This window comes from Epibacterium sp. MM17-32, from assembly GCF_022348205.1.
GTDB lineage: Bacteria > Pseudomonadota > Alphaproteobacteria > Rhodobacterales > Rhodobacteraceae > Epibacterium.
This window is the reverse complement of record NZ_JAKRFC010000010.1, coordinates 56906-114576: the sequence shown is the minus strand read 5'-3', so window position 1 is coordinate 114576 and position 57671 is coordinate 56906. Positions and strand designations below refer to the sequence as shown.

Below are 57671 nucleotides of genomic sequence, written 5' to 3'. Positions count from 1 at the left end.
AAACCGATGATATTTGTTTTTGCGTTTTTTGCAAATCCGGCGTAAATGGAAGTCGAGGTAGAAAAAGCGTCCAAATCGGGGCGCTCGCCATTCGAGGAGCAGTGAATGTACACCCATGAAGACCTTGCGGCGCTTCAGGCGCAATCTTTGAAGATGCAGAGCTGGATCCGGCAGCAGACCTTTTCACCAGAGATGGAAAAGACCCTTCGACGGTTCTCCAGTTGGGAAGTTGCCGAGCTGATATTCAAGGTGAACCAGTCCACCCTACGTGGACGACTGGCCGCTGATCCGAGCCTGCCTCAAGGGCATGTGGAGGAAGACGGGCGCCAGCGATGGTACTCGTTGGACGAAATCAACGAGCTGCGCCGCCGCATCAAGATCAACCGGAAATCGCTGATGCCGGGCCGGCCTGCGGGTAAGCGCGCAATCCGGGTCGCCATTTCGAACTTCAAGGGCGGAGCCGGAAAATCGACGGTTGCTTTGCACTTTGCCCATGCCGCCGCGCTGGATGGCTATCGTGTGCTCTGTGTGGACTTTGATCCGCAGGCGACACTGTCGCACTCCATGGGGTTGTCGGACGTGGCAGAGGATTACACGGTCTGGGGGATCATGGCACGGGACCTGGTGCGCGAGACGGAGCGCATGAATGCCTCGGTGCGCGGGGCTGAAAGTGGATCTGCCCTGCCCGAGCGGCGACTGCCCTCCTCCATCACGGGCATGGGGCTGCAGGATCTGAGGATTTCCGACTTTGTCAAACCGACCAGCTGGCCAACGATCGATGTGATCCCGTCCTGCGCGAACGCCGCCTTTGTCGAATTTGCATCCGCGCAATACCGCCATCTCAATCCGGAGTGGTCTTTCTTTGCAGCCGTGTCGCGGTATCTCGATCAGCTTCCGAGTGATGACTACGACATGATGATTTTCGACTGTCCGCCGGCTATCGGTTACCAGTCGATGAACGCGGTTTTTGCTGCCGATATGCTCTATGTCCCCTCCGGCCCCGGGTACTGGGAATATGATTCCACGACGTCTTTCATCGGTCAGCTTTCCGAAGCGCTGGAAGACCTGTCTGCCTTCAATGGCGTTGTCCCCACGGGGACGTTCAATCTGCCGAAGGTGTTCCAGGATGTGCGCTTCCTGTTGACGCGTTATGAATCCGGGAATGATCTTCATCGTGCCATGCGGTCCGCATTTATGAAAGTGTTCGGAGATCGCATGACCGAACACCCGATCGAGATGACCCGTGCGGTAGAGCAATCCGGACGGTTCCTCAGTTCGATCTATGAGATCGACTATCGGGATATGACGCGGGAAACGTGGCGCCGCGCGCGTGTCTCCTTTGACAAAGCCTATGAAGAATTTCGTGGCAATGTCCTCGAGGCCTGGGAGAAATTGGAGGATGAGGCATGAGCAAGCGCAGAGTCTTTGATATCGATTTCCCGGATGAACCGGCTGTCCCCGCGGGGACGGAGAAGGCTGATGCCGAGGATGCGGGCCCTTCCCTGGATCACCGCCGCGGTCCGATGGCCAAGGCGATTTCCGAAAATGCCGAAGCCTTGCGCGCGCGTGCCGAGGTCGAACAGACCATTCGCGCCGAGAACGACAGGCTCGCACATGAGTTCGTGCGCCTGAAGAAGCTCGGGCTTGTGGTTGATCGGATCCCGCTCGACCAAATCAAGGTCACCAAGCTGACGCGGGACAGGTCGGCCAAAATCGATCCTGAACTGGCAGAGCTGAAAGAGTCCATTCGTACCATCGGGCTTTCGAACCCAATTCGGGTGGAGGAAGACGGCGATGGGTATCAGCTGGTTCAGGGGTTTCGCCGTATGTCGGCCTATCGTGAACTGCTTCAGGAAACCGGCGATGAAGAGTTTGCAGCGATCCCGGCTGGCCTGGTCGCGCGCGGTGAAACGCTGCAAGGGCTCTACCGGCGCATGGTCGACGAGAACCTCGTGCGTCGGGACATTTCCTTTGCCGAAATGGCGCAGTTGGCCGTGTCCTACTGTGAAGACCCAGAGACCGAGGTCCCGGATCTGGATGCTGCGGTTGCGACGCTTTATGCATCGGCCGGGCGCCAGAAACGGGTTTATATTCGCAACTTTGCAGAGTTGCTTGATCTGTTGGGGGCGGAGCTGCGCTTCCCGGAGGCGATCTCTCGAAACCTGGGGCTGGATCTGCGGCGCGCTCTGTTGGCGGATGAGGTCGCCTGCGCAGAGCTACGGAGCCGCCTTCGCGTCGCTGCCGCTGAATCCCACGACGATGAACTGGAGGTTCTGAAGACATGGTTGGCGGGCCGCGGCCAAGGAGCTGGGCGTACTGCAAGTTCAGGGCAAACCACTGATGGGGCGGCGAAGGCGGCGCCGGGCGGGCAGGCCAAGACCACATTGCGATGCACTGTCCCCGCGGGGACAGTGCGGTGTCAGGCCCGCAATGGTCGAATTGAAATGGCGATGGAGCGTGACTTCTCGGGCGTAGATCAACGCAAGCTGGAGGCGGCGATCCACGCGTTCTTTGCGGAACTGGAAGAGTAGGTCCCGGCTCTGCACGCTATGATTGGCGCTGTCCCCGCGGGGACAGCGCCTTTTTTTAGTTTAGTACCTTGAACTCGATGCGGCGGTTCTTGGCGCGATTTTCAAGGGTATTGTTGTCGACAAGCGGGCTGGTTTCACCATATCCAACGGGGACCAACCGGGATTGTGCCGCGCCTTTGGAGATCAGGTATTTGGCGACAGCCACAGCCCTCTGTCGGCTCAGCTCGAGGTTCCAGGCCGCTTTGCCCCAAGAATCTGTGTGTCCTCCGACCTCGACTTTCATGTCCGGGCATCGGTTCACGACATCTGCCAGCACATCAAGAAACGCACTGGCATCGTCGGTGATGGCCGCCGTATTCGGCGGGAAGTTCAGGCTGCGGCTTTGCGACAGAATCTCGAAGCGGCCGACGCATTCCTCTCGATTGAAGGTGCCAGGGGTTTCCAGCGCAGCGCTCTTGCCAGCCGAGGGGGCGTCTATCGTGGCAACCTCGGTGTCCGTTCCCGTGCGGGTAAAAGTCAGGTCGAGGCTGACGATCCCAACCGGTGTGATGGTGACATTGGCAGCTTCTTCAAGTTTCGCCAGCCCGCCCAGTAGATCAAAATCGGCGAGGGACAGAATGATCGGCTGAACCGTTGCGACGTTCACGGTATTGTCGTCCAGCAATGTCACCGCAACAGGAGCCGTGACATTGGCTTCTACCCCGTGCAGCGTGAGAGCTACCGACAAGTCGATGGTCTTTCTCCGCATCTCTGCAAGATTGGCCACCTGCTCTGCCGCAAGCGATGTTTCGATCACGGCCTCGCTATGCTTGAATGTTTCAAAGAACAGAAACCGCATGCGGACGTTGCGGAGGTCGATTTTGGTGTCCACCGAATCCAGGGCAACAGAGATTTTGGCTGTCCCCGTGGGGTCAATTGCTCCGGAGAACGACGCAAAACCACTGTATTCCGCAATTGTCCCTTTTTTGATGGACAGGAAGCCGATGTTCGACTGATCGGTCTGCAGTCGCCACCCGCCGGCAAAGGGATTGGCTGTCGCGAGGATGGGAGAGAATAGAAAAGTAAATAAAAACAATAGGTAAAGGCGTTTTTTCATGCCTGGGGTTCCTTTGGTCTGGCGCTGCGGAGCATCCTGATGGCCAGTGTAGCATTTCCAGCGCAGTGAGCTAACAGCACAATGCGCGCCGTGTGGTCTCGAATTGCAAACACATGTAAATTACACGTTGAGAAAAGCGTGCCATACTGGTCTTGCCCACCGTCCCGAGCATTCAGGGGTGGGCGACTGATCCCGTGGCCAAACCGAAAGATACCCGTGATTCCTCGACGTCTGAACCTGCCGATGTGGCTCCTTGCAGCGACAACCCTGTGGCTCATCCTTTGGGCTGGCCTTTTGCACGCCGCGGACCGTATGGCGCTGGTTGTCGGGAATTCGGCCTATGGTTCGGTGACGGCATTGGAAAACCCCGTCCACGATGCAGAGCTGATAGCGGACTCGCTTGAGGAACTGGGCTTTGAGGTGACGCTGATCACCGATGCAACTCAGGTGGAGTTGAAGCGGGGCATTGCGCAATTCGGGCGTGCGCTTCGTGCCAAGGATGAAAGCGCCGTCGGCCTGTTTTACTACGCAGGCCATGGGGTGCAGAGCTTTGGCAACAATTACCTGCTGCCGGTGGATGTGGCGCTGAGTGATGCGGCGGATCTAGATCTCGTGGCCGTCGAGGCGCAATCCGTCCTGCGTCAGATGGCATCGGCCCGAAACGCCACCAACATCGTGATCCTCGATGCGTGCCGCAACAACCCTTTTGTGAGCGTCGCTGACCTGAATGACAATGGTCTGGCAGAGATGCAGGCCCCAACGGGGACCTTTCTTGCCTATGCGACGGCACCCGGTGCGGTGGCGCTTGATGGTGTCGAGGGCAATAGCCCGTTCACAGAAGCGCTGGCGCGGGAGATGACCGTCGCCAATCAGCCAATCGAACAGGTGCTGAAGCAGGTGCGCCGGTCCGTTCTGGAGGCGACCGACGGTCGCCAGACGCCTTGGGACAGCAGCTCGCTTGTCAGTGATTTTGTGTTCAACAGAGTTTCGTTCGGGGCCGAGCCACGCTCCAACGCGGCGATTGCCGAGCGTGAGCTTTGGAACCTCGCGCGGGAAAGCCGCGATGCGGTTCAGTTGATGCTCTTCCTGCGGTCCTATGGGAAGAGCCCCTATGCAGCCGATGCGCGCGCCTTGCTGGCGGAGATCTCGCATCGGTCAAACACGAATGAGGCAGCTCAGGGCAGCCATCCGATAACGGATGAAACGGCGATGTTCGAAGCGGCGCATAACGAGGCTGGTACAGCGGCCCTCGAAGCTTATCTCCAGGCCTTTCCGGATGGGCGGTATCAGGAACTTGCAGAGGTCGAGCTTGCGGCGCGCCAAACCGGCGCAGGTGCCGATCTTGATCTTGGCGGTGTTCCAGCTGTGACCACAAGCCTGATGGATGAGCCGTTGTCCGAGCAGATCGAGACAGGTCCTATTTCCTTTACCAGTGCGCTCAAGAGCGACCTGGAGCAGGTCAATGGGCTGACGCTTGAGCATCTGGTGCAACAATCTCCGCTCTTTCCGCCGGTGGCCGGTTTGCCCGAGGAATACTGGAAGGAGCAAAGCTGTAGCAATTGCCACAACTGGACGCGCGATGCGCTGTGCACACAGGCGCGGACCTATCTGACGGCCGACCTTCAGCGCTCCCTTTCAAAGCAGCATCCTTTCGGCGGCGTGATGAAGCGGGCACTGCGGAGCTGGGCGACGGGCGACTGCGACTGACGCGCGTGGTCAGGGCGCTTGCGTGACCACAAGGAAATATACCCATTCGCCTTTGAAATCAGCATGTTGTGCGCGGGCGGCGGCAATGGCGCTCTTCAGGTCGGATAGATACGGCGATGCGGGTTCTGAGAGCGGTCGCAGAGCGGTATCCGGGTGGAGCGGGTGTGAGCTGGCAAAGGCAACGACGATTTCCTGACCATAGGGTGGCCCAACCGTGATCTGCAAACCGGTGTCCGCTGCGGCGCGCGCGCCCACATGGAGCTGTTCGGCAGGGGGGATCAACGTCAGCGGGGCGTATGCATTTGGCCTTAGATGAATGACGTTTCCGGTGGCGTCGAAATAGTCGACGTACACGTAGGCCGGATAGTCGGGTGCGGTGAGGTTGAAATAGAGCTGTTGCCCACCAGAGAAGGTCAGGGCACGTGCATAGGTGTCCTGTCCAATCAGACGTGGATCCGTTGTCTGATCCGTGCTTTGCGGCAGGCCAAGATCCGAGATGGCAGAAAGCGCGCCGCATTGTGGTGGTGGCAGGATACGAAGACTGTCCGATACCGCGATGTCGCTCCCCATTTGTGCCTGCAAAGCGTTGAGGATCTTGGGACGCAATGCGCCATCGGGGATGTGCCCGGTGGCATTCAAGGTGGCAGTCTCCGGATCGAATGCGAGTTGCACCCGCGCGCAGGGCAGGGCGGCGAGTTGCGCGGCCAGACCGTCCCGGACCACCTGATCCGCAGGGCCGGGGGCCTGAAAGGCGCGAAATGCGGCCAAGGATTGCGGATCGACATCACCAGAGGAGGTGCCCACAAACGCCAGTTCGGCGGTGATCTTCTCGGAGTTGGCTTGTGCGGCAGGCCGAGAGGATGCCACCTCGGATGCGGGAAGTGTCGCGATGGATTGCCCGGATTGAGCAAGAGCTTCCAGATCGGGGGCAGGGATCAATGTGGCATCCAGCCTGGCAGCCGGTTGGTCTGATGCGTGCAGGGACACTGCGGCAGGTGTCTCCGCCGGTGTTTTTTCCGTCCGCACCTCTTGAACGTCGGCGAGCGGCTGCGCGTTGGGGTGGGGCGCCGCAGACAGTTCAGGTGTGGCGATATCCTCGGTGGCGCGCACTGCTTCCGCTGAGGGGATTGCAGACGCGGCTTCGGTGCGGTGCGGAACGACCGTATCAAGCGGCGTGGCCTGCAATGAGCCCGAGGTCACTCCCTCTTGGGGGGCATCTTGCGATGAGAGCCGCGTCGGAGCACCGGTGCTGGATGCAAGCAAGGAGCTGGGAGGCGCACTCGCCGACAATTGCGCGCCCTGCGGCGTGGGTGTGGCCACGGAAGGCGCCTCGATCTCGACAGCCTCGGCCCGGCGTCTGGGGAGCGGGCCTGCGCCCACCGGGCTTGAACTCTGTTCGGCCGGGTCAAGGGGAGCACCGATTGCGTCAGAGGGGGAGGCGCTGCTGCGTGGCACGCTGTGCGCAGTGATCTGAAGCTCGGTCGGTGTTTCGGAATGATGCCGGGGGGGGGCGGGGTGCAGGCTGAGCAATATAAGCGCAATCAACGCCGTGTTCGCAGCCACCGAGCCCAAAAGCCCAACGCTCCACACAAGGGGCGTATACCCAGGTGGGTTATGCTGTTCGGCGAGTGTCACCTGACTGTCGCGCCGCTTGGCGTGACGATCAGAACGATGTCATCAAAACCCTGGGCCTCGGCCACTGACAAGAGGGGCAAGACATGTCGCAAGCTGGCCTCGCGATGGGCATTGATCCGCAGTCGTAGGTCGTCAGAGCTGTCCTGCAGTGTGGCGAGCGCCTTTGCCACCGCGGCCTGATCGACCGGCTCACCATTCAGGGCCAAGGCGCCGTGTTCCGAAACCGAGAGTGTTGCGCCGCCGGAGGGCAGGCTGGCGGCGCTGGAGATCACCGGTGGCGCAACGTCAAAGGGCGCGGTCGCATCCATACGCCCGATCAGCATGAAGAACACCAACAGAAAGAACACCACATCGATCAGGGCTGTAATGGGCTCGCCACGGGCGCCGCTTGCGGGGCGATCAAGCTTCATTTTGCACCTCCAGGCGCAGGATCTGAACCTGCCGAACATCTGCTTGGGCGACCGTCTCGAGAACCGAAACCAAGGATTGCGTGCTTGCAGCGGCGGAGGGCAGGATCAGCACCCGAAGCGTATCCGGTCGCGCGGTGAAGTCCTGCAGGTTTTCCTGCAACTGACCCAGCGCCACATACCGGTTCCCGATCCTGACGCGGCCATCGGCGGACAGCCGGATCAAGACCACCTCGGGATCAGCGCCGGCCGAAACGCCGGATGGAGGGGTCGGATTTCGCACCGGCAACATGTTCAGGTTCAGATACGTCGATGTCACCATAAAGAAAACCAGCAGGATCAACAGAACGTCGATCATGGGCACCAGAGAGATCAGACTGGTTGCGCGTGCGGGCCGGTTCAGTTTCATGGGGCTTCGCGTGTGGCGTCTCCTGCGGGCTGGGTGGCCTCTTCGGCAAGTAGAAACTGACCGATGCTGCGCTCGATGCTCTGGGCGACCCGTTCAATGCGTGCGGAGTACAAACCCGCTGCGATGGCGGCGGGGATCGCCACCAGAAGACCGGCGGCGGTGGTCAGCAATGCCTGCCATATACCCCCAGCAAGAAGCGCTGCATTGGCTGCGCCCTCTGCGAGTTCAAGTTCCTGGAAACTCTGGATCATTCCCAGCACGGTGCCGAGTAGCCCAAGCAGGGGGGAGATCATGGCGGTAATCTCCAGTATCCTGAGACGGTGTGCGAGGGTCAGAAGCTCTGCGCTGCCTCTGCGCTCAAGCTCCGATTGCAGCAGGGCAGGACGCAGGCGCTCCAGGGTACCCGACATCGCAAAGCTCAGAACGCGATCTGCCGGCGTTTGAGTTCCGATCATTCGGAGCGCATCGGGTTTCTCGTTCTTGCGCCAGCGCGAGATCGCGTCGCGCCGCGTGTCTTCCCCCGAGAGGACCGAGCGCAATTCGATACCCTTGGCGATGATGATGGTCAGTGACAGCAAAGACAGCATGGCGAGAACCAACAGGATTGGTGCGCCGGTGCCGACGTTTTCCAGCAGGCGCTCCATATCTATTTCACCAAACGCGTGTCTGAGCGGGAGGCCAGATCCAGGATCGAGAAGCAGTCCATCTCCTCCTCGTTTTGAGGCTGGCAGGCGGTCATGTCATGGAGCAGTACCTCGGAGATGTCGGTGCAACTCAGGTCCGGAATTTCGAATAGCTTGAGCGTGGTGCGCGCCACGGGCAATGGCGCAGCGTCGATGGACAGCAACCGATCAATGACCCCGCGCGCGTCTAGGACGGCCAGGGACATCTCAAAGCCTGCAAAGCTCTTTCCTGTTTCATTGCGGAACAAGAAAAAGGCACGGCAACCGCCGCCTTCGATGCTCTCGGTCTTGTTGAGCTCGACCAAGAGCCGGCCGCTGTCGGCAAGCACCGGTCCCGAAAGCGCAATCGAGATAGCGACGAGGAGGGCAGGAAGAGGGCTTCGCATTCTGGATCTCCGACGTTGGATTGGGCGTGTTCAGAAGGGGAGGGCAGGTGGTTCAGATTGCAGCACCGAGCGCGGCTTCGATGCGGTCCATGACCTCGCGCGCCTTGTCATGATCCCGCTGCTTCAGGAGTCGGGCGGCGACGCGAAGCGCTCGATCCAGCTTTTCCCGCTTGCCGCCGGCAACCTGCCCCATCGAGGTGCGCAACTTCTTCGCACGCTTCAGGTCCGCGCCAAGCGGGCGGGTTTGGCGTTCGCGATCGGCGCGTTTCATACTGCTGTCGGCATCCTCGCGGTCCGCACCGATGCGGGCAACCGCCTGTTCGATCATGGTGATCAGCGTTTGCGCGTCTTCCAGCTTGCCTGCGTTGATCAGGCTGAGCGCTTTGGACAGCCCGCGCTTCAGTTTGCGCTCAAGCGGACCGGGGGCCTGAACGATTTTTGGTTTGATTCGCTTTGCGCGTGCCAGCAGCGGTTTGACCAGCTTGGGGTCGATTCCCGGGGTGTCCACATCGTCAAGTGCCGTTACATCAGCGTCATTTTTGCTCTTTTCCGGTTTGAGGCTATCCAGCAGATTGCCACCGTCATCGCGAAACAGCACATTCACTTTGGGTTTATTGGCGCGCAGGAACCGTTTAAGGTTTGTGACCGCCTTCGCGGGGGCCTGCTCACAGATCATTTCCATCTCGTCAGAGCGGACGACGAATGTCCCCCAAGTCATTGGCGGTCCACCGCCTTCCTTCTTCAGCAGTGGCCGGAGCTTCTCGGGTTTGCTGCCTGGCTGGATCAGCAACAGCGGATCATTCTTGCCATCCAGGCAAAAGGCGAAACTCGTGCGCCGCTTGGCTCCCTCGCGCACCAGGGTCCTCATATCGCCGCCCTCGATACGCGTCGGTTGCATGGCTGACCCTCCTGAACCTTTCAAAACAATTGACATTGAGCATTCGGCAAGGCTCACTTTGCGTCAAGTTATTGTTTTGTTGCGCGGTATTATCCGTTGCGGCAGGCGTGGGAATGCTTCACAATTCCGACAGAACAAAAAAGCGCTTTGCTGACGGGGGTAGTGCAAAATGGATGTGAGCATCCTGTTGCAATCCAAGGGGGATGATGCCCCCAGCGGATCCGATCCGGAGTATGATCCGGACTTTACGGAAATGGAACTTGCGGCCCAACCGGGTGAAGAAACGGTTATTGGTGATCAGGTCACGCCGGCGACCGACCCCGACTATCGAGAAGTTCAGAACAAGGCTTTGGCCGTTCTTGAGCGGGCCCACGACCTGCGTGCAGCTGTTTTCCTTTCTGACGCAATTCTTCAATCGGAAGGGGTGCAGGGCTTTGCCGATGTCACCACCCTGATGCGGGGGATGCTCGAAGAGTTCTGGGACACCTGCCACCCGATGCTGGATGAGGACGATGGCGATCCCACCATGCGGGTGAATGCGGTGCAGGACATCTGCGGGCAACCTGATGGCATGGGCGGGCCGTCGCCGGTCTACCGCTCGCTGCGCCGGGCGGCGTTGACCGAGAGCCGGGGCTTTGGGCGGTTCTCGATGCGGGATATCGAAATCGCGGAAGGCCTCATCGCGGCGCCGGCACATATGGATCACATTCCGGATACGGCGACGATCAGTGCGGCCTTCCAGGATTCGGATGACGATGTCCTCAATGCACGTTTTTCCGCAATCGAGACGATCGAAGCGAATATTCGGGCGATCTCGGCTGTTTTCGATGAGCAGACGCCGGGGCAGGGGCCAGAGTTGGACCCGCTCCTGAAGCTCTTGAGGCAGATGACGCAAAAGATGCGATCTTATGGTAGCATGGGAGAAACGGAACAGACGACCCCGACGGAAGATGAGACGGACGGCGCGGATGTCGTTGCGGCCCCATCGCGCCCCGTTGGTGGTGGTGCGCCCGGCGCGATCAATTCGCCGACCGATGTGGCAAACACGATCGACCGGATCATCGCCTATTACAAGCGCGAGGAACCCTCGAGCCCACTGCCGCTGCTTCTGGAGCGTGCCAAGCGCCTGGTGGGGGCCGATTTCCTGACCATTATAAATGATATGGCGCCACGCGGTTTGGAGAATGTTCATCTGGTTGGCGGCATCGAAGACGAAGACGATTGATAGAAACCCATTTCCGAATTGGCGCGACGGAACCTTTTTCCAGCGCCGTACAAGAAGTGACGATCGAGGAGGCCTAGATGGCAGACAGTTCCCAGAAGTTCATCGCGCGCAATCGTGCGCCGCGCGTTCAGATTGAATATGACGTCGAGCTCTACGGCGCCGAAAAGAAGGTTCAGCTGCCATTCGTAATGGGTGTGATGAGCGATCTGGTCGGGAAGTCGGAGGTCGAACAGCCGGCAATTGCGGATCGCAAGTTCCTCGAAATCGACGTGGACAATTTCGATGATCGCATGAAGTCGATGGCGCCCCGTGCGGCTTTCACGGTGCCAAACACCCTGACGGGGGAAGGCAACCTGGCGGTCGACATCACCTTCGAGAGCATGGATGATTTCAAGCCGGCCGCAATCGCTGCAAAAGTAGAACCTTTGCGCGAACTCCTTGAAGCGCGCACCCAGCTTTCCAATCTTATGACATATATGGATGGTAAGACCGGGGCCGAGGATCTGATTTCCAAGATCATTCAGGACCCGTCGCTGTTGAAGACTTTGGCCGCGCAGCCCGCCCCCGGTGGCGCTGACGACGCTGGCGAATAAATTTTAGGGAGGGACAGATATGGCTGAACAAGATCTTCAGACAGAAGCCGCCGAGGGCGCTTCCGCCTTTGGTTCCAGCGAATTCGCCAGCCTCCTGCAAAAGGAGTTCCGGCCGAAATCCGACCAGGCCAAGACCGCCGTGGAATCCGCGGTCAAGACGCTGGCCGAACAGGCACTGGCCAACACCAACCTGGTGTCCGACGATGCGCTCCGCTCGATCGAGAGCATCGTGGCCGAGATTGACAAAAAACTCACCGAGCAGGTCAACCTGATCCTGCACAACGAAGAGTTCCAGCAGCTTGAAAGCGCCTGGCGCGGTCTGCACTATCTGGTGAACAACACCGAGACCGACGAGATGCTGAAGATCCGGGTGATGCCGGTCTCCAAGAAAGAGCTCTCCAAGACCCTGAAAAAGTTCAAGGGCACCGCCTGGGACCAGTCGCCGATCTTCAAAAAGATCTACACCGAGGAATTCAGCCAGTTGGGGGGTGAGCCCTATGGCAGCCTGGTGGCGGATTTTCACTTCGATCATTCGCCCGTCGATATCGAGCTTCTGGGTGAGATGTCCAAGATCGCTGCGGCCGCCCATGCGCCGCTGATCACCGGGGCCAAGCCGACGCTGTTCCAGATGGACAGCTGGTCGGAACTGTCCAATCCGCGCGATCTGACCAAGATTTTCCAGACCCCGGAATATGCGGCCTGGCGGAGCTTGCGCGATAGCGAGGATGCCAAATATGTCGGTCTCGCGATGCCGCGGTTCCTTGGACGTCTGCCTTACGGCTCTCAGACAGATCCGGTGGAAGAATTTGCCTTCGAAGAAGACACCGAGGGCGCCGACAGCAACAAATACGGCTGGGTCAATGCCGCTTACGGCATGGCGACCAACATCACCCGTTCGTTCAAGAGCTATGGCTGGTGTTCGCGCATCCGCGGCGTTGAAAGCGGCGGCACGCTCGAAGGGCTGCCCTCGCATACCTTCCCGACCACCGATGGTGGCGTGGACCAGAAATGCCCGACCGAAATCGCGATCGATGACCGCCGCGAAGCGGAACTGGCCAAGAACGGCATGATGCCGCTGATCCACCGCAAGAACACCGATGTGGCGACCTTCATCGGCGCGCAGTCCCTGCACAAGCCCGCCGAATACGACGACCCCGATGCCACCGCCAACGCGAACCTCGGGGCGCGTCTGCCGTATCTTTTCGCAACCTGCCGCTTTGCGCATTATCTGAAGTGCATGGTTCGCGACAAGGTTGGCTCTTTCAAGAGCCGTCAGGACATGGAGTCCTGGCTTCAGGATTGGATCAACAATTACGTTGATTTCAATGCCGACATCTCCTCGGAGTCGGAGAAGGCGCGCAAGCCGCTTGCTTCGGCCGAAGTGGTTGTCGAAGAGGTCGAAGGCAACCCGGGCTATTACAGCTCGAAGTTCTTCCTGCGTCCTCACTACCAACTGGAAGGCCTGTCAGTATCTTTGAGACTGGTTTCCAAACTGCCGTCCGAGAAGGGTGGCTGATTTTAGAACCCCGATTTCAACGTCACTCGAAAATAACTTCGAACTCGAAAACATCTGATCTGAAAGGAATGAACAATGGCTGCGAACATGTTCGTTAATATCTCCGACATCCCCGGCGACGCGACCGAGAAGGGCCACGACAAGTGGATCGTGATCCAGTCGCTGAGCTGGAATGTCGAGCGCGCCGTCGAAATGTCCGACCTTGGCTCCACCCAGCGTGGTCACGCGAACTCCAACTTCGGCAAGATCGAAGTCACCTCGCAGATGGGGATCGCCTCCAACAAGCTGGCGACCTCCGTGGCCAACGGCACCGTGCGTCCGGAAATCAAGCTGCATATGTGCCGTTCGGGCGAAAGCGCCTCTGCCGGTCTCGAAGCCTACTCGATCTGGACCCTCAAGGACGTGGTGATCGACAGCTATTCGATCTCCGGCTCCGAGGACGGCATCCCGGAAGAGACCTGGACCATGGCCTATGCCGCGATCGAGCATGAGTACAAGTCCACCGACCAGAAGACCGCGAAGCTCAAGACCGAAAATACCTTCAAGTGGAACGTTCAGACCGGCCAGGTCGAATAATTCCCGCACCTTGCGTGTTATCAAAGTCCCGGGCGCTGAAGTGCCCGGGACTGACAGTAATAGATTTCTTATAGAATTTCAGGGGGAAGCGCTTCGTGTCCATGACAGCACAAGAGCATCTAAAGGCGGGTGACCCGGCGGCGGCTCTGGCCGCATTGCAGGATGAGGTCCGCAAGGATCCTTCCAACGCCAAGCTGCGCATCTTCCTGTTCCAGCTTCTTTGCGTGCTTGGGGACTGGAAGCGTGCCGTCACCCAGCTGAAGTTGTCAGCCGATATGGACAGTGCAGCGACCACCATGGCGCAGGCCTATCGCGAGGCAATCATCTGCGAGGTCTACCGCGATAAGGTCTTCAAGGGAGAGAAGGAGCCGCTGATCTTCGGTGAGCCGGAGGAATGGCTGGCCTTGCTGATCCAGGCGCAAAAAGCCCTCGCGGCGGGGAAGCCCGAACAAGCGGCAGAGACACGTGCCAAAGCCTTTGACGCCGCGCCTGCAATAGGTGGCACGTTAAACGAAAAGCGGTTCGACTGGATTGCGGATGCCGATATGCGCTTGGGGCCGGTGCTGGAGGTGATCGTCAACGGACGCTATTTCTGGATGCCGTTTTCCAAGATCGACACGCTGGAGCTGGAAGAGCCTGCGGATTTGCGCGATGCGGTCTGGATGGCCGGAACCTTGACGCCCAAGGACGGCGGGGCCTTGGCGGTATTGGTGCCGACCCGGTATCCGGGATCTGCCGAGGCGGGGGGGCTGACGGCGCTTGCGCGGTCGACCGATTGGGTTGATCTCGGCGCGGAGTCTTTCGGTGGGCTTGGGCAACGCGTTCTTGCCACAGACCAGGATGACGTTGCCTTGATGGATCTGCGTCTGCTGAAAATGGACGGGAGCACGTCCGGCGATGGCTGATAAGACCCTCGCAGAGCGCTTGCAGCCGTCCCTCCTGGATCGGCTCACAGATGATGCGCCCAGCGAGCGGAAGGAAACCCGCGACTCTCGGGTCATTGACGTGGTGCGCTTGCGGGAAATCATCCAGCGAGATTTGTCCTGGCTGTTGAACACACAGAATGGTGGCCATTTTATCGACGAGGAGCGTTTCCCGTCGGTGTCACGTTCGGTGCTGAACTACGGGCTGCATGAGGTGACGGGGGAGTTCACCGCAAAGGAAAAGATGCGGGAAATCCGTGATTCCATACGCGGCGCAATCCAGGCCTATGAACCCAGAATTATTGATGGCTCGGTCGATGTCACGCTGGTGGATGCAGAAGACACGACGCAGATGACCGTCGCCTTGGAGATCCGGGCGGACATGTGGGCGCAACCCATGCCGCTGGAACTCTATCTGCGTTCGAAGGTCGATCTCACAACGGGCGAAGTCCACATGGACCGGAGGGGTTAACGTGGATACGCGGTTACTTGAGCACTACGAGACGGAACTGAATTACCTGCGCGACATGGGGGCAGAGTTTGCGGCCGCCTATCCAAAGATCGCGTCGCGCCTCGGCATGGAAGGGGTCGAGGTGCTCGATCCCTATGTCGAGCGTTTGCTGGAGGGCGTTGCCTTCCTGTCGGCCCGGGTGCAATTGGAGTTGCAGCTGCAATACCCCAATTTCACGTCCAACCTGCTCGAGATCATCTATCCACACTACTTGGCCCCGACCCCGTCGATGATGATTGCGCGGCTGGAGCCGGATATTTCCAACTCTGCGGTGAAGGCGGGATACAAGCTGTCGCGTGGGACAACCATGCGCTCCGGATTGACCGACGGTATCCAGACTGCGGTTGAGTTTCGTACCGCGGCGGATCTGACACTCTGGCCCATCGAAATTGCAGAAGCGCAGTATATCGATGGCCGTGGTGAACTTGTCGCCGCCGGGGTCGCGCAGGGCTATGACGCACGCGCGGGCATTCGGCTGCGGTTGCGCCGCAAGGATGGTGAACCGATCCGCGAGTTGGATATGGATCATCTCAGCCTCTATCTGACCAATGCCGCAGGCAACAGCTGGCCTTTGCTCGAACTGCTGTGCACGCAAGTGTCCGGGCTTGTGGGGCGCAGCACGGATCGACGCGATGATTGGCAAATGCCATTGCGTCAGGGCGCAGTCCGGCAAACCGGGTTCTCGCCGGACGAAGCACTGCTGCCGGTGCCGCGCCGCGTGTTTGATGGCTATCGCCTGTTGCAGGAGTATTTTGCGCTTCCTGAACGGTTCCGCTTTGTCGAGTTGACCGGGTTGAAGCCGGCTCTTCAACGGGCCAAGGGCGCGGATGTGGATGTGTATATCCTGCTGCGCGAGGGCATGAAGAATATCGAGCAGATCATTATGCCCGATGTCTTTGAACCGCATGCTGTTCCTGCAGTGAATCTGTTCGAGAAACGGTGCGACCGGGTGCGGGTCCTGTCCAAGGACACAGAGCACCACGTGATCCCGAACCGCACCGCCGGGCTCGATTATGAAATTTACGCGCTGAAATCGGTGACCGGCATCAGCGGTGACGGCGAGGATGATGTCACGTTTCGGCCGTTCTATTCAGCCACGGATCTGACCGCCGCCGGGGAGGGGCACCCGGCCTATTATACCCTGAAGCGCAAGATGCGGCAGCGTTCCGAGAAGGAGCGGCTGCGTGGTGTGCGATCTTCCTACCTCGGGTCCGAGGCCTACTTGACATTGGTTGACAGGGCGCAAGCCCCTTACAGCGCCGGATTGGAACAGCTAGCGGTGACCGCGTTGTGTACCAATCGTGACTTGCCGATGCTGCTGGCGACAGGGAACGAGGATGTCTTTCATTTGCCGGATGGCGGGCCGGTCAAGAAGATATCCCTGCCGGTATCGCCAACCCGTCCGCATCCGACGCTGGCTCAGGGCGACACGGCCTGGCGATTGATCTCGCATCTGAGCCTCAACTATCTGTCGATTGCTGAAAGTGACACCGGGCATTCGGCCGCCGCCCTGCGCGAACTGATCGGGCTTTATGCGCCGTTGGGCAATCGGGTCACGGAAAAGCAGCTGGAAGGTATCTTGTCGGTGTCCACCCGGCCGATCGTCCGGCGTATGAGTGACGAAGTCCTGTCGACGGCCGTGCGGGGCATCGAGGTGTCGCTGGGCTTTGACGAAAGCTATTTCGAAGGTACCAATATCTATGCCCTTGGGGCCGTGCTGGAGCGCTTTTTTCGTGGCTATGCCAGCATCAACTCCTTTACCGAAACCGTCCTGACAACGGAAAAACGCGGGGAAATTGCCCGATGGCGACCAGAGAAAGGTCTCGGTTGCACGCTGTGACCCGGGATCAACACACCCTGTTCGACAACCTTGTCGACTCACCCCAGGAGCATCACCTGTTCCAGGCGTTGCGCGTGCTTGAGGCGCATTTCGGGGATCATCCGCGCCTTGGCGAAAGCCGGCGGCCACGCCATGATGCGCTGCGCCTTGGACAAGAGGCCGAACTGGCGTTTCCCCCGTCGACGATCGCCGATTTCAAACCCGGAAGCGCCACAGGGCCCGCGCGCCTGACAAACCGGTTCTTCGGCCTGTTCGGGCCCTCCGGGCCTTTGCCGCTGCATTTGACGGAATATGCGCGCGACCGCAAACGCAACCATCGGGACCCAACCATGGTGGCGTTTGCTGATATGCTGACGCACCGTTTGTTGAGCCTGTTGTATCGTGCCTGGTCCCAGGGTTCGCCCGCAGTGAGTTTTGACAGAGGTGACGACCCGATCGCGCGCAAGGTGGCGGCGCTTGCCGGATACCATGGTGACCACCTGCAGGGGCGCGATGCGATGCCGGACATGGCGCGGCTGCATTATGCCGGTCATCTCGGTCAACAGGCGCGCAACCCCGAAGGGTTGGTTTCGATCCTGTCCTCCTTCCTCGGCGTCGAAGTGAAGCTGGAGGAGTTCGTCGGATCCTGGCTCGAACTGGAACCCGATGACCGCTGGCAACTGGGCTCGGGGGCGCTTGGGAAAACCACGTCGATCGGTGACAAGGTCTGGAGCCGTTCAGCGAAATTCAGACTCCGGATCGGCCCCTTGTCGTTACCGGATTACGAAAGGCTGCTCCCGGGGGGAGAGAGCCTCAAACGCGTGCGCGCCATCGTCCGGTCCTATGTCGGTGATTGCCTTGATTGGGACGTGAACCTTATCCTCGATGGCGAAGAGGTGCCGCGTGCCAGCCTCGGCGGGACCACGCGCCTGGGGCATACGAGCTGGGTGCGTACCCGCCCGGACCCGGACGCAACGCGTCCGGATGCAGATGATTTATACCTGTACCCCGCGCACGGCGGCGCAGGGCAAGACAGCTCGACAGAGGGAAGGACCTGATATGACCGAGATCAGCCGTGTAGCGCTTTTTGGCAAGCTCAACAAACTGGGATATCAGGCTGTCGAGAGCGCGACCGTCTTCTGCAAGATGCGCGGGAACCCTTATGTGGAGCTGGTGCATTGGCTGCATCAGCTGTTGGCGCAGCAGGACAGTGATATTCACCGTATCATTGCCCATTATGACCTTGATACCGGAAAGATCGCGACAGAATTGACACGGGCGCTGGATCAGTTGCCGCGTGGCGCGTCGACGATTTCCGATCTGTCCGATCATCTCATGGATGCGATGGAGCGCGGTTGGGTCTGGGGATCGCTGTTGTACTCGGCGAGCCAGGTGCGCTCCGGCCATCTTCTGCTGGGGATGCTCAAGACGCCAGCGCTGCGCAATATTCTCAGTACAATGTCGCCGGAGCTGGCGCGCATCGGAGCAGATGATCTTGCGGACAATTTTGCGGTGGCCACTGATGGATCGCCCGAGGAGAGGCTGACCGCGCAAGACGGCTCCAACGTCGGTGGGGGGGCGGAACCCGGTGAAGCCTCTGCGGCCATGGCGCCGGGTGCCATGGGGCAAGGCGAAGCGTTGGAGCAATTCTGCACCGACCTGACCGCCCAGGCCAAGGCCGGCGAAATCGATCCGATCGTTGGCCGGGACGAGGAAATCCGTCAGATCGTCGACATTCTGATGCGGCGACGTCAGAACAACCCGATCCTCACCGGGGAGGCCGGCGTCGGCAAAACCGCTGTTGTCGAGGGCTTTGCGCTCAGAATTGCGCGCGGCGACGTACCGCCGGCATTGCAGGACGTGCGCTTGCTGGTCCTCGATGTGGGGTTGTTGCAGGCCGGTGCCAGCATGAAGGGCGAGTTTGAAAACCGACTGCGCCAGGTGATCGACGAGGTTCAGGCTAGTCCGACCCCGATCGTGATGTTCGTAGATGAAACCCACACGCTGGTCGGGGCAGGCGGGGCCGCCGGCACCGGCGATGCGGCGAACCTGCTGAAACCTGCTCTGGCCCGCGGCACCCTGCGGACGATCGGTGCAACCACCTGGGCAGAATACAAGAAGTACATTGAGAAGGATCCGGCGCTCACCCGCCGCTTCCAGGTGGTGAAGGTGGAAGAGCCGTCGATCCCAAAGGCGGTGCTGATGATGCGTGGCATTGCCTCGATGCTGGAGAAACACCACCGGGTGCAGGTTCTGGACGAGGGGATCGAGGCCGCGGTGTCTCTGTCGGCGCGCTATATCCCGGCCCGCCAGTTGCCGGATAAGTCGGTGAGCCTTCTGGATACGGCCTGTGCCCGGGTTGCGGTCAGCCAGCATGCGGTCCCGGCAGAAGTGGATGACAGCCAGCGCCGGATCGAGGCGCTGACCACCGAACTGGAGATCATCGGTCGGGACGAGACCGCAGGCTATGAGGTTGCGGAGCGCCGCGAGGCGGTGACTGCCGCCAAGGTTGCAGAGGAAGAGCGCCTGTCTGACTTGACCGCCCAGTGGGACCGGGAGAAAGCCTGCGTGGACGCAATTCTTGACCTGCGCGCCAAACTCCGGGAGGGCGCCGCGCCCGTCGATACCGAGCAGGTGTCTGGAGACGACGGAGACACGGGCGCGAGCGAAGCCGGCGACAGCCCGCTGAGCGACGAGGCGCGCGCCGGGTTGATGGCAGAGCTCAAGGCGAAGAACGCCGAATTGGTCAGCCTGCAAGGCGACCGCCCGCTGATGTTGCCGATCGTCGATCAGCAGGCCGTGGCCTCGGTGGTTGGTGACTGGACCGGCATTCCTGTGGGCCGCATGGTGAAGGACGAGATCCAGACCATTCTCAGTCTGGAAGAACACCTTGCCAAACGCGTGATCGGTCAGGATCACGCGATGAAAATGATCGCCAAGCGGATCCAGACCAGCCGTGCCGGGCTGGACAATCCCAACAAACCCATCGGTGTGTTCATGCTTGCCGGTACGTCTGGCGTGGGTAAGACGGAGACCGCGCTGGCGCTGGCCGAAGTCATGTATGGGGGCGAACAGAATGTCATCACCATCAACATGTCCGAATATCAAGAGGCCCATACCGTCAGCAGTCTGAAAGGGGCACCTCCCGGCTATGTCGGCTATGGCGAGGGGGGCGTGCTGACCGAGGCTGTCCGGCGCAAACCCTATTCCGTGGTCCTGCTTGACGAGGTCGAGAAAGCGCACCCCGATGTGCACGAAATCTTCTTCCAGGTCTTTGACAAGGGGGTGATGGAAGATGGCGAAGGTCGCATCATCGACTTCAAGAACACATTGATCCTGCTGACGACCAACGCCGGGTCCGACATGGTGATGGACATGTGTTCCGATCCGGACCTGCTGCCCGATCCGGAAGGTCTGGCAAAGGCGCTGCGTGATCCCTTGCTGAAGGTCTTCCCTCCCGCGCTTCTGGGGCGAATGGTGACAATCCCTTATTATCCGCTGACGCCCGACATGATTGCGGAGATCACCAAACTTCAGTTGGGCCGTATTCAAAAGCGGGTCGAAGACAGCCACGGCGTGCCCTTCAACTACTCTGACGCTGTCGTCGATGCGATTGTCGAGCGGTGCCAGGAACTTGAAAGCGGTGGTCGCATGATCGATGCGATCGTGACCAATTCCATGTTGCCGGATATTTCGAACGAGTTTCTACGTCGCCTGATGGAAGGGCAGGAAGTTAAGCGGGTTGCGATCGAAGTGGAGGGCGGTGACTTCACCTACAGTTTCGATTGAAGACACCCGGCGGGGGGCGACGGATGCAGACGCCGCCTCACACGGCCGGGACCATAAGAGCCGCGTGCCGCCAGGAGGCGACGGCGGTGTGATTTAAACGGGCTCCATACCGACAAGGCAAGGAGCCCTCCGGTTAAACCGGAAAAGGCAACAACCGCGCGGGCGGTTGCCCCCGAAGCGGGTGCGCAGAAGAGCTTGGGAGACAGGAACCGTGTCAGACATGACCGCCAATCCGACATTTGGAAGCCGCGCCTGGGCGCAGGTCGTGATCGAGCGGCCGAGCGTTACCAATGCCATTCTCGGGGTGATCATCTTCAATGCGATAACCCTCGGCCTTGGCACCTCAAAGGTGGTGCAGGCCCACGTGGGCGAGCTGCTTGATATAATCGACAATGTGGTGCTGGCGATCTTTATCGTCGAACTCGCGATGAAGCTCTACGCCTACGGATTGCGGTTCTTTTCCTCGGCGTGGAACGTCTTTGACCTTGTGGTGGTTGCGCTGGGTCTGTTGCCGGATCGGCAGGGGCTCTCTGCTCTGCGTGGGTTGCGGGTCCTGCGTGCGATGCGACTGTTGTCGGTGATCCCGCAGATGCGAGCGGTGGTGCAGGCATTGCTGGACGCGTTGCCGGGGATGGGTGCCGTCATCGTGATGATCTCCATCGTCTTTTACATTTTCGCGGTCATGGCGACGTTGATGTATGGCGCGGCGTTTCCGGAATGGTTTGGCACGCTTGGGCGCTCTTTGTATTCGCTGTTCCAGATCATGACGCTGGAGAGTTGGTCGATGGGAATCGTCCGACCGGTGATGGAGGTGTATCCAACAGCATGGGCGTTTTTTGTTCCCTTTATTGTGGTGACCGCGTTTTCCGTGCTGAACCTGTTCATCGGTCTTCTGGTGAACACGATGCAATCGGCTGTGGAAGAAGAGACCGAGGCAGAAATTCACAAACTACGCGATCTGGTTAAGTCGGAAACAGACGTCGTCGATGGGCACGTTGTGGAACTTCGCGATGAAATCCGCGCCCTGAGAGCGGAAGTTGCGGCACTCACGCAGGAGCGCAAAGATGACTGATAGCGCGCAGAAGTTCATCGCCCGCAACCGGGCCCCCCGGGTTCAGATCGAATACGATGTGGAACTCTATGGCGCCGAGAAAAAGGTTCAATTGCCCTTTGTGATGGGCGTCATGGCAGACCTGGTGGGGAAATCGAATACGCCGCAGCCTGCCATAGCGGATCGGAAATTCCTGGAGATTGACGCCGACAGTTTTGATGAACGCATGCGGTCGATGGCGCCGCGCGCCGCTTTCACCGTGCCCAACACGCTCACGGGGGAGGGGACGCTGGCCGTCGATCTCACATTCGAGAGCATGACCGATTTCACACCGGGGGCGGTCGCGGCAAAGGTAGATGCCTTGCGGCCGTTGCTGGAGGCGCGCCAGCAGCTTGAACAACTCATGACGTATATGGATGGCAAGGCCGGTGCCGAAGAGCTGATCGAAACGGTTCTGCGGTCACCGAGTCTGTTGTCGTCATTGGCGGGGCAGGGGGCAGGGCCCGATGCGGAGGCTGATGCAGCCCTTCAAAGCCTGCGCGATGCGCAACCGGCCTCTGCGCCGGAGGAACCCGGGCACGAGGATGTTCTGACGCAGTTGGCTGCCCAGGCGCCCGAGGACGCGGGCACGGAGGATGCAGCCACAGATGTATTGGCGGATCTGCGTGCGGCAGCACCGACCGAGGAACCTGTGCCAGATGCCACCGACAGCGCTCTGTCTTCTCTGGCTGCCTCCGAGCCCGATGAGGTTCCGGCTAAGTCTGATCATGACGAAACCCTGTCGCGCCTGGCTGCGGCAGCGCCCTCCCTGCCTGAGCAGGAGGACCAGCGCGGCTCCGTTCTACAATCGCTTTCGGAGCAGGCACCGGAGGAGGTCAGCGCGGACACAGCTGTCGACGATGCTCTGGGCACACTCGCGGCCCAAACACCGTTCGAGGCGGACGATCAGGATGATTCCGAAGCCGTCCTAGACGCACTTTCTGCACAAGAACCCACCTCTGCCGCGCCCGAGCCTGATGGTTCAGAGCAGGTGCTGGCAGGTCTTGCGGATGCTGAGGATCCCGAGCCCCCGCGCGCTGTGGATGTAGAGGAGGTGCTTCAGAGCCTCGAACCCACCGAGACAGACGATGATGGCATTGATGTTGATGATGTGCTGTCGGGGATCGAGGCCGTAAACACGCCCACGCAAGGCGATGCCGTCGATCTTGAGACTGTTGTCGGCGCGCTGGACACGGCGGAGACCACACCAGAGACTGACGTCGATGATGTGTTGTCCGGTCTCGACCCGGTCCTCGAGACTGATGACGAAGACGACCCACGCGCGTTGTCCGATATGCTGGATGACATCGGTGGCACTGAAACGGCACCGGAGACCGATGTCTCAGAGGTTTTGGCCGGGTTGGAACCTGTGGAGGCCACATCCGACACGGCAGAGAGCGATCTGGCGTCGATGCTGGAGGACGCGCCAGCCGCGACTGAGGAAGCCCAGGAAAATCTGGATGATGTCCTTTCCGGATTGGAACCGGTGGAGCAGGCCGTGGATGCGGAAACCGTGGATCTCGAGACGGTATTGGGTCAATTGCCAGTGCCTCAAACCGGAAACGAAAGTGATCTTGGTGCGGATGACATCCTGTCTGGTCTGTCCGACATCGATGTAGGAGATGCTTCTCCCGAGGGCGACACAGCAGTGGATGACATCCTGTCCGAAATCGAGGCCGACGCCCCGGAACAGGAGCTCGAAACCCCAACCGCAGATGATGATCTGGACCTTGATGATCTTCTGTCTGATCTCGATATCCACGAGGATGAGCCCTCGGACGGCGTGATTGCGGCTGAACCTGACGCGGCGGGCGATCAAACCGACACCAGTGAAGACGGTGATGCGGACACGATCTCCGCTGACCTGGATACGCTTCTTGCTGATCTTGATATGTCGGAAGGCCCAAGTTCCGATGAGGACGCATCGGACCCGATCCTTGAGGATCTGCTGGGCGATCTGCCGGATCATGATGCGTCCGATGGAGACCCGGAACCGCCGCACGCAGAAGACATTTCGACCACACCGGAGGATGTCGCCGAGACCGACGCCACCGAGGCAGCCGAAACTGAACTGGATGCGCTCTTGGCGGACCTCGACATGTCGGAGGAAACCGATAGTCCAAACGATGATCTGGATGCGCTTTTTGGGGATCTGGAGGACGCGGCGGCCGCCGAGGAAGAAGACGATCTGGCAGATCTTAATGCGCTGTTGGGGGACCTTGATGAGGATGCCGAGGGCGACCTCGACCTGGATGCTCTGCTGGCGGGCGATGCGGATTCAGAAACCGGCGAGGAGCAGGCCGCTCCGAAACAACCGGAGCCCGAACTGGCTTATGGAACAATGTCGGCGCAACGTCCCGAGCCGCAAAAACTGGACCGCAAACGCTTTCGGTTGGCGGTTTTTGGCGATTTCACGGGCCGCGCCGCCCGGGGCCTGATCGACACGGGCGATGCACTGGCACAGCGCAAACCCATGGTTCTGGATCCCGATACCTTTGAGGATGTGATCGAGAGTTTCGCCACTGAGCTTGTGCTGCCCATCGGCAAGGACGGCGCGGGGATTTCCGTCAAGCTGGGAGAGTTCGACGATCTGCATCCGGATGAACTCTATGACAATGTCACGCTGTTCTCGGAGCTTGTCGGGCTGCGCAAACAGCTACAGAGCGGCACCACCAAGGACCACGCCATGAAGACATTGGCGGCTTGGGCAGAGGCGCATGGCACGCCGATCCGTGCGCCGAAAGCGCGATCCGGCGGCAATGCCGTGCCCGCGGACAGACGGCTGAGCGATTTTCAAAAGCTGATCGGTGACACGGGCAACAGGTTGCGCGAAGCGTCTCCGGTGGAGGACATGCTGGCGCGCGTTGTTGGTCCGCATGTCCGCGCCCTGCCGGATCCCAATCTCGGGGCCATGCAGGAAGCAGTTGATCTGGCGCTATCTGATGCGATGCGACTGGTGTTGCATCACCCGGAATTCCAGTCGGTCGAGGCGCAATGGCGATCACTGGACCTGATCCAGAGGTCGGTCGAAGTGGATGATACGCTGGAGGTGATGCTCTATGACGTATCTGCGGAGGAAATCGCCGCCGATCTCGCCGCCCAAGAAGACTTGTCCCAGAGCGGTTTTGTGCGGCTTTTGACAGAAGAGCCGATGGATGCGGAAAATGGACGTGGCGCCTATTCGGCGTTGATCGGGCTCTATACGTTTGAGGAAACACCGCCGCATGCGGAATTGCTGGGCCGCTTCGCCCGGGTCGCGGCGCATGTCGATGCCCCCTTTCTGGCATCCGTGACGCCTGCCTTCTGGGATCATGACAAGGACGAGCGCCCCAAACTGGTGGCTGATGCTTGGGATACGCTTGCCGGAATGGTCGAGGCCGGCCATCTCGGACTGTTGACCCCGCGCTTCCTGTTGCGCCGACCCTATGGGGCCAAGGGCGAACCGATTGATCCGTTTGATTTCGAGGAATTCACCCAGAGCGAGGGCTTGCGCGGTATGCTATGGGGCAACCCGGTGGTTCTGGCGGCAATCCTGATGGCAAAATCGTTCAAAGAGAACGGTGCATCGCTCCAACTCGGATCGATCATGTCGTTGGGGGATATGCCCTACCACTACGTGACGGACCGTTTCGGTGATCAGGTGGCGTTGCCTTGCACCGAACGGAACGTGGATCTTGATAAGATTGCTGCCGCAAAGGAGCGAGGCTTCATGCCGATCGCAGCAGTGCGGGGGCGGGATGAAATTCGTTTGACGTCGTTCAACTCGCTGCGCGGCGAGGCGCTGCTAGGACCGTGGACGGGCGAGCCTGCCCCTGCGCCTTCGCCGGCGGACCCCACACCGCCCCGGCCTGAACCAGCGCCGGACAGCGCGGGAGACGACTCAGAGCTTGATTTGAATTTTGACGACGATGGCGAGGGCGGCGATGATGATCTCGACGCGCTTCTCGCCGGATTTGGTGATGATGACGATTCTGATTTGGACGGCGATATAGACGCCGATCTAGAGGCACTTTTGAATGACCTGTGACTTTGTATTCCGAAACTCTTTGCCCAGGGCTGAGGCGCGCCTCGCCGGTGCCCGGGACCGAAAGGAGAAGCCATGACCGAAAGCAAAGCCCATGAAAATGACGTCGTCTGGATGTCTGGGTCTTATTCGGTAAAAGGGCTTATGATGCGCCGCGCCATCGTGCGCGAAGGATTGAGCAAACTTACCGAGACGACGATCGAATTCCAGTCTCGCAACTCTGCCGTATCGCTGGACGATCTGGTGGGGCAGACCATGAATGTGCATGTGGTCACCGAGGAGGGCAAGGAGCAGAAATTCTCCGGCCTGTGCATCTCGGTCGAGAACTTTGGCTTTCGCGATGGGTATACCCAGTTCGTGGCCGAGGTCAGACCCTGGTTCTGGCTGTTGACCCGAACCGAGGATTGCCGGGTCTTTCAGAACCTGTCAGCGCCCGACATTATCAAGCAGATCCTGTCGGAACACGGGTTTTCGGACTACAAGGACAGCCTGTCCGGGAGCTATGAAAAACGTGAATACTGCTTGCAGTATCGCGAAAGCGACTATGCCTTCATCTGCCGGTTGATGGAGGAAGAGGGGATCTACTTCTTCTTTGACAGCAACACCAGCCAGTCCACCGCTGAAAAACTGGTGTTGGCAGACGGTCTCAGCGCGCACAAACCCATAAGTGAGAACGCCACCGCCGAATTCCACATTCGCGACGATGCGGATCGGCGTCGGGGCGAGCATGTGGCGGAGTTGAGCAAGATCGAACGGGTCACAAGGGGCAAGGTCACGCTCAACGACTTTGACTTCAACACGCCACAGGCGGATCTCAAGGTCAGCGACGCCCAATCCAAGGGCAAGCACCAGTACAAGACCTTTGAGGTGTACGACTACCAGGCGCATTATCGCAAGGAGACTGGACTGGGCACCACCTTCGCCCGGGCGCGCATGGATGCGGAGGCGTTGACCTATCAGCAATGGCGCGGCGCGTCGTCGCTGCGCACCCTTGGTGCCGGCTATACGTTCAAGCTGACGAAGCATGAGGATAGCGACAGCAACAAGGATTTCCTTGTGGTGGAGGCGGTTCACTACCTCAAGGTCGACAGCGAATTCGGAGAGCGCGACAGAGGAGCCAAGGGAAAGGGCGACGCGGAGGAAATGCGTCGCGATCTAAAGGCACAGAACCTCGACTTTCCAAAGGAAATAGAAAAGGACAGCTACGCCAACACCTTCCGGGTGATCGAGAAATCGGTTCAGTATCGAGCGCCGCGCGTCACGCCTTGGCCTGAGGTGCCCGGTGTGCAAACTGCCACGGTCGTGGGGACGTCAGGCGAGGAAATCCTGACCGATGAGCACGGCCGGGTCAAAATCCAGTTCCACTGGGACCGTGAGGGCAAGAAGAACGAAACATCCTGTTGTTTCGTGCGCGTGATGACCCCCTGGTCGGGCAAGGATTGGGGGATGGTTGCGGTGCCCCGGATCGGTCAAGAGGTGGTGGTCCAGTTCGAGGATGGCAACCCGGATCGACCGATCATCACCGGCATGCTCTACAACGCGGAAACCAAGCCGCCCTACAAGTATCCCGACGATCAGACCCAACTTGGCATCAAGACGAATTCGTCGAAAGGCGGCGGTGGCTACAACGAGTTGATGTTCGACGACAAGAAAGACTCCGAACTGATGCGCATCCAGGCGCAGAAGTATCATCAGACGCTGGTGAAGGATCGATTGTCGATGACGGTGGGCCTGGATGCGATCGACAAGGAGGTCACCTCTGTCGATGAAAAATCCTACGACCTGACCATCGAACAGCATATGAACGAGACGGTGAAGTCCGGCGACCGAACCGAAATCGTGGAGACGGGTAACAAGGTCGAAACCGTAAAGACGGGCGACTATACCGAAACCATCGAGACCGGTAATAAAACGATGACGATCGAGACCGGGAACCTGACCGAGAATATCGACACGGGCAATGTCGAAGTGACGATAGGGCAGGGCAATCTGACCGAGACCATCAGCCAGGGTGATCACACGGAAACCGTCAGCCTCGGGAACATCACAACCGAGGCCTCGGCTGGCAAGATCGCGATTTCCGCTGGCATGGAAATCACGCTGACCGTAGGTGGGTCGTCGATTAAAATCGACAACTCGGGTGTTACGATTAGTGGCCCGATGATCAAACTCGAGGCCGATGGGATGCTAGAAGCGAAATCTCCCCTGACCACCGTCAAGGGCGATGGAATGCTGACCCTTAAGGGCGGCGTCACCATGATCAACTAGGCGCGAAGACATGGCTGAGATGTTTGAAAAACTGGTGAAACTGCCAAAAGAACCTGTCGCGAAGATCCTCTCGCGGCAGCAGGTTCTGTTGAAAACCCCCCTTGAGTGCGAAGTCAGCGCCACCGCGCCCGTCGTGCTGAAGGAGCTGTATGACAAGAAGGCGATGATCGATCTGTTGCGGCTGATGGGTATCCTCTTGCCCCCGCGTGAGCGGGTGTGGTGGGCCTGTTTGGCGGCGCGCGATTATATCGGTCCGCGCAGTCCCAAAGATCCGCCGTCGCTTGCCACTTCGGAGGCCTGGGTTTTGGACCCGACGGAACACAACCGTCAAGCGGCGCGGATTACGATCGACCATGCGTATGTGGATGATGACACAGTGAATTGCGCTTGGGCGGTAACGTATCATGACGGCACGCTTGGTCCGGGTGATCTGCGTCAATATCCGGCGCCGGCCGGGGCGGCAGAGGCCGCCGCCTTTGCCATGAATATGGTGGCCTTGGGTCAATTATCTGATAAGTTTGAAGAACATGGCTATATACTGATCGAGCGTGCGCTGGATATTGCTCGAGGTGGCAATGGCCGTGTAGGCACTGCGGATGCAGATGCTGCCGAGGCCCCGGAAATTGCTTCGGAATCCACCTAGGCCCGAACAGGAGAACGATATTATGGGCAGTCCCGCGCGAGAGGGTGACAACAGGGCTGGGAACACCGTGTGCCAACATGGCAGGGAGGCAGGCGCGCTATGGGCGTGAGGTTGCGTTTCCAGTCTTCCGGCACCATGCCGTCTGATGCAGCGCCCCTGGTGCTGCGCGGACCCAGCCTGACGATCGGGCGCGGGGCGACCAATGATGTGGTCCTGCCTGATCCGGACCAGATGTTGTCGCGTAATCACTGTGTGATCGAAGATCTCGGCAGTCATGTGGCTGTTGTCGATCTGAGTTCAAACGGAACCTTTCTCAATTACGGGAAGATGCCTTTGGGGCCGACGCCCACACCGCTGAATGACGGTGATGTGCTGACCGTCGGATCGTACGAGTTGGCGGTCGAGATCACACAGGACGCAGCGCTTCCGGATCCGCTTGCGATGGAGCCTGCGGCCGCCGATCCTCTGTCACCCGGGCGGGCTGAGAATGCGCCGGATCCTCTGGCCCTGCTTGATGATGCCGGACCCGGTGGGGATTTTCTGGATGATCTTCTTGGAGAAAGCGCGCCAACGGGACCGTCGCAGATCAACCCGGTGGACCCAATTGATGACCTTCTGCCGCCCATGGGCGAAGAGGAGGATCCGTTCTTCGAGCAACCCGATGACGGACGTCAGGGGCAGGGGGCGAGCCTGCCCGCGCATAATCCTGCCGCTCAGGATGGGTTCTCGCCGCAACACGCCCCGCAACCAAACGTGATTCCGGATGACTGGGACGACGAGTTTTTCTCTGGCATTGCAGGGGACTCCGGGAACCAGGACCGTCCCCCGGCACCGCCGGAAAGACAAGAGACAAAGCGCCCAAATCCTGAGCCTGCCACAGCGCCGCCATCAGTAGAGGCGGACCCGGTTGCAGAGACAGAAGCGCAGGCAGCCACGGCGCGGCAGGATGTTGCACCTGCCAAAACGACAGCGCCCCCGGCGGAGCCGCCGCGGTCGAGGGCTGACGAGAGCGGTGCAGCACAGGCTTTCCTGGATGCGCTGGCGGTGGACGATCTCTCTGTTCCCGCCGATGAATACGATACAATGATGGATCGCATGGGCCGGGTCATGAAGACCTTCATCATCGGCCTGCGGGAAATCCTGATGACGCGGACGTCGATCAAGTCGGAGTTTCGGATCGAACAGACGATGATCTCTGCCGGCGGCAATAATCCGTTGAAGTTCTCGATCTCGCCCGAGCAGGCGATCGAGGCGATGGTCAAACCCAAGGCGCGTGGTTATCTGGACGCGGAAGCAGCCGCGGAGGAAGCGCTACGGGACATCAAGGCGCATGAGATTGCGATGGTGACCGGCATGGAGGCGGCGCTTAAAGGGGTGCTTGCCAAGTTGGATCCCAAGTTGTTGGAAGCCCAGATTGAAAAAAAGGGTGGTCTGGGTGGCCTGTTGCGGAACAGGAAAGCCCAGTATTGGGACGTCTACGAGGAGCATTATGCCGAAATCTCCGATCAGGCGGAAAACGAGTTTCATGATCTGTTCAGCCGCGAGTTCGCTCGGGCCTATAAGGCTCAGATGGATCGGTTGAAAGAGGAATCCGACGCCTAGGCGCCGGTGACAAAGAAAGGAGAGCCGAGTGTCCTGGGACAGCAAGGTGCTTTGGACCGAGGGGTTGTTTTTGCAGCCTCATCATTTCCAACAGGCTGATCGATATATGGAAGCCCAGGTCGCTGGCCTTGCACGGCGACTGGTGCCCTATGCGTGGGGGCTGACGGGGGTCGAAATTGATTTCGAAGCATTGAAAATCGGCCAGTTTGCCCTGAAGTCCTGCGAAGGGCTGACCCACGATGGCGCCGTTTTCCGGGTGCCCATGGCGGATGATCACCCCCCCGCCCTGGAGGTGCCGCAGACCGTCAAGGACTGCATCGTCTATGTCACCGTTCCGCAGCGACGTCAGGGCGGGACGGAGGTCGACCTGACGGGCGCAGAGCGATCTGCCAGCCGGTTGCGTCCGGGCAAGCAGGAGGTGACCGATGTGACCTCTGTTGATCGCAAGCCTGTCGAGCTGGATGTGGGTAAGCTGCGGCTGCAGTTCGCCCTTGACGTGGACGATATGGCGGATCTTCTGGCGATCCCCGTGGCGCGCATCATTGAAGTGCGGGCGGATAAGGAGATCGTTCTCGATCAGTCGTTTATTCCGTCGGTTCTGGACATTCGGGCCGCCGCACCACTCAATGACTTCCTCCGGGAACTGGAGGGGCTGCTGGCGCATCGGATGGAGGCGCTCTCTGGTCGGCTGTCTGAAGCAGGCGGCGCGCGCGGCGTTGCAGATGTGTCTGACTTTATGCTTTTGGCGCTGGTCAATCGCAGCCTGCCGATGGTGCGTCACCTGCGCGAAATTGAAAACCTGCACCCCGAGCGCCTGTTCACCATTGCAACCGGTCTGGCGGGCGAGTTGTCTGCGTTTATGAGCACTGACAAGGTTGTACCGGAGTTTCCGCCCTACACCCACGATAACCTGAGCGCCTGTTTCGCGCCGGTGATCCGGGTCTTGCGGCAATACCTGAGTTCGGTTCTTGAGCAGACGGCGATCCCGATCAAACTGGAACCGCGCAAATATGGTATCTCCGTGGGGGTCATCGCGGATCGCAAACTGATCGGCAATTCGGGCTTTGTGCTTGCGGTCAAGGCGGATGTACCGGCCGAGGATGTGCGGCGTCACTTTGCGGGGCAGGCAAAGATCGGCCCGGTCGAGGAAATCCGCCAGCTGGTCAACTCAGCCTTGCCGGGGATCACTCTGCGGCCGTTGCCGGTTGCGCCGCGCCAGATCCCCTATCATTCGGGGGTCGTGTATTTCGAGATGGATGCCGAAAGCCCCTATTGGGGCAAGATGACCACGTCCGGTGGTATCGCCGTACATGTGTCCGGCCAATACCCGGGGCTCAGCATGGAGCTTTGGGCTATTCGCAATGCGTGAGCGCGGCTGAGGGAGTATGCCAATGGGCGATTTCGACGATCCTTTTGCAGAGCCGGGCGACACCGACAAAACGGTGATCCGGCCCAATCCCGGTGGCCGGCGTGCGGCACAGCCGCAGGCACCCAGCGCACCTGCACCGCAGCCCGTTGCCTCCGGCGGTGATGCGGCATTTGGCGTGCCGCGATCGGCGCCGGCGGCCTCGACGTCGGGGGCCAAGGCGCCAGCGGTCGCGCTGACGGGCATGAACCAGCTGACGGCTTGCGCAACGGCGCTGTTTGCGCTGATCAGCCGAATCCGCAACCGGGCGCAGCATATGGACCCCGACAAGCTGCGCCAGAGTGTGGTCGGCGAGGTGCGTGCTTTTGAAAATCGTGCCCTGCAGGCAGGCATCCCAGCGCAAACTGTAAAAATTGCGCGCTATGCGCTGTGCGCGACATTGGATGATGTTGTGTTGAATACACCGTGGGGCGGGCAATCTGCCTGGGGTTTGCAGTCCATGGTCGGCACCTTCCACCGTGAAACCGTCGGCGGTGACCGTTTTTATGATCTGCTTGCGCGTTTGGAGAAAGAGCCTGCAACCAATATCGACATGCTGGAGTTTCTCTACATGTGCATGTCGCTGGGGTTCGAGGGGCGCTTGCGGGTAGAGCCGGGCGGATCCGAGAAACACCTGCAAATTCGCGCCGCTCTGGCCCGGATCATCCGCGGCCAGCGTGGTCAGGTCGAGTGGGAACTGTCACCGAACTGGAAAGGCGTCGTAAAACCCTTTGTGGTGCGTTCCGCCTGGCGGTTGGTCTGGATCTCTATCGCTGTTGCTGCCGTTTTGCTGGCGGGACAGTTTGTCGGACTAAGCTGGGCGCTGTCATCGAACACCGAACGGGTCATTGGCAAGATGCAAACCGTCGAAGCAGGGCAGGTCGCCACATTGGAGCGCCGCGCTCCGCCACCGCCGCCACCGCCACCAGTCCCCACCATCGAGCAGCAGGTGGCAAAGGTCGCCGGTTTCCTGGATCAGGAGATCAAGGATGGCATCGTCGAGGTCTTTCCCAAGGGCAATACGCTGACCATACGTTTGGCGGGCTCCGGCATGTTCGGGTCTGGCTCGGATCAACTGAAAGCCGCTTTTGATGATCCGATCGACCGGGTGGCAGAGGCGCTGAACGATGAACCGGGCCGCGTGATTGTTGTGGGGCACTCCGACAATGTGCCGATCCGGTCTGCACGGTTCCCGTCAAACATGGCTCTCTCCCTGGCCCGTGCCAAATCCGTTATGGCGCGCATGGCGGACGAGTTGAGCGCTCCGGAACGGTTGTCGGCCGAGGGGCGCGCGGACAAAGAGCCGATCGCGGACAACGCCACCCGCGAAGGGCGTGCCAAGAACCGAAGAATTGAAGTCCTGCTTGTGCAGGAGGTGCAAGAATGATCCGTCGCTTTATCCTGCCGTTGTTTCGCTCGATTTATACCATCCTGATCCTGCTGGCAGCGGCGCTATCGGCCTGTATCTGGTATTTTGCGCCTTTCATCGGCTCTGATACCTGGCGTCCGTTTGACAGTATGTCGTCGCGGCTGATTGCCATCGGCGTCCTGTGGGTGCTGACCTTGCTGACGCTGCTGCTGATCGCTCTGATCCGGGCACGGCGCGACCGTCAGATGACCGAAGAAATCGCCGAGGCTGTCGATACTGCAGAGGATGATGTCATCGGTGAGGAACTTGTCGAGCTGAAAGGCAAGTTCAAGACGGCGCTGACCGAGCTGCGGAAGTCCAAGAACGGGCGCAAGCACCTCAATCAACTGCCCTGGTACATCATGATTGGTCCGCCCGGTGCGGGCAAGACCACCGCCATCGTGAACTCCGGCCTGCAGTTCCCATTGGCCGACAAACTGGGCAAGGCTGCGATTGGCGGTGTTGGCGGCACGCGGAATTGCGACTGGTGGTTCACCAACAAGGCCGTCCTGATCGATACGGCGGGTCGCTATACGACGCAGGAAAGCGATCAGGAAACCGACAATGCTGCCTGGCTCGGCTTTCTCAACCTTCTGAAGAAATACCGCAAGCGTCAGCCGATCAACGGGGCGATCATTGCGATTTCGCTCTCCGATCTCTCCCTTCAGGATGAGTTGACGCAAAAGGCCCATGCCACCGCCATTCGCAACCGGCTGGCCGAACTGCGCGAACGTCTCGGCGTGCGCTTTCCGGTCTATGTCGTCTTTACCAAGGCGGACTTGATCGCAGGTTTTCAGGAGTATTACGACACGCTTGGCAAGGAAGAACGCGAGCAGGTCTGGGGCTTCACCCTGCCGTTGGCCAAGGCCAAGTCCGATGCGGATCCGATCACCCGATTTGATGAGGAATTTGCGGGTTTGCTCGGGCAGCTGAACGCCCAGCTTATGGAGAAGATGCAGGCGGAAACCGATCCGCAGCGTCGGGCGTTGGTGGCGGGTTTCCCCTCGCAAGTTGCCTCTGTGCGCGGGGTGGCGCGCGAGTTCCTGAAAGAGGTCTTTCAGGACAATGCCTACCAAAAGCGGCAGATGTTGCGTGGTGTCTACCTGGCGTCGGGCACTCAGGAAGGCACCCCCATCGACCGGTTGATGCTCGGCATGGCTCAGACCTTCGGCATTGGCCGACAGGCGATCGGGTCTGGCAAGGGCACTGGGCGTTCGTACTTTCTGACCCGTCTGTTCGAGGGCGTCATGTTCCCGGAAGCAGGTCTGGTGTCGTCGGATGACAAGATAGAGCGGCGTTATCGCTGGGCGCGTCGTGTTGCTGTCGCTGCCACCATTCTGGTCAGCGTGGCGATGGGGGGCTTGTGGGTCAATTCGTTCCTAAAGAACAAGGCATTGATTGCAAAGGCCAGTGCTCAGGTCGATGAGTATCAGACTGCAGCCGCGGCGCTGCCGCAAAGCCCGGTTGGTGATACCGACCTTGTTCCAGTGGTGGCCGCCCTTAACGATCTACGGGATCTGCCGGGGAACCCCGTCTTGTCGACGCCGGAACCGGCGCTTTCCGAAACCTACGGCCTGTATCAGGGCGAGGTGATTGGCACCCAAGGGGCCCAAACCTACCGTTCCGCGCTGAACCGCCGCTTCCTGCCGCGGCTATTGGTTCGGCTGGAAGAGCAGATTGCCGGGAACATCAATGACGTCGACGCGCTTTATGAAGCGCTGAAGATCTATCTGATGCTTGGGTTGCAAGGGCCCATGAACCCGGATCTGGTCAAGGAGTTCCTCAACAACGACTGGTCCGAGGTGACATATTCCGGTGTGGTTCGACAGCAATTGCGTGCAGATCTGAACGATCACCTTGATGCGCTTCTGTCCCAGCCAATGGAGGAAATCGCGCTGAACGGTGACTTGATTGCGCAGGCACGTGGGGTTCTGGCGGAAATGCCGATGTCCCAGCGGGTCTATTCGGGGATCATAAATTCCCGTGCCGCGACCGAACTGCCGCAGTGGCGTTTGACCGATGTCGGCGGACCGGAAGTCACGCGCGTCATGACCCGGAATTCGGGTAAGCCGATGGCGGAGGGGATCGAGGGGATCTTTACCTACAACGGGTTCAACAACGTCTTTCTGACCGAGGCCGTGAGCGTCTCCAACCGCTTGCAGAGTGAAGCGTGGGTCCTGGGTGACAGCAGCCAGGAGGCACAGAGCGAGGCGGCGCTGCTGTCCTTGAGCCGCGACGTGCTGGATCTCTACTACAACGACTTTATCGGGCGCTACGATGATCTCTTGGGGGATCTGGACGTCATCCCGTTGCAATCGCTGAACCAGGCCGTGGATGTTACGCGCATCTTGTCCGGGGCCAGCTCTCCGATCGAGAACGTTTTGCGCGCGGTGGCCCAGGAAACGCAACTGACGCAATCTCAATCTGCGCTCGACACCTCTGCCGTCAATGATGGCATCGGTCAGGTCGCGAGCCTCGAAGCGCGCTCCAGCCTGTCTTTGCAAGGCGAAATCTTGTTGGAAGCTCTGATGAAGTCCGCAACCACGCAAGGCGGGCAACAGCAGCTTCCACCGGGGAAATTTGTCGAAAACCGGTTCGCCTGGTTGCATCAGATGGTTGACGCCCCCGAGGGGCAGCCGTCGCAGCTGGATGGTCTGATGGGGTTGTTGCTGACCGTCTATCAGGAACTGAACAAGATGACGATCAGCGGGATTTCCACAGGAGGAGCCAGCAGTCAGGCGCTGCTCCAGTTCCAGCAAGCGGCGAGCCAGTATCAGGGGCCGATGCAACGCTGGGCCAAGCAGATCACGGTCGGGTCCTCCGGCATTACCTCCGAAGGGACACGGGCATCCATCAACGCCGCCTGGCAATCGGATGTTCTGCCGTTTTGTACGCAGGCGTTGTCCAACCGTTACCCGTTCAATCGGTCGGCCCGCGCCGATGTCGCAATGGCGGATTTTGCCAAGCTGTTCGCACCGGGCGGTATGATCGACGGGTTCTTTAACCAGCATCTCGCGCAATATGTGGATACGTCGACCACACCCTGGACCTTCAAATCGACCGGTGCGGGGGCGGATCTCGGGATTAGCCAAGCGGTGCTGAACCAGATGCAATACGCCACGGAGATCCGTGACGCGTTCTTTGCCTCCGGGTCAGCGCCGCTGGTGCCGTTCCAGATCACGCCCAAGGCGTTGGATCCAAAGGCCAAGGAGATGATCTTGGAAATCGACGGCACAACCGTTGCTTTCAATCACAAGATGGGTCAGCCGACGCCCGTTGCGGTGACCTGGCCGGGCTCGGTGGGGCTGGCGCGGATCACGCTCAACCCGCAGCGTCGTGACAGCGAGAATATCCTGTCCAAGGATGGTCCCTGGGCCTGGTTCCGACTGCTCGACGCAGCCGAAGTCAGGCGGACGAATGCGGTGGACCGTCGGCGTGTGAACTTTACCGTTGGTGGCCGCCTGGCGCTGTTTGAGTTGCAGGCAGGATCGGCCGTGAACCCGTTTGCTCTGCCGGCAATGGCAAAGTTCTCTTGCCCGAAGTCGATGTAATGACCGCGGGTTTCGGAGCCTATGGCAAGATGCCGACGGTCGGCGACTTCTTTCGACTGTCGCCGCCGAGCGGGTTTGTAAAGATGTGGGATCCCTGGATTCAGTCGATCATGACCGCTGGGCAGCGCACGTACGGGCCACATTTTGACCAGTACTACATGTCCGCACCGATCTGGCGGTTCACTCTGTCGGCAGGCTTGGCCGGCGGACAGAAACTGACCGGTGTCCTCATGCCCTCGGTGGATCGGGTGGGGCGGCGCTTCCCACTTACGCTTGTCAGTGCTTTGCCAACGCCGGGGCCGGTCGGATGCGATCATCTCAGCGATACGGATCTGTTCGAACGTCTGGAAGATATTGCGCTGGACTGTCTTGAAGATAACATGAACCAGGAGCGACTGGCGCAATTGCTGGCAACGGTGAAGGTGCCGGATATGCGTGCGGTTGCTCCGGTCCGGTCAAGCGGGGAGACCATAGTTTTGACCGGCGTTGGGGAGGTGTCGCGCTTGCCAGTGGCCGTCGCGGGTGGCCTACTGGAACAGCAGGGGCGGGATCTCTCCGTCTGGTCAGCGGTTCTGGACGGCAGTCCGCGGATGTTGGCCTGCAAGGGGCTTCCCTCGGAAGCTCAGGCCATGGGTCTTTTTGACCTCGGCGCAAGTATCTGGAGAGAGGCCAGGCCGATATGACTGAAATGCGTAACACCCGCTTTGTTGGTCAAACCCATACGGGACTGGTTCGCAAGACCAACGAAGATGCGATCTTGAGTCTGTCCGAGCATGAAGTCTGGCTGGTGTCAGATGGAATGGGCGGCCACGATGCCGGAGATTACGCCAGTCGACTGATCGCGGATATGGTTGCAACCATTCCTCCGGACCTTGGCCCGGCAGAGAAAATGCACGCCTTGCGGGATGCGATCCAGGGCGCGCACCGCGCCATACAGGCAGAATCCGACGCGCGGGGCGGCGCGACGATCGGAGCGACGGTTGCAGTGCTCACCGTCAGTCAGGGCTATTTTCTGTGTTTGTGGGCGGGAGACAGCCGCATCTATCGCTTGCGCAACCGGCAGATCGAGCTGCTGACGACGGATCATTCGGCGGTGGCGGAATACGTCCTCGCCGGCAAGATGAACTGGGATGAGGCGGACCAGCATCCGCAGGCAAACGCGATCACCAGAGCCGTCGGCATCCCCGGTGAGCTTGTGCTTGACAAGGTGCGCGGCGAGACCGCGCCCGGCGACCGGTTTCTGTTGTGTTCCGACGGGCTGACCAAATACGCCACGTTTTCGATGTTGGAGGATATACTGTCCTCCACACCATTGGATAACCTGAGTGATAAGCTCATCCAGTTGGCGTTGGCCGGTGGCGGCGCGGACAATGTGTCGGTGATCGTCGTTGACGTGCTCTGACCGGGCAACGCGCCTGAATTCTGCAGGCTTAGGACGCGCGCGGCCCTAAGGTTCGGCCGTGGTCAGAATGCTGCTGTCCAGTGAAAGAATATGCCCGGCGTCGTTGGCTGCGCTCTTTTGCAGGGCATCCGCAAAGCTGGCAGCGCTCTCCGCCGTTGGGCGCATACCATCAAACAGAGGCTCCGCCGAATGCAAGACGAGGATCTTGCTCTTGCCGAGGGTGCTGTCATCAACCTTGAACGCAATCCCATTTGTCGCGCTTGCATCCTCGAGGCTGAAGGCAACACGCAGAGGTAGCGCCCCCGACTGCCCGGACCGCAGCGCACCGACTTCATGATCCTGCCGGTTGATATTGGGCAGCAGATGAAAAACATTTCCGGTTACATCAAGGATCGAGACGGTCAGAAAACCGTCCGTCAGCTCGGGGGGGAGGACGACGTCGATGACGGGATTTTCACCGATAAAGAACCGTCCCGATGGGTTCGGGTCCCCGGTGCTGCCGTCAAAGTACCGCACAGTTACCCCGCCAGGAGGCGCTTTCGGCAAACGCTGTTCCACGATGCAAAGTGCCGGATTGAGGACCTCCAGCTGCAGATCAACCGCCCGCCCGTCCGCGATGTTCGTGAGTTCGTCAAACAGGCGGATCTGGGTTTCTGTACTGGCGACCTGACCGGTGACACGCAGGCTCTCATCTGGCGCGTACCCGGTGCCAACTGACGCGCCCTGAAGGATCAGCGGGCCACAGTCTGCGTGCGCATCCACAATGTCCCGCGGGACGTCGCGGTCCAGGAGCGGCAACTCGAACGCGATTTCAACGATGCCGATCAGGGCGCCGGGCATATCCCCGCCAAAAAAGCCATCGAGGTCCGCCAGGAGCTCCGCATCGGAGGTTTTACCTGTCAGTTTGGCGTTGTTGTTCTCGACCACAAGACGCCAATCCTGGAGGCCGGATAACGGATCAAGCGTAAACAGGATATCACGTACCCAGGTCTCCGCGATATCGCCGCTGGCAAGGACAAGCTCCCCTTCATCGATGACATTCATCAGAGCTGAGTGAGCCTCTTCGCCGGGGACATTGCCCGAGGCGCGGATCGGTCCACCTTCGTTGCGCTCGACAATCAGGCGAAACGGATCTGCGACGGGATAGGATGGTCGCAGGAAGGGATCGAGGCTGCCCGACAGCCATGCGCCCGCACCGCCCACCAAGAGCAGGAGTGCAACAACTAACGCGATCAGGCCGCGGCGGGATCCCTTGCGCGCAGGCGGGAGCGGATCTTCGGCTGGCGTGGTGCCTGATGGGCGCACGGTGGAACGCGGCACGATGATGGTGGCATCATCGACGGCCTCCGCAGGAGAGCCCACCAGAGCATCGAGCGGCGTGGACTGGTCGCCGTCGGCCGCGACGCCCGGTGCCTTGAGAAAATCCAGGACCTCAGCTGCTGACTGGAAACGATCCGCCGGATCAGGCGCGCACATCCGTTCGATAAGCGTCTTGAAAGGCGGCGGCAGATCCTCGGTCACCAGAGGTTTTCGCTTGTTTTCCACCACTTCCATGGGGTTGGCCCCCAACGACGGCGACTGCCCGCGATAATTCGCCAGCAGCAATGCGCCCAGAGAGTAGATATCGGATCGGGCGTCGGTCTGGCCGCTCATTTGTTCAGGGGCGGCGTAGGAGTATTTTCCGGCAAACTCGTTGCCGACAATGGTCTCGGCGCCTGGGTTGGTGTCCTTGGCGATGCCAAAGTCGATAATGACCGCCTGAGAAGGATCGCCCCCGCGCAGAATAATATTGTCCGGGCTCAAGTCGCGATGCACGATCTTGCGCTTGTGGGCGGCCTGCAACCCTTCGCTGACCCGTTGGCAAATCGTCAGCAGGTCCTCAACCGGCATTGGCCCTTGCTTGAGCTTCTGATCCAGCCCGGGACCCTCGATATAGTCCATCAACAGATAGATTCGCCCGTCGGCCGTGCGGTGGTTTTCCGAATAGCGGACAACCGCATCATGACGGATTTCGCGGATGTTCTCTTCCCGCGCCATCAGCACGGTGAAATCCTCGTTCCCGGAGAACTCCTGCTTCAGGATTTTCAGGGCAACCGCATTGCCTGAAATCTCGGAACGGGCCTTGTATACCTCTGACGTGCCACCCCGGCCAAGCAGAGCTTCGATGCGATAGGTATTGTTCAGCAGATCGCCGGGTTGAAACATGTCCCCGGGCCGGGAGTCGATCATTCGGGCCTCTCCAGCCTGGATAGTTTCACACGGTTTTTCATACGGTTAGCCCAGGGCCTGAAATTCCACCCGGCGGTTCTCATCCGCGCGCGGGTTCTCCGCGTTGAATGGCGCGGTCTCCCCCATGCCGATCGCCTTGAGCGACTCGGCACTCACTCCACAATCGCTGACCAAATGCCGGCGCACTTCCTGTGCACGCAGCAGCGAGAGCCGTTCGTTATAGGTCGCCGATCCGGAACTGTCGGTGTGGCCGATGATCTGGAACACGGTGTCGTCCATCGCCTTCATCGACGCGCACATATTGGCGAGCTTGGGTTTTTGGTCGTCGCGGAGCGTCGCGCTGTCGAAATCGAAGGAAATCTGGACGTTGATCTGCGATGCTTCGTCGAGGGCATTGTAGGCTTCGGCGGCCGTGGCGACGGTCGCAGTTTCGGTGTCTTCGGCGACACTGCCCTCTGCCGCGTTGGGAACGATAACCAGGCCACGCGTCTTTTGCTTTTTGAAGGCTTCAGTGATCTCTTCGACTGACAGATCCTGTGCGGAAACGGGGGCGCTCAGGCAGACAGCAGCGGTAAATAACGACATTGCCAAGGTACGGAAACGGACCATCTATGTGCCCTCCCTTATCATTCCTCTAATGTTACGCCGAGTTTATACTACGCCCCAGTTGGTGCCAATGGCTGCAATCCCGGTGAACACGAATTCCAAGATAAAATTCACTTTTGTAGCTGATAGGTTGGGGGTAGACCCTCCGTATTCAAGAGTGAGCTGTCGATAAAGGAATGCCATGAAGGTTCTACCCGCTGTCATCATCGCGCTTGGTTTGTTGGCTGCTCCTGCGCTCTGGTTCGGATTGTCCTATCTTTTCAAAGAACAAGGCTACGGTAGCGGTGCTGTGGATTCCGAAGCGCGGATCGAGATCGAACTGCTTCGTCAGCAGGTCGAAGACACCCAACTGAAGCTGGACGATCTGCAAAAGGAACTGTCCTCGCTCGCAAACAACAACCGGTCGGTCGCGCCCTCGGCGAATCTTCAGGACGAAGAGGATTCCCTGCTTCGGCAAACCGGTCCGAACGCGATTCTGGACTCCTATGCGCAGGTCGTGCTGATCGCGGATCGGCGCAATGTGAATGATGGCCTCAAGGTTGCCGGCGGCACATATCTTTCCGAAAAGCTCGGCCGTCCGCGCGAAGATCTGACAGATGACTGTCAGCCGATGACCAACGCCCGCTTGAAGGAAAAGCTTGTTCTGGAGCAGGTCGGGCCGATCCGGGTGCGGATGCTCGCGCCCGCCATCGAGAGCCTCAAGGTCGTTTTTGACAACATTCAAAAAGCGGATCCGGATCTCTATGAGCGGATCAATACGGCAGGATCTCTCTGTGTGCGCCGTATCCGAGGGACGCAGAATTCGCTTTCAACCCATAGCTACGGTTTGGCTGTCGACCTCAATATCGACGGCCGGTTGGATACGTTGGGCGATGGCAAGACCCAGCTTGGTCTGACGATCCTCGCCGATTTCTTCAAGGACGAAGGTTGGGTCTGGGGCGCAGGCTTTGGTCGCGAGGACAGCATGCATTTTGAAATCAGCCGCCGCCAGCTGGATCTTTGGCTGGCGGAAGGCCGACTGTAGGGCAGGGGTCCCTGTTCGCGATTGATCACGCGGCATCCAGAACACGATCAATCTGACCTCGAATGCAGGCTGACAAGTTCCCGCTTCTGCGGCCTATCCGTCCTCTATTCCATATGCCTTTCTGATGCCGCGTTGGGTCCCCGGTCCAAAATCGCCATCAATGGCGCCAGCATAGAACTTGTTGTCGCGCAGTTTGACCTGAAGCGCGCGCCGGGTTTCCGCCGTGAACATGCTGGGTCGTTCGCTCAGCAGTTTCAATACATCCTGACTTCCGGACCTGAGCGCCTGATAGAGGTATTTTGCCGCGTCTTCCGGACCTTTTGTTGGAATATGCCCATCATCGATCAAAGCCGCGAAATTGAATTGCGCTTGGGGGTGGCGCAGATCCGCGGCCCGTTCAAAATACCGGAGCGCCTTGCCCGGATCAGCAGGCAGCCCCAGTCCCCCCTGGTAGTGCATAAAGCCCAGATCATTGATGGCGTCGGCAAAATTCTGTTCTGCTGCAGAGCGATAGAGTTCCAGTGCCTTGGCTTCATCCTGAGCAACTCCGGTTCCACGTTCATACAGCTTGGCAAGTTCGAATTGCGCTTCCGGAGAGCCCGCATCCGCGGCGCGCGTCAGAAAATCCACAGCGGCCTTGGGGTCGAACCGGCCCTCATTCGGGTTGAGCCGCATATAGGCCAGGCCCAGCATGGACCGCGTGTCCCCGAGATCCGCAAGCGCCAGCAATTGCGCTTCCTGATCGGGGCGCAGGCGAGACCAGGCCTTGGAGGCATCACCCGCATCGAGACCGTCGTCCCCTTCGGCCGGGCCGGCCAGGTAGAACGGAATGCCGGTTAAAGAGCCATATGTATGCGGTTCTTGCAGGTTACCGGTTCGGTCCAGAACGCTGTCACGCACCTGACGGAACATCAGGCTGATTTCCAGTCCGGGTTGGGTCATCTTCTCCATCAGAGAAAGGGCAAAGGGACTGTTGTTGCCTTTGCCGTCCAAAGCGACCTGTCCGTCCTTGGCGGCAAAGGCAACCAATGTCCCGCGATCCGGATTGGCCGCGGCCAGACCCCCTCCGCCGCGTGTGGTCTCTTCTGGAGTGTTTCCGTTTGCAGCTTCCACGGCTGCCAGGTTGATCGCATCCCCCAGCGGGTTATCGCGACAGCTGTCGAGAATGACGATCCTCATCTTGCGGGCGCGGTCAACCGCTGCAAGCAGGTCCTTCAGTGACGGGGATTGGTCCTGAACATCCTTGTTCGAGGACACTTTTGCGTCGACCGGGATCAGAAAATTCTCGCCCTGAACCTCGATTCCATGTCCGGCAAAATAGATCAACGCAAGGTCGGCCACTTCGGATTTGAATGCAAACTCATCCAACAGGCGTTCCATTTCGGCGCTGCTGGCGTCGACCGAGAGGGTCACGTCAAAGCCGATGGTCTCCAATGTCCGCGAGATCGCTTCTGCATCGTTGCGGGTGTTGGTGAGTGCGGGGAGATGCGCATATTCGGACATGCCAATGATCAATGCTATTCGATCATTGGCAGCAGCCACCCGCACCACGGATGACAGTGTCGCGACACAGCTTAGGAAAAACAGCAGGACCAAAGGCTGACGGACCAGGGTGCGAAAGTTCACAAACATGCAAGGACTCACGGGGGTTTGAGAAATCAATTGCCGCAACGATACCCTGTTTTAAGCGGTTTGCGAAGAACGCACTCTTCCTGAGGGAGGCCGAGTCACGTCGCCGTTACCGGGTCGAGCAAAGCGATTGGTGCGATTGACGGTGTGTCCCGGAGCGGTCCCAACGCCGCGCGCGGTTTGTTGGATTACAATACCGGGGCAGATCGCTGCATTCACGCCCGCCTCTGTATCCGCGACATGTTTGGGCGCATCTTCAATGTGAAATGTATCGTGGTCCCCTGCTCAACTGCGGTATCGCACCAGATCGCACCATTGTGCCGTTTGGCGATTTTGGCGCAGGTGGCCAGCCCCAGCCCGGTTCCCGGGAGGTCACTGCTGCGCTGAAGGCGTTTGAATGGCTCGAATATCCGTGCTCGGTATTCTTTGGGCACACCGATACCATTGTCGGAAATTGAAAACTGAACGCCCTCCCCAACTGATTTGGCGGAAATATCTATCCTCGGGGTTGCGTCACCGCGGTACTTTATGGAGTTGCCGATCAAGTTTTGCAAAAGCTGGGACACGTCTGGCGGAAAACACAGCACGTCGACATCAGATAGGTTGGTCTCGACCACTGCACCGGAATTGGAGATATCCTGCGCCAGGGCCAGACTGGCGGCCTCGACCAGGCTTTCGGCGCTTACGTGCTCTGGCATGCCTTCGGTATGCGGATTGATGTGACTGGCGAGCCGTTCGATGAGATCCGACATCTTGGAGACCGAGCGTTTCATCAGATCGAATTCTCGCTTAACTTCATCCAGGTCCCCGGCTTCAAAGTCTTCGAGAATTTGGTCGCTGAGAAACTTGATCGCGCGAATGGGGGCGCGGAGGTCGTGTACGAGAACATCCGAGAATTGCTGCAGCTCTTTCTGGTGTTCCTCGATGCGCCACTTCATCCGGGCAACCTGCAGCCCGTTGCCAATCATCCGGTTGAGCGCATCGGGTGTAATGGTTGATTTTGCGATATAATCCGCTGCGCCACTCAGGATCGCGCTCTTGGCGACTTCTTCGTCCCCCTGGCCCGTCATGATGAAGATGACGGAATGCGGCCAGCAGCGAAGGAAACTCGACAGCAGATCCAACCCCGAGACCCCCGGGAGGAGATAATCGAGAAAGATGACTTCCACATCCTGATCCGCATGCGCGGTGGCGGCCTCGCCGTTTTCTGCCTCGAGGATTGTAGCCTCGGGGTAAAGGCTTGATAGGTATCGCTGCATAAGTTTGCGATCACCACGGTCGTCGTCAACAATCAGTATGCTTTTATCAACCATGTGAGCCTCTCCGAACATCGATGACGGGCAGTTCGACATACCGCCAGAAACTGTCCATGACCGACATGAGTTCGATGAACATGTTGCCAGCCCGGGATTTCAGAATATACCCCGCGACATTGTTGGAATAGGCTGCCGAGATGTCACGTTCATCATCGGACGTGGTCAGCACGAAGAACAATGTGCGACACAGAGCCGGGTCGTCGCGCAGGGCTTCCACAAGTTCGATACCGGACATGCGTGGCATGTTGATATCACTGAGCACAATAAACTGCTGAGGCGGTTGGCGATCCGTTTCCCCCTTGAGGTAGGCCAACGCGTCCGACCCGTTCTTGAAGCGGGTCAATGGGTTCGCAATCCGAGCTTTCTTGAACGCGCGATGGATCGCCTTGGCATCACCGTCATCATCCTCAACGAGGATGATCTTGATGTCGCGGTGACCTGCGGGTTGGCAAGAAGACATTATGCAGCCTCGTTTTGTTGCCGTAGGTCACGCGGCCAACGGAATTCGAATACGGTTCCGCGGATTCCATCGGAGATCACCTGAATCTCTCCACCTGCAACCTCGATGTGTTTCTTAACAAAGGCCAAACCCATACCGCTGCCCTCCAGTTGATCTCGGGACTGAAGGGTTTGGAACACCTCGAAGATGCGATCATGGTAGATAGGCTCAATACCCGGGCCGTCATCTTCGACCCGGAACCGCAGGAACCCGGCTTCTTCTTCCGCGGATACTTCAATCTCGCCATGGGGGCGGTCGTGATGTCGGATGCTGTTGCTCAGCAGATTGACCAGAACCGTTTCGAGCGGCAATTTGCGGAAGCGTAGCTTGAGAAAGCTCTCTGCGAACCTGACCGTCATGCCGTCAGGCACTTCGAGCAATCCAAGCAATTCGTCCGCCAGCTCACGTCCCGAGATCTGTGTCTCCGGTTCAGCCACCCGGCCGATCCGAGAATGCTGCAAGAGATCGTTGAGCAAGCGCTCCATACGATTGGCGCGGCTTTGCAGCAGATGCATGCTCTCTCGGGTGTCGTCATTGAGATAGGGTTCCAAATCCTCTTCAAGCCAGGAAATGGCATTATTGATAACCCGCAATGGCGCCTTTAGGTCGTGGGATGCGATATATGCAAATTGATCCAACTCTGCATTTGACCTCTTCAACGCTGCAATCAGCGCGTCCGCTTTTTGCGCGGCAAAGGTCTCTGTCGTGATGTCACGGAGCATGACAATAAAGCGCGTTCCCTCAGCGTAGAGTGCGCGCTGCACCGCGATTTGCAGAATTGTGCTTTCTGACGCTCCGTGTCGGCAGGTGACAGAAAAGCGCAGAGGCTCATCTGAGTCTGCGCGGTGCATCAGATTGGACCTCGTCAACTCTGGGTCGCAGTGCAGAACATCCGCCAACCTGCGCCCGATCAGGCGCGGGGCAGCGAGGCCGAGGATCTGCGTCGCTGCCGGGTTCACATCTTCGATTGATCCGTCTTCGCGAAGCGTGACAACGCCCTCTGCAGCATTGCTGAGCACCATTTCCAGGCGCTGTGTTTCGCGAATGAGATCATTGGTGAGATGTGAAAATTCTTTTGCAATAACAGAAACTTCATCGTGTCCGTCAAACTCTTCGGGAACCGGGCGCAAGGAGCTGCTGCTGGATCGAATATCAGTTAGGAGTTTTTCCAAGGGCGCAAGCAGCCGCGAGGTCAAAAAATAACCCATGCAGGACGCGGAGAGGGTTAATCCCAGCGCATTCAGAACATTATGAAGAAGTGCCGTTCGAGCCGCTGCCAGCATTTGACGCAAATCCACAAAGGAAGCGATGCGGATTGTGAACGGGATGTTGTGAGAACTGAGATCGACGCGGGTGACAAAGATCCCGGTGTTGCTGTCACCGGCGACCAGCTGACCTTCTCCTGTCGTGAATATGACGTCGACTGCCTCCAGGCTTTCTCCGCTTTCTGCCTGCACGGCAAAGCGCATGTCCTCAGGACCAAGAAGTGTCCCTGCTGAGGTCTTGTTTTCGATGGCGTAATACGTTTGACCGATCTCGTTTCCAGTCTTTGGCAGGGCAAAAAGCTCAGCGATATGCGCGTTTATGACAATCGCGCCGATCAGATTGCCGTCGATATCGGCGATCCGCTTCAACGATCTCAGGGTGGGCGGTCCTGATGCGACCCCATGTTCCCGATTGCGTGTGACATGAGAGAACTGACTTTCTTCCGAGGACCCGGATACCAGCGTCCGGACATAAGGCTCATCGCCCTTGGCCTGCAGCTCATCCTGCGATGTAATCCGTACCGAGCCGTTGACACTATCCACGCGGACAAATTCCCGCCAGTTGCGCTGTGGGAGCAAAAGCCGAATTTGACTATAGGCATCGCGATTCTGAATGAGGCTGACAAAAAGCGTTTCCAGCCGTTTCCGCCAATGCGTCAGGCTCGATCCGTCATACGGATCTATACCGGAGGGCGTCATCAAGGAGCGAAATATCCCCGCAATGGGCGGAAATCCCACAATTGTCTCTGCATCTTGAGACATGGTTGTCAGCGTATCGAGAATATAGCGTGAATGCGTCTGATGGTTTTGAGCGATCAGCTGTTCAGTGTGCTGACGAATGCGCTGACTGGTGTCTCGATAGCTGAGCGAAAAAAACACAGCAAAAGAGACGCCTAGAATAAGGCATACACCCAATGCAACTTTGGTTTTGATTGAAATCCATTTCAATGACACGCCTGCCATCTCCTCGGCAAGTCTTTGGCGGGATTGGTTCGGATCAATTGTCGAACCACGTTTCTGTTCATTCCTGCAACGGCTGAGCCCAGACCTTATTGAATGCGTTTGCGCAATTCGTTGACTGTCAAACGCCGACCAGCGCCAACAACACTTTCTAGATCATCCATAAACGCGACTAGGTCTTTTGCGCTGCGCTCGAACATGGACAAGTTTGACAACAAAGTCGGGTCAACGGCATCGTCGCTGCGGGCCTGCATCTTGACGGCTCTGACTCCCATCATGCTGCGACGCAGTAGTTCGCGCATCTCCGGGCCACAGCTGACCATGAATTTTTCAAAGACTGATTTCAGTTCCGATTCGGAGGCCCGGGCATCGGTGAGCGCACCATAGAGCGCGCGCCGTTCGATCGCGGATGTTACCGATTTGATCAGGGAGTCGACCGTCAGCTCGTCCTTCACGATGTAGTCGGCACATCCGCGCCGCATGGCCTCGACCGCAATATGATAGTCGACGGAGGAGGTCAGCATGATCGGAACCGCGTTGACCTGCTCTTCGTGGGACAGCAGGATCCCGAGGGCATCCAGGCCGGTGTCCATGCCAAGGTCATGATCGATAAAGACAAGGTCGTAGCTGTCAATCTCCAGGCATTCCCGCATTTCATCGAGATTGGCAGCTTCGGTGAAATCGACCATCAGACCGGCTTTCCTGCAGATCTTCAGCAATCGCATCCGGTCGATTTCGTCGTCATCAATGGAAAGGACGTTCAGGAGCATCGGTTTTGCTCCCGTCGTCAACGGGTAATCGTGAACATGCATATTCGACATTTCTTGACCTTTTACTCACACAAAGCGGCTGTTCTAGCCTGCGGTACAATGACCAACTTTCACAACCAATGGTATCATTGGTGTTTGGGCTGCTTCAAAGGAAAGACTTGTCGAATTGAATTAATGAACCCCTTTCGCGCCGTGGCGAAAGGGGTGGATTACATGGAATTGTGGATGTGGAATGTATTTTTTGCGCCGCCTTTGCGCCCAGGGCAGAAACAATAAAGCGGGCGCAAAGGCGTTCAGCTGGCGAGGCCGGGGAGCCAGAGAACGATCATCGGGAATGCAACCAGAAGCGCGATCGTGACGGCATCGGCGATAAAGAAGGGCATGACCCCGCGAAACACATCCTGTACCGAAAGATCCTCCCGCACTCCTGCGACGACAAAACAGTTCAGGCCGATCGGTGGTGTGATCAGGCAAAACTCTGCCATTTTCACCACCAGAATGCCAAACCAGATGGCACACATCGGCCCGGACATGCCGAAGGCCGAATCCGACGCGGACACCAACTCGCCTCCGTTCAGCGCCATCACGGCGGGGTAGACCACGGGCAAGGTGAGAAGCAGCATTCCGATCGCGTCCATGAACATGCCCAGCACGGCATAGGCGAGGAGAATGCAGATCAGGATCAGCATCGGAGGCGCGGACAGAGAGGAAATCCAATCCGCGAAGGCATGGGGCAGGTCTGCATAACCGAGGAAACGGACGTAGATCAGGACACCCCAGATGATGGTGAAGATCATGATCGTGAGCTTGGCCGTTTCCAGCAAGGCGTCCCGCAACTGGCGCAGACGCATGCCGCGGATCAGGGCCATGATGAAGACGATGAAGGCGCCGACCGCGCCGCCCTCTGTCGGAGTGCCCCAAGCCTCGCCAAAGGGATTGTAGACAAAGAAAATGATGATCACCACGACTGCCAGAATCGGCAATGCCGGTGGCAGGGACACCAGCCGTTCACGCCAGGTGAAGCCCGTGACAGGAGGTCCGACCGTCTTGAAGATCATGGCAATGGCGATGATGAGACCCGCATAGACAACCGCCGAGAATGCCCCGGGGATAAAGCCCGCCAGCAGAAGTTTGCCCACATCCTGCTCGACGATAATGGCATAGATCACCAGAATCGCAGAGGGGGGGATGAGTGAGGCAAGGGTTCCGCCTGCCGCCACCACGCCTGCGGCAAACCGTTTGTTGTATCCCACCGCCAGCATCTCGGGAATGCCGATACGCGCGAACACCGCCGCTGTGGCGACGGATGCGCCGGACACGGCGGCAAAGCCCGCTGTCGCAAACACGGTCGAGACCGCGAGCCCGCCGGGGACCCAGGCAACCCAGCGTTTGGCGGCTTCGAACAGGGCCGTGGTCATTTGCGCGTAATAGGCAAGGTACCCGATCAGGATGAAGGTGGGTATCAGGCTCAGCGCCTGGCTGGACACCTTGGAATGCGGGACCTGGCCGGCGATCTTGACGCTGATTTCGACAGATTTTCCAAAGCGCTCAGGATCGTAGTCGAACCCGTTCCAGCGCAGCCACACCAGGCCTGCAAACCCCGCCAGGCCAGCTGCAAAAGCCACCCGCATGCCGAGCACGACCAGGACCAGCATTGCCCCGCTGACCCAGAGACCGATCTCGATATCGCTCATTTATCGTGCTCCTTGAGTTGATCGGCTTCGGCAGCGGCCTGCTCTGCGACAGATTGAATCAACGGTACTGCGGCCGGGCTTTGCAGCCCCAGGACGAAGGCACGGGCATAGGCCACGAGCTGCAACAGCAGTCTGGCGCTCAAGACGGCGAGGGCGACAGGCACCACCAGTTTCGAAGGCCAGATCGGCAGACCGATGTCGATCGAACTGTCGCGCGAACACAGCGGGCGGGCACAGTCAAATGATCTATCAAAATGCGCCCAGGATCCCCAGACAAGCGCAAACACCAGCACAAGCATGCACAGCACGGTGACAAATTCGAACAACCAAAGTGCCCGTCCATGCAACCGTCCCACCAGAATATCCATGCGGATATGCGCACCCTCCCGCTGTACGTATGACACGCCCAGAATGGCGATCAGCGGCATCAGGGCCTCAATATAGTCAACGTAGCCGGGCAGGGGGCCGTCCATCAGACCAAGCCGGTCGAAAACAGGTGCCAGAAATGTCCGGTCCAATTGGCGACCGGCCACGGAATACGCGGCAAGGAACATCAGCGAAAAAGCGGCCAGTCCGGACAGGAGGGCTGTTGCTCTTTCGATCGGCAGCAACGCCCTGTCCAGCCGCGAGATTACACTGGAATCACTGAGCACGGTTGATGAACCTGCCATTCCTGCCCCCGGTTGTTGTCTTTATCGGTGAATAGAATAGGTACGGGCCCGGCTCTGAAGATCCGGGCCCGAGGTGATCGCCGTGCGATCAGCTGCCGTTGCGATGGTCGCTCAGGGTTTTCTGAACAAGATCATACAGTTCCTGCCCGGGCAGCCCTTGCGCCTCCATGTCCTTGATCCAGGCTTCGCGGATCGGATCCGCTGCGGTGGCGCGGAACTCTGCCAGGACCTCATCGGAAATCTCGACTTTCTCGACCCCTTTTTCCTCCAGAACGGCGTCCCATTTCTTCAGGAGTTCGCCATAGTTGGCCAGATAGTGATCCAGCGCTTCCGGGATCGAGCTGTCGAGGGCTTCGCGCTCGGAGTCGGACAGGCTCTCATAGGCGTCGATGTTCACCACAACAGGGCAATTCACGGTGCCAGGGTTCAGGTTTGCCGTCCACCAGTCGGCGCGATTGATGGTGCCGAAGGACAGATGCGCATGCTGGGCGAATGCGACCGTGTCGACGACGCCAGACTCCATGGCCTGATAGGCTTCGGTTGCGGTGACCGAGGTCGGCACCGCGCCAACAGCTTTGAAGGCTTCGCCGATCCCACCCGTGGCACGCACGCGCATGCCTTCGAATTCGGCCAGCTCGTCGCGCGCTTCGCCGGTGCCGACGATATTGTACTGTGGCATCGGAGACGTCATCAGCAGCTTCGCATTCCACTGCGCCATCTCGTCAGTGGCTGCCGGGTGGCCATAGACGGCCGCGGAAACGGCAACTTCTTCCTCCAGGTTGGAAACACCGAGGAAGGGCAGCTCCAGAACGGTAATGACGCGGTTCTTGTCGCGGTGATATCCCGCGCAGAATTGCGCCATCTCGAACGCACCAATGGAAATACCATCGAGGTTTTCACGGTTCTTGGACAGGCCGCCGTAGCTGATGTTCATGGTGAACGCGCCATCGGTCTTTTCCGAAACCAGCTCCGCCAGTTTTTCGACGTGTTCCGTGAAGGCGCGGCGTTTGCCCCAAACGGACACGTTCCACTCGGTCGCCATGGCTTCGGCGGCAAAGGCACAGGTCAGGGTTGCGAGGGCGGTAAGCCCCAAGACATTTTTCATAATTTCCTCCCCAATTACGCATCTGAAGTGCGCGGTATGGGCGCAGGATCACCATTATGCCCCGGTTTGCCAACCCAAAAGTTGGATCCGATCATCGGTGGACGCGGCAGACGCTGCGTAGCAAGGCGTTCCACAGTGGATTGAGAAGAACCTCGTTGCGGATTGGACTTAGCCTGGACCAGCCGGCGGCCGTCGGGGCAAGACCCTCTCGACGGGGCCGCTACAGCGCACCGGGAATCTGCGCCTTGTCTCGAACCAAATAAACAATGTCGCAAATCGCAGATCGGGATTTGCGAATCTCGGTACAACTCGGTCCCAGAGGTGCCGCCCGGCGTGTCCGGGTGGAGAATTGGGAAGCCGGTGTAAATCCGGCGCTGCCCCCGCAACGGTCATGGAGACAGCGGGTGCGACATCGGCCACTGGGGGGAGGAACCCGGGAAGGCGTCGCACTTGGACCATCTGGTCTTCTCCTGAGCCCGGAAACCAGCCTCGAAAGATATCGTCAACCGCGGGTGGCGGTTTGGGCATCTTGAAGGGCGCGGCTTCCTCCGTTGCGACCTGACGGATTCCCATTGCCATCTGCACAAAAACCAACCGCGTGACGCTCCGTCTCAGGATCGCGAGCAGGCGGCAGGAGAGTCAGGGAATGAACAGCAATCTCAATGCGCTGATCGCCAATCATACGCCGGGTCATGCGCTCGCGCAGGCGTTCTATACCGACGCCGAGGTGTTCGAGACTGATCTACAAGAGATCTTCTACAAGGAGTGGCTCTTTGCCATTCCCGCCTGCGAACTGGAAAAGGCCGGCAGCTATGTGACCCATCAGATTGGGGCCTTCAACGTCATCATCGTGCGCGGCAGCGATGATGTGATCCGGGCGTTCCACAATTCCTGCCGCCATCGCGGGTCTGTCATCTGCAAGGCGAAGAAGGGCAACAATCCGAAACTTGTTTGCCCCTACCATCAGTGGACCTACGAGCTGGACGGGCGTCTGCTTTGGGCTCGGGATATGGGACCGGATTTCGACCCTGCACAACACGGGCTCAAGACAGTCCACTGCCGCGAACTGTCGGGGCTGGTCTATATCTGTCTTGCGAAGGACGCCCCGAGCTTTGACGCGTTTGCCGACACGGTTCGCCCCTATTTGGACGTGCACGACCTGTCGAACGCCAAAGTGGCCTACGAGAGTTCGATCGTTGAGAAGGGCAACTGGAAACTGGTCTGGGAGAACAACCGCGAGTGTTATCACTGCGGCGGCAACCACCCCTCCCTGTGCCGGACCTTCCCCGATGATCCGTCGATCACCGGTATCGAGGGCGGCGAAACCCCCGCCAATCTGCAAGCGCATTTCGACCGTTGCGAAGGGGCCGGTATGCCGTCACGCTTCTTCCTGAACGACGACGGGCAGTTTCGGATTGCCCGCATGCCGCTCAAGGAAGGCGCTGAAAGCTATACCCTGGACGGCAAGACGGCGGTGCGGCGCTGGCTGGGGCGGGCGGCGTTTGCCGATGCCGGCTCCTTGTTGAAATTCCACTATCCGACCACCTGGAACCACTTCCTGTCGGACCACTCCATTGTGTTCCGCGTCACCCCGATCAGCCCGACGGAAACCGAAGTGACCACCAAATGGTTGGTGAACAAGGACGCGGTCGAGGGCGTGGACTACGATCTCAATCGCCTGACCGAAGTCTGGATCGCCACCAATGACGAGGACCGCGAGGTCGTCGAGTACAACCAGATGGGTATCAACTCTCCCGCCTATCAGCCCGGGCCGTATTCCGCGGTGCAGGAAAGCGGCGTGCTGCAATTCGTGGAGTGGTACCTCAATACCCTTAAGCGCAACCGCGATCCCCAAGCCATCGCGGCGGAGTAAGACCAAATGCCCAAAATGAGTGAACGCGCGATCTGGAATGATACGGAGATGCTGGAATGTGTCTCCATCATACCGGAGATGGACAATACTGCGTCCTTCACCTTCAAGGCGCCGTCCGGTGCCTTGTTCGACTTTGACCCCGGCCAGTTCATGACGCTTGAGATTCCGGTTCCCGGTGGCCCCGTGCACCGCACCTACACGATCTCCTCGTCGCCATCGCGCCCGCGCACGATCACCATCACCGCGAAGGCGCAGCCGGACAGCATCGGAACGCGCTGGATGCTCGACAATCTGAAGCCGGGGGTGCGGATCAGAGGCATCGGCCCGGCGGGGTTGTTTACGAACGCCGGCAGCCAGTCAAAGAAGTTCCTTTTCATTTCCGCCGGATCGGGCATCACGCCGATGATGTCGATGACCACCAGCATGTGGGACGACGGGGATGATCTGGACATCGTGTTTGTGAACTGTGCCAAGCGGCCGTCGGAGATCATTTTCCGGCAACGCCTGGAGCAGATGGCCAGCCGTTCCGAAGGGCTCGACCTGAAGTTCGTGGTGGAAGAGCCTGATCTCTACCGCCCCTGGACAGGCTACCAGGGCGTGTTCAATCAGTTGATGCTGGGCCTGATGGCGCCGGACTATCTGGAGCGCGAGGTCTACTGCTGTGGTCCGGAACCATTCATGCAGGCGGTCCGGGACGCGTTGGCCGGTCTCGGCTTTGACATGGACAACTATCATCAGGAGAGCTTTCACGCGCCGGTCGCGAATGAAGCTGATCAGCCGGATCTCGATGATGTTGTGCTTGATGATGACGCCAAGGCCGAAATCACCTTTGCAACTTCCGGTGTCACTGCCAAGGTGGCCGAGACGGATACGGTTCTGGCAGCCGCGCGTGCAAATGGCCTCAATATCCCATCGGGCTGCACCTTTGGGGTCTGCGGCACGTGCAAGGTGAAGAAAACCTCCGGCGATGTGCATATGGTGCACAACGGCGGGATTTCGGATGATGACATAGAGGCAGGCTACATTCTCGCCTGTTGCTCGAACCCGATCGGCAAGGTGTCGGTCGAAGTCTGAGCCGCCTTTCACCTGTCGGATTGGCAAGAAGCCGCGCCCGGGTCCACGAGCGCGGCTTCTGTCGTTGAGGGCAGGTCATATCCTCACGAGGCGGTGGGCAAGGCACGCCCTGGTGTGGGTCCCTACATTTCGATTTCCAGCAGCATCGGACCCGAGAGAGGAAAAAGGTCAGCAAGCGCGGCACGCAGCTGATCTGGGGACGTGCGTTTGAAACCGAGACCATAGGCGGCGGATACTGCCTCGAAATCCGGTGCTCCGGGGTGGCATCCAGTGGCCTTAATGCCTGCGGCTTCCATGGAGTTCGCGATCTCGAGGAATGCGTTGTTGTTCCAGACCACGAACAGGATGGGGATGTTCTCGTCGCTCGCCACACCCAGTTCCGGCAAGGTGAACTGAGCGCCGCCATCGCCCATGAGCGCGATGACAGGTGCGGTCGGATCGGCGATGGCGGCCCCGATCGCGGCCGGGATCGCAAACCCGAGCGCACCAAATCCGGTGGCCCCGTTGAACCAGCCGCCGGGGCGGTCGTGATCGTAAGCCAGGTTTGCGGCATACACCGCTTGCGTGGAATCCCCGACCATGATCGCGCCCGGGGCCGCATCCCGCAGGATTTCGATCTGCTCGATCAACGCACCATAGCCAGGTGCGGTGGTGTCGATTTCGCGCAGCGCCGCATTGCGTGCGGCCTCTGCGCGGCCCGCGCCACCAGTCCCGGGCTTGCTGTCGATCTCGGCAGCCAGTCGCGGCAGACACCGATCCAGATCACCGGTCACCGCGACCTCCGCCGGGTGGCGGCGCAGTTGATCGGCGCATATGTCGATGCGCAACAAGGACGCCATCCTCGGGTAGCTCCCTGTCGCATACATATCGTAGTCGGTCGGACCAAGTTCAGTGCCAAGCGCAAGCACGCAATCGGCGTCTTCGATCAGCTCCCGGACGGCGTGCAACGACGGGCTGGCGGCGACGGTGAGCGCATGCCCATGCATCAATCCGCGCGCATTGACGGTTTGCACCACGGGTGCGTCGAGTTTCTCCGCCAATTGTGTGAGCGCCGCGTCCTGTCTGCGGCAACCGCCACCGGCGATGATGACGGGGCGCGCGCACTCTGCGAGACGTGCCAGGATGGGCGCAAGATCCGGGTCATCGGGGGCGGGGGCATCGGTCAGCGACAGATCATCCGGACCTTGCAGGCCCATGACGTCCGTCGGCACCTCGATATGCACGGGCGCCGGCCGTCCGGCGAGCCCGGCAAACGCACGACCCAGCGCCCCGTCGAGCCCGGCTGCGTCCTCCACCTGCTCGGCGTGCTTTGATACTGTTTTCGACAATCCCAACTGATCGGGCAGTTCATGAAGCAGGCCCAGCCCCTTGCCAAGGCTGTCGCGGCGGTTGACACCCGTTACCACGATCATGGGGGAACTGTCGGCACGTGCTTGCGCCATGGGCGTCAGCGTATTGACCAACCCCGGGCCGGTAATCACGAACACGACGCCAGGTTTGCCGGACACACGCGCATAGCCATCCGCCATGAAGCCCGCCCCCTGTTCATGACGCGGTGTAACGTGGCGAATGTCGGCAGCTTCGATCCCACGGTAGAGTTCAATGGTATGCACCCCGGGGATGCCGAAAACCACCTCAACCCCGCGATCAACGAGGTTCTGCGCCAGGGCTTGACCGATCGTTGGCATGCTTTCTCCTTGTATCTTCCTTGGTCGGGGTCAGCTATTTGCTGGCAACCCCAGAATGGCGAATAGGGTCGCCTCCGCCACTGCGATCAACCGTTCCGGCGGCAGCATGTCCGGCAGCATCGACCCTTCGAGCCAAAGCCCGTCGAGGACCGCGTTGCAGGCGATCGCCTTCTGTTCGACCAAGGCCGGGTCGACGGGCGCGCCACGGGCTTCGAGCGCTTCTGTGATCAGCGGCTCCAGTGCATTGCGAAAGCCGAGATAGGTATCGATGTGGATCTGTTTCATCCGCTCATCATGCGGAACCATCTGAATGAAACCCGCCCAGATCTGCAAACCGGCCCCGTTGGTCACCGGCGGAGAGAGCGTGTCCCGAATACATTGGCGCAATCGGTCCGCGAGTGTCCGGTCTGTATCTGTCGCCGACGACAGGGAGAGATGCGCCATCTTCTGCATGTGAAAGGAATAGGCCGCATACATCAGATCTTCTTTGGTGCGAAAGTGATGCCGGATCAGGCTGAAGGCAACGCCGGCCTCGGCCGAGATTTCGCGCACGGTCGCTGCCGAAACCCCCTTGCGCGCAATCACCCGCAGTGTGGCTTCGACAAGCTGCTCACGGCGCAGCTCCGGGCTTTCCCGGCGAAATTTAGGTTTGTTGTCAGACATTCCGGACCCCACGATTTATTGCACATTCGTGCAACAGGGTGCGGAAATCAAGGCTAAAGTGGATCAGACCACATAGCCTGAGATCAACTTCCATGTCCCCAGAGGACCGAGAGGATGCTCAATCAAGCCCCTCGATATGCGTGCAGGCCCAGAACACGCGCGCATCCTCGGCCCCTGTACTGCGCACCCCATGCCGCATGGTACTGTCATAGTAGGCGCAATCTCCGGCCTTCAAGATCACCGGCTCATAGTGTTCCACGCGCAATTCGACCTCTCCTGCGAGTATGAACAGGAGCTCTTCGCCATCATGCCGGTCAAGATGTTCGGGCGTGGTCCCGCCTGCGGCGCCAACCGTTCCGATGAGCGGGATGATTTTCTTGCCGGTGAGGCCGTTGCACAAGATTTCATAGGCATAGGCTTTGCCCTCGACGGAACGCCCCTGGCCCGCGCGCGTAACCGTGAGGCGCGTCGTCGTGACCTCGCCTTCCGGCTCTGCAATCAGCTTCTC

Annotated in this window: 45 protein-coding genes, 1 pseudogene and 1 riboswitch (1 of these 47 cut by a window edge); of the genes and pseudogenes, 26 read left to right on the top strand and 20 right to left on the bottom strand. The window is 59.4% G+C overall.

Translation table 11 applies throughout. From position 1 onward, the window contains the following. Positions 1–105: 105 nt before the first annotated feature. Both MHM88_RS16290 and MHM88_RS16285 read left to right on the top strand, forming a co-directional pair. Complete coding sequence (locus tag MHM88_RS16290; RefSeq protein ID WP_239324305.1) at positions 106–1410, top strand: AAA family ATPase; 1305 nt, start codon at positions 106–108, stop codon at positions 1408–1410. After that, entirely contained in the window at positions 1407–2531 is a 1125-nt protein-coding gene (locus tag MHM88_RS16285) for a ParB N-terminal domain-containing protein (protein ID WP_239367529.1), read from the top strand. Before MHM88_RS16290 ends, MHM88_RS16285 begins: the two co-directional genes overlap by 4 nt. A 55-nt stretch (positions 2532–2586) precedes the next feature. Here the strand turns inward: MHM88_RS16285 and MHM88_RS16280 are convergent, their stop codons facing one another. Next, positions 2587–3627 (bottom strand): OmpA family protein, encoded by a 1041-nt coding sequence (locus MHM88_RS16280; protein ID WP_239367527.1) that lies wholly within the window; start codon positions 3625–3627, stop codon positions 2587–2589. A gap of 216 nt (positions 3628–3843) precedes the next feature. Here MHM88_RS16280 and MHM88_RS16275 point away from each other — a divergent pair, with 216 nt between their 5' ends. Continuing rightward, complete coding sequence (locus MHM88_RS16275; RefSeq protein ID WP_239367525.1) at positions 3844–5334, top strand: caspase family protein; 1491 nt, start codon at positions 3844–3846, stop codon at positions 5332–5334. A gap of 9 nt (positions 5335–5343) precedes the next feature. Here MHM88_RS16275 and MHM88_RS23220 read toward each other — a convergent pair whose 3' ends face one another. The 6 genes from MHM88_RS23220 to MHM88_RS16245 form a co-directional block, all read right to left on the bottom strand. Further along, the gene (locus MHM88_RS23220; RefSeq protein WP_239367523.1) at positions 5344–6534 is read right to left on the bottom strand and encodes a DUF4384 domain-containing protein; all 1191 of its coding nucleotides are present in this window, start codon (positions 6532–6534) and stop codon (positions 5344–5346) included. A gap of 431 nt (positions 6535–6965) precedes the next feature. Continuing rightward, on the bottom strand, positions 6966–7379 hold the full coding sequence (locus tag MHM88_RS16265; RefSeq protein ID WP_239367521.1) for a biopolymer transporter ExbD: 414 nt from the start codon (positions 7377–7379) through the stop codon (positions 6966–6968). After that, a complete protein-coding gene (locus MHM88_RS16260; protein WP_239367519.1) occupies positions 7369–7785 on the bottom strand; it encodes a biopolymer transporter ExbD in 417 nt (138 codons plus the stop codon). Before MHM88_RS16260 ends, MHM88_RS16265 begins: the two co-directional genes overlap by 11 nt. After that, positions 7782–8429 (bottom strand): MotA/TolQ/ExbB proton channel family protein, encoded by a 648-nt coding sequence (locus MHM88_RS16255; protein WP_239367517.1) that lies wholly within the window; start codon positions 8427–8429, stop codon positions 7782–7784. Before MHM88_RS16255 ends, MHM88_RS16260 begins: the two co-directional genes overlap by 4 nt. 2 nt (positions 8430–8431) lie before the next feature. After that, positions 8432–8854 (bottom strand): hypothetical protein, encoded by a 423-nt coding sequence (locus tag MHM88_RS16250; protein ID WP_239367515.1) that lies wholly within the window; start codon positions 8852–8854, stop codon positions 8432–8434. 52 nt (positions 8855–8906) lie between these two features. Further along, positions 8907–9809 carry a hypothetical protein gene (locus tag MHM88_RS16245; protein WP_239367513.1) on the bottom strand — a complete coding sequence of 301 codons (903 nt, stop codon included), beginning with the start codon at positions 9807–9809 and terminating at the stop codon, positions 8907–8909. A gap of 112 nt (positions 9810–9921) precedes the next feature. Between MHM88_RS16245 and tssA the strand changes: the two genes are divergently transcribed. The 20 genes and pseudogenes from tssA to MHM88_RS16145 all read left to right on the top strand — a co-directional run bounded on the left by tssA (position 9922) and on the right by MHM88_RS16145 (position 38097). Then, positions 9922–10977 (top strand): type VI secretion system protein TssA, encoded by a 1056-nt coding sequence (gene tssA, locus MHM88_RS16240; RefSeq protein ID WP_239324291.1) that lies wholly within the window; start codon positions 9922–9924, stop codon positions 10975–10977. 77 nt (positions 10978–11054) lie between these two features. Next, positions 11055–11570 (top strand): type VI secretion system contractile sheath small subunit, encoded by a 516-nt coding sequence (gene tssB / locus MHM88_RS16235; protein ID WP_139663463.1) that lies wholly within the window; start codon positions 11055–11057, stop codon positions 11568–11570. A gap of 19 nt (positions 11571–11589) precedes the next feature. After that, positions 11590–13086: a type VI secretion system contractile sheath large subunit gene (gene tssC, locus MHM88_RS16230; protein WP_239324289.1), complete on the top strand. Its 1497-nt coding sequence runs from the start codon at positions 11590–11592 to the stop codon at positions 13084–13086. A 75-nt stretch (positions 13087–13161) separates the two neighbouring features. Further along, positions 13162–13662 carry a type VI secretion system tube protein Hcp gene (locus MHM88_RS16225; RefSeq protein WP_239324287.1) on the top strand — a complete coding sequence of 167 codons (501 nt, stop codon included), beginning with the start codon at positions 13162–13164 and terminating at the stop codon, positions 13660–13662. A gap of 101 nt (positions 13663–13763) precedes the next feature. After that, on the top strand, positions 13764–14567 hold the full coding sequence (locus MHM88_RS16220; RefSeq protein WP_239367563.1) for a type VI secretion system accessory protein TagJ: 804 nt from the start codon (positions 13764–13766) through the stop codon (positions 14565–14567). Beyond that, positions 14560–15057: a type VI secretion system baseplate subunit TssE gene (gene tssE, locus MHM88_RS16215; protein ID WP_239367511.1), complete on the top strand. Its 498-nt coding sequence runs from the start codon at positions 14560–14562 to the stop codon at positions 15055–15057. Before MHM88_RS16220 ends, tssE begins: the two co-directional genes overlap by 8 nt. Position 15058: 1 nt before the next feature. Then, positions 15059–16936, top strand: coding sequence for a type VI secretion system baseplate subunit TssF (gene tssF, locus MHM88_RS16210; protein WP_239367509.1), 1878 nt, complete (start codon positions 15059–15061; stop codon positions 16934–16936). Then, positions 16900–17973, top strand: a complete 1074-nt coding sequence (gene tssG, locus MHM88_RS16205) for a type VI secretion system baseplate subunit TssG (RefSeq protein WP_239367507.1) — start codon at positions 16900–16902, stop codon at positions 17971–17973. The genes tssF and tssG overlap by 37 nt, the downstream gene beginning before the upstream one ends. 1 nt (position 17974) lies before the next feature. Further along, complete coding sequence (gene tssH, locus MHM88_RS16200) at positions 17975–20704, top strand: type VI secretion system ATPase TssH (protein ID WP_239367505.1); 2730 nt, start codon at positions 17975–17977, stop codon at positions 20702–20704. A 220-nt stretch (positions 20705–20924) separates the two neighbouring features. Continuing rightward, positions 20925–21776 (top strand): ion transporter, encoded by an 852-nt coding sequence (locus MHM88_RS16195; protein ID WP_239367561.1) that lies wholly within the window; start codon positions 20925–20927, stop codon positions 21774–21776. Then, positions 21769–22248, top strand: a pseudogene (gene tssB / locus MHM88_RS16190) (type VI secretion system contractile sheath small subunit); the annotation flags it as partial. The gene MHM88_RS16195 and the pseudogene tssB (MHM88_RS16190), both read left to right, overlap by 8 nt. An 840-nt stretch (positions 22249–23088) precedes the next feature. After that, positions 23089–25821 (top strand): type VI secretion system contractile sheath domain-containing protein, encoded by a 2733-nt coding sequence (locus tag MHM88_RS23215; protein WP_370687503.1) that lies wholly within the window; start codon positions 23089–23091, stop codon positions 25819–25821. A gap of 72 nt (positions 25822–25893) precedes the next feature. Then, a complete protein-coding gene (locus MHM88_RS16180) occupies positions 25894–28086 on the top strand; it encodes a type VI secretion system Vgr family protein (RefSeq protein WP_239324275.1) in 2193 nt (730 codons plus the stop codon). 10 nt (positions 28087–28096) lie between these two features. Then, positions 28097–28729: a hypothetical protein gene (locus MHM88_RS16175; protein WP_239367503.1), complete on the top strand. Its 633-nt coding sequence runs from the start codon at positions 28097–28099 to the stop codon at positions 28727–28729. 99 nt (positions 28730–28828) lie between these two features. After that, a complete protein-coding gene (gene tagH, locus MHM88_RS16170) occupies positions 28829–30331 on the top strand; it encodes a type VI secretion system-associated FHA domain protein TagH (protein WP_239367501.1) in 1503 nt (500 codons plus the stop codon). 28 nt (positions 30332–30359) lie between these two features. Further along, positions 30360–31700, top strand: coding sequence for a type VI secretion system baseplate subunit TssK (tssK, locus tag MHM88_RS16165; protein ID WP_239367499.1), 1341 nt, complete (start codon positions 30360–30362; stop codon positions 31698–31700). Between the two features lie 22 nt (positions 31701–31722). After that, entirely contained in the window at positions 31723–33123 is a 1401-nt protein-coding gene (gene tssL, locus MHM88_RS16160; protein WP_239324267.1) for a type VI secretion system protein TssL, long form, read from the top strand. Further along, a complete protein-coding gene (gene tssM / locus MHM88_RS16155) occupies positions 33120–36695 on the top strand; it encodes a type VI secretion system membrane subunit TssM (protein WP_239367497.1) in 3576 nt (1191 codons plus the stop codon). The genes tssL and tssM overlap by 4 nt, the downstream gene beginning before the upstream one ends. Continuing rightward, positions 36695–37378: a type VI secretion system-associated protein TagF gene (tagF, locus tag MHM88_RS16150; protein WP_239367495.1), complete on the top strand. Its 684-nt coding sequence runs from the start codon at positions 36695–36697 to the stop codon at positions 37376–37378. The genes tssM and tagF overlap by 1 nt, the downstream gene beginning before the upstream one ends. Further along, positions 37375–38097 (top strand): PP2C family serine/threonine-protein phosphatase, encoded by a 723-nt coding sequence (locus MHM88_RS16145; protein ID WP_239367493.1) that lies wholly within the window; start codon positions 37375–37377, stop codon positions 38095–38097. The genes tagF and MHM88_RS16145 overlap by 4 nt, the downstream gene beginning before the upstream one ends. Positions 38098–38142: 45 nt before the next feature. Here MHM88_RS16145 and MHM88_RS16140 read toward each other — a convergent pair whose 3' ends face one another. Beyond that, a complete protein-coding gene (locus MHM88_RS16140; RefSeq protein ID WP_239367491.1) occupies positions 38143–40326 on the bottom strand; it encodes a serine/threonine-protein kinase in 2184 nt (727 codons plus the stop codon). Between the two features lie 45 nt (positions 40327–40371). After that, positions 40372–40935: an OmpA family protein gene (locus MHM88_RS16135; protein WP_239367489.1), complete on the bottom strand. Its 564-nt coding sequence runs from the start codon at positions 40933–40935 to the stop codon at positions 40372–40374. A gap of 178 nt (positions 40936–41113) precedes the next feature. Between MHM88_RS16135 and MHM88_RS16130 the strand changes: the two genes are divergently transcribed. Then, on the top strand, positions 41114–41956 hold the full coding sequence (locus tag MHM88_RS16130; RefSeq protein WP_239367487.1) for a M15 family metallopeptidase: 843 nt from the start codon (positions 41114–41116) through the stop codon (positions 41954–41956). Between the two features lie 93 nt (positions 41957–42049). On the opposite strand, the gene MHM88_RS16125 is transcribed toward MHM88_RS16130, so the two are convergent. The 8 genes from MHM88_RS16125 to MHM88_RS16090 all read right to left on the bottom strand — a co-directional run bounded on the left by MHM88_RS16125 (position 42050) and on the right by MHM88_RS16090 (position 51865). Continuing rightward, the gene (locus tag MHM88_RS16125; protein ID WP_239367485.1) at positions 42050–43588 is read right to left on the bottom strand and encodes a caspase family protein; all 1539 of its coding nucleotides are present in this window, start codon (positions 43586–43588) and stop codon (positions 42050–42052) included. Between the two features lie 212 nt (positions 43589–43800). After that, positions 43801–44898 (bottom strand): ATP-binding protein, encoded by a 1098-nt coding sequence (locus tag MHM88_RS16120; RefSeq protein WP_239367483.1) that lies wholly within the window; start codon positions 44896–44898, stop codon positions 43801–43803. Continuing rightward, a complete protein-coding gene (locus MHM88_RS16115) occupies positions 44891–45361 on the bottom strand; it encodes a response regulator (protein WP_239367481.1) in 471 nt (156 codons plus the stop codon). The genes MHM88_RS16120 and MHM88_RS16115 overlap by 8 nt, the downstream gene beginning before the upstream one ends. Continuing rightward, positions 45361–47628, bottom strand: a complete 2268-nt coding sequence (locus MHM88_RS16110) for an ATP-binding protein (RefSeq protein ID WP_239367479.1) — start codon at positions 47626–47628, stop codon at positions 45361–45363. The genes MHM88_RS16115 and MHM88_RS16110 overlap by 1 nt, the downstream gene beginning before the upstream one ends. Before the next feature lie 86 nt (positions 47629–47714). After that, the gene (locus tag MHM88_RS16105; protein ID WP_239367477.1) at positions 47715–48446 is read right to left on the bottom strand and encodes a response regulator; all 732 of its coding nucleotides are present in this window, start codon (positions 48444–48446) and stop codon (positions 47715–47717) included. Positions 48447–48688: 242 nt separating this feature from the next. Then, entirely contained in the window at positions 48689–50089 is a 1401-nt protein-coding gene (locus MHM88_RS16100; RefSeq protein ID WP_239324243.1) for a TRAP transporter large permease, read from the bottom strand. Next, the gene (locus MHM88_RS16095) at positions 50086–50760 is read right to left on the bottom strand and encodes a TRAP transporter small permease subunit (protein WP_239324241.1); all 675 of its coding nucleotides are present in this window, start codon (positions 50758–50760) and stop codon (positions 50086–50088) included. Before MHM88_RS16095 ends, MHM88_RS16100 begins: the two co-directional genes overlap by 4 nt. A gap of 88 nt (positions 50761–50848) precedes the next feature. Beyond that, positions 50849–51865 carry a C4-dicarboxylate TRAP transporter substrate-binding protein gene (locus MHM88_RS16090; RefSeq protein ID WP_239324239.1) on the bottom strand — a complete coding sequence of 339 codons (1017 nt, stop codon included), beginning with the start codon at positions 51863–51865 and terminating at the stop codon, positions 50849–50851. 302 nt (positions 51866–52167) lie between these two features. Continuing rightward, positions 52168–52372: riboswitch (cobalamin riboswitch) on the top strand. Positions 52373–52511: 139 nt separating this feature from the next. Here MHM88_RS16090 and MHM88_RS16085 point away from each other — a divergent pair. Next, positions 52512–53738: an aromatic ring-hydroxylating dioxygenase subunit alpha gene (locus MHM88_RS16085; RefSeq protein ID WP_239367475.1), complete on the top strand. Its 1227-nt coding sequence runs from the start codon at positions 52512–52514 to the stop codon at positions 53736–53738. Between the two features lie 6 nt (positions 53739–53744). Continuing rightward, on the top strand, positions 53745–54812 hold the full coding sequence (locus tag MHM88_RS16080; RefSeq protein WP_239367473.1) for a hybrid-cluster NAD(P)-dependent oxidoreductase: 1068 nt from the start codon (positions 53745–53747) through the stop codon (positions 54810–54812). A gap of 122 nt (positions 54813–54934) precedes the next feature. On the opposite strand, the gene MHM88_RS16075 is transcribed toward MHM88_RS16080, so the two are convergent. The 3 genes from MHM88_RS16075 to MHM88_RS16065 all read right to left on the bottom strand — a co-directional run. Further along, a complete protein-coding gene (locus MHM88_RS16075; RefSeq protein ID WP_239367471.1) occupies positions 54935–56500 on the bottom strand; it encodes a 5-guanidino-2-oxopentanoate decarboxylase in 1566 nt (521 codons plus the stop codon). A gap of 30 nt (positions 56501–56530) precedes the next feature. Continuing rightward, a complete protein-coding gene (locus MHM88_RS16070; protein ID WP_239367469.1) occupies positions 56531–57163 on the bottom strand; it encodes a TetR/AcrR family transcriptional regulator in 633 nt (210 codons plus the stop codon). 118 nt (positions 57164–57281) lie between these two features. Then, positions 57282–57671: the 3' portion of a helix-turn-helix domain-containing protein gene (locus MHM88_RS16065; protein ID WP_239367467.1), read on the bottom strand. 261 nt of this gene lie beyond the right edge of the window; only the last 390 of its 651 coding nucleotides appear in the window; the start codon falls outside the window, past its right edge; its stop codon occupies positions 57282–57284.

Coding starts and splice junctions, on each gene's coding strand:
- MHM88_RS16145 (WP_239367493.1), top strand. CDS start 37,375: ATGACTGAAATGCGTAACACCCGCTTTGTTGGTCAAACCCATACGGGA.
- tssM (WP_239367497.1), top strand. CDS start 33,120: ATGATCCGTCGCTTTATCCTGCCGTTGTTTCGCTCGATTTATACCATC.
- tagH (WP_239367501.1), top strand. CDS start 28,829: ATGGGCGTGAGGTTGCGTTTCCAGTCTTCCGGCACCATGCCGTCTGAT.
- MHM88_RS16290 (WP_239324305.1), top strand. CDS start 106: ATGTACACCCATGAAGACCTTGCGGCGCTTCAGGCGCAATCTTTGAAG.
- MHM88_RS16140 (WP_239367491.1), bottom strand. CDS start 40,326: ATGATCGACTCCCGGCCCGGGGACATGTTTCAACCCGGCGATCTGCTG.
- MHM88_RS16255 (WP_239367517.1), bottom strand. CDS start 8,429: ATGGAGCGCCTGCTGGAAAACGTCGGCACCGGCGCACCAATCCTGTTG.
- MHM88_RS16125 (WP_239367485.1), bottom strand. CDS start 43,588: ATGTTTGTGAACTTTCGCACCCTGGTCCGTCAGCCTTTGGTCCTGCTG.
- MHM88_RS16260 (WP_239367519.1), bottom strand. CDS start 7,785: ATGAAACTGAACCGGCCCGCACGCGCAACCAGTCTGATCTCTCTGGTG.
- MHM88_RS16265 (WP_239367521.1), bottom strand. CDS start 7,379: ATGAAGCTTGATCGCCCCGCAAGCGGCGCCCGTGGCGAGCCCATTACA.
- tssA (WP_239324291.1), top strand. CDS start 9,922: ATGGATGTGAGCATCCTGTTGCAATCCAAGGGGGATGATGCCCCCAGC.
- MHM88_RS16075 (WP_239367471.1), bottom strand. CDS start 56,500: ATGCCAACGATCGGTCAAGCCCTGGCGCAGAACCTCGTTGATCGCGGG.
- MHM88_RS16180 (WP_239324275.1), top strand. CDS start 25,894: ATGACCGAAAGCAAAGCCCATGAAAATGACGTCGTCTGGATGTCTGGG.
- MHM88_RS16095 (WP_239324241.1), bottom strand. CDS start 50,760: ATGGCAGGTTCATCAACCGTGCTCAGTGATTCCAGTGTAATCTCGCGG.
- MHM88_RS16090 (WP_239324239.1), bottom strand. CDS start 51,865: ATGAAAAATGTCTTGGGGCTTACCGCCCTCGCAACCCTGACCTGTGCC.
- MHM88_RS16250 (WP_239367515.1), bottom strand. CDS start 8,854: ATGCGAAGCCCTCTTCCTGCCCTCCTCGTCGCTATCTCGATTGCGCTT.
- tssB (WP_139663463.1), top strand. CDS start 11,055: ATGGCAGACAGTTCCCAGAAGTTCATCGCGCGCAATCGTGCGCCGCGC.
- MHM88_RS16080 (WP_239367473.1), top strand. CDS start 53,745: ATGCCCAAAATGAGTGAACGCGCGATCTGGAATGATACGGAGATGCTG.
- MHM88_RS23215 (WP_370687503.1), top strand. CDS start 23,089: ATGCTGGATGACATCGGTGGCACTGAAACGGCACCGGAGACCGATGTC.
- MHM88_RS16135 (WP_239367489.1), bottom strand. CDS start 40,935: ATGGTCCGTTTCCGTACCTTGGCAATGTCGTTATTTACCGCTGCTGTC.
- MHM88_RS16175 (WP_239367503.1), top strand. CDS start 28,097: ATGGCTGAGATGTTTGAAAAACTGGTGAAACTGCCAAAAGAACCTGTC.
- MHM88_RS16280 (WP_239367527.1), bottom strand. CDS start 3,627: ATGAAAAAACGCCTTTACCTATTGTTTTTATTTACTTTTCTATTCTCT.
- tssE (WP_239367511.1), top strand. CDS start 14,560: ATGGCTGATAAGACCCTCGCAGAGCGCTTGCAGCCGTCCCTCCTGGAT.
- MHM88_RS16130 (WP_239367487.1), top strand. CDS start 41,114: ATGAAGGTTCTACCCGCTGTCATCATCGCGCTTGGTTTGTTGGCTGCT.
- MHM88_RS16070 (WP_239367469.1), bottom strand. CDS start 57,163: ATGTCTGACAACAAACCTAAATTTCGCCGGGAAAGCCCGGAGCTGCGC.
- MHM88_RS16220 (WP_239367563.1), top strand. CDS start 13,764: ATGACAGCACAAGAGCATCTAAAGGCGGGTGACCCGGCGGCGGCTCTG.
- MHM88_RS16120 (WP_239367483.1), bottom strand. CDS start 44,898: ATGGTTGATAAAAGCATACTGATTGTTGACGACGACCGTGGTGATCGC.
- MHM88_RS16225 (WP_239324287.1), top strand. CDS start 13,162: ATGGCTGCGAACATGTTCGTTAATATCTCCGACATCCCCGGCGACGCG.
- MHM88_RS16195 (WP_239367561.1), top strand. CDS start 20,925: ATGACCGCCAATCCGACATTTGGAAGCCGCGCCTGGGCGCAGGTCGTG.
- tagF (WP_239367495.1), top strand. CDS start 36,695: ATGACCGCGGGTTTCGGAGCCTATGGCAAGATGCCGACGGTCGGCGAC.
- tssL (WP_239324267.1), top strand. CDS start 31,723: ATGGGCGATTTCGACGATCCTTTTGCAGAGCCGGGCGACACCGACAAA.
- MHM88_RS16100 (WP_239324243.1), bottom strand. CDS start 50,089: ATGAGCGATATCGAGATCGGTCTCTGGGTCAGCGGGGCAATGCTGGTC.
- tssH (WP_239367505.1), top strand. CDS start 17,975: ATGACCGAGATCAGCCGTGTAGCGCTTTTTGGCAAGCTCAACAAACTG.
- tssG (WP_239367507.1), top strand. CDS start 16,900: ATGGCGACCAGAGAAAGGTCTCGGTTGCACGCTGTGACCCGGGATCAA.
- MHM88_RS16085 (WP_239367475.1), top strand. CDS start 52,512: ATGAACAGCAATCTCAATGCGCTGATCGCCAATCATACGCCGGGTCAT.
- MHM88_RS16115 (WP_239367481.1), bottom strand. CDS start 45,361: ATGTCTTCTTGCCAACCCGCAGGTCACCGCGACATCAAGATCATCCTC.
- MHM88_RS16110 (WP_239367479.1), bottom strand. CDS start 47,628: ATGGCAGGCGTGTCATTGAAATGGATTTCAATCAAAACCAAAGTTGCA.
- MHM88_RS16105 (WP_239367477.1), bottom strand. CDS start 48,446: ATGTCGAATATGCATGTTCACGATTACCCGTTGACGACGGGAGCAAAA.
- tssC (WP_239324289.1), top strand. CDS start 11,590: ATGGCTGAACAAGATCTTCAGACAGAAGCCGCCGAGGGCGCTTCCGCC.
- MHM88_RS16285 (WP_239367529.1), top strand. CDS start 1,407: ATGAGCAAGCGCAGAGTCTTTGATATCGATTTCCCGGATGAACCGGCT.